Source organism: Arthrobacter sp. Ld5, from assembly GCF_051172775.1.
GTDB lineage: Bacteria > Actinomycetota > Actinomycetes > Actinomycetales > Micrococcaceae > Arthrobacter_D.
Genome location: NZ_JBPKBO010000019.1, coordinates 113,303 through 170,973, shown reverse-complemented (window position 1 = coordinate 170,973; position 57,671 = coordinate 113,303). Strand labels below are relative to the sequence as shown.

Genomic DNA, 57,671 nt, shown 5'->3' with positions numbered 1-57,671 from the left:
ATCACCGGCGTCGAACGCCCTCAGCACGTGCCCGCCAACAGCGCCGGGCACCACCAGCGGAGGCGCCGGGACTCGAGACACACATGACGGCGGCCGCTCCCACAGCGGCGCCGCGGGGCCAAGGCTGTCCCCTCCCGACGCTCCATCATGGGGGAAGGATCCTTATCTATGACTGCTTTGACGCCAGGAAAGCCGACCGAGGCCGCGCCTGCGGCGACGACGCCCGGCACGGACGACGACGCCGAGGCCGTGACCTCTCCCTTCACACGGTTCGCGGCCATCCCGGAGGCCACGGGCCTCTACGACCCGGAGAACGAGAAGGACGCCTGCGGTCTCGCCGTCATCGCGACCCTGCGCGGTGAGCCCGGGCACGACATCGTCGACGCCGCCCTGACCGCCCTGCGGAACCTCGAGCACCGCGGCGCCGTCGGAGCGGACGAGGGCACGGGCGACGGCGCGGGCATCCTGACCCAGATTCCCGACGAGTTCTTCCGCGCCGTCGTCGACTTCCGCCTGCCGGCCGCCGGCTCCTACGTCGTCGGCACCGCCTTCCTCCCGACCGAGGCCAAGGAGCAGGCGACCGCCCGCGCCGGCCTCGAAGCCCTCGCCGAGGCCGAAGGCCTCGAGGTGCTCGGCTGGCGGGTCGTGCCCGTGGTCGCCGACCTCGTCGGCGCGATGGCCCGCGCGTGCATGCCGCACTTCGTCCAGCTGTTCCTCGCCCCCGCGGACGGCGACGCGTCCGACCTCGACGCCAGGGCGTTCCGCGTGCGGAAGCGCGCCCAGAACAAGTACGGCGTGTACTTCCCGTCGCTGTCCTCCAAGACCATCGTCTACAAGGGCATGCTGACCACCGCGCAGGTCGAGCCGTTCTATCCCGACCTGTCCGACGAGCGCTTCAAGACCTGCCTGGGGATCGTCCACTCGCGGTTCTCCACCAACACCTTCCCCTCGTGGCCGCTCGCCCAGCCGTTCCGCACCATCGCCCACAACGGCGAGATCAACACGGTCAAGGGCAACCGCAACTGGATGCGGGCGCGGCAGTCGCAGCTGTCCAACCCGCTGCTGGGGGATGCCCCGGAGGAGCTGTACCCCATCTGCACCCCGGGCGCCTCCGACTCAGCGACCTTCGACGAGGTCGCCGAACTCCTCACCCTCTCGGGACGCCCGATCACGCACTCGATCATGATGATGATCCCGGAGGCGTGGGAGAACCACGCCACCATGGACCCCGCGCGCCGCGCCTTCTACCAGTACCACTCGATGCTCATGGAGCCATGGGACGGGCCCGCCGCCGTGTCCTTCACGGACGGCCGCCTCGTCGGCGCCGTCCTCGACCGCAACGGCCTGCGCCCCGCCCGCTACTGGGTCACCGAGGACGGCCTGGTCATCCTCGCCTCCGAGGTGGGCGTGCTCGACGTCGAACCCTCCCGCGTGGTCCGCAAGGGCCGTGTGTCGCCGGGGAAGATGTTCCTCGTCGACACCGAGGCGGGCCGGCTCATCGAGGACCAGGAGATCAAGGCGGAGGTCGCCGCCGCGAACCCGTGGGGCGAGTGGGTCAAGGAGAACCTGATCCAGCTCGAGGACCTGCCCGAGCGCGAGCACGTCGTCCACACCAAGGCCTCCATCAACCGGCGCCAGCGCACCTTCGGCTACACGCAGGAGGAACTGCGCATCCTGCTCGGCCCCATGGCGAAGACCGGGGCGGAGCCCCTCGGCGCCATGGGCTCCGACACGCCCATCGCGGTCCTGTCCAAGCGCCCGCGCCTGCTCTTCGACTACTTCGTGCAGTCCTTCGCGCAGGTCACGAACCCGCCGCTCGACTCCATCCGCGAGGAGCTCGTCACGTCCATGGGCGTCACGATCGGCCCCGACGGCAACCTGCTGTCCACCGGCCGGGTCCGTTCCAAGCAGATCGCCCTGAAGTTCCCCGTCATCACCAATGACGAGCTGGCGAAGATCGCCAACCTGGAGACCGACGACGGCGACCGCCTGACGGTCCGCGTCCGCGGCCTGTACCGGCACGACGGCGGCGAGGCCGCCCTGCGCGCCCGCCTCGCGGAGATCTGCGAGCAGGTCTCCAGCGCCCTCAACCGCGGCGTCGAATACGTGGTGCTCTCCGACCGCGACTCGAACGCGCAGTGGGCCCCCATCCCGTCCCTGCTCCTGACCAGCGCCGTCCACCACCACCTCCTCCGCAGCGCCACCCGCACCAAGACGTCCCTCGTGGTCGAGGCCGGCGACGTCCGCGAGGTGCACCACGTCGCCGTGCTCATCGGGTACGGCGCGTCCGCCGTGAACCCGTACCTGGCGATGGAGAGCTGCGAGGACCTGGTCCGCAACGGCGACATCACCGGCGTCACCGCGGAGACCGCCGTCGCGAACCTCATCAAGGGCCTCGGCAAGGGCGTCCTGAAGATCATGTCGAAGATGGGCATCTCCACCGTCAGCTCCTACTGCGGCGCCCAGACCTTCGAGGCCCTCGGACTCTCCCAGGAGCTCGTGGACGAGTACTTCCACGGCACGCAGACGCAGCTCGGCGGCATCGGCCTCGACGTGGTGGCGGCCGAGACCGCGGCCCGGCACGACACCGCCTACCCCGAGGACGGCTTCGAGGATCCGCACCGCGGCCTCGACAACGGCGGCGAGTACCAGTGGCGCCGCGAGGGGCCGCCGCACCTGTTCAATCCGGAGACCGTCTTCCGCCTCCAGCACGCCACCCGCGAACGCCGCTACGACATCTTCAAGGCCTACACCCGCGGCGTGGACGACCAGTCCCGGGACCTCATGACGCTGCGCGGGCTGCTGCGGCTGCGCGGCGACGCCCGCGCACCCATCGGCATCGACGAGGTGGAGCCCGTCTCGGCCATCGTCAAGCGGTTCTCCACCGGCGCCATGAGCTACGGCTCCATCTCGCAGGAGGCGCACGAGACGCTCGCGATCGCCATGAACCGCCTCGGCGCCAAGTCCAACACCGGCGAGGGTGGCGAGGACGTCGAACGGCTCATGGACCCGGAGCGCCGCTCCGCCATCAAGCAGGTCGCTTCCGGCCGCTTCGGCGTCACGAGCCTCTACCTCACCAACGCGGACGACATCCAGATCAAGATGGCGCAGGGAGCCAAGCCCGGCGAGGGCGGCCAGCTCATGAGCCAGAAGGTCTACCCGTGGATCGCCCGCACCCGGCACTCCACGCCGGGCGTCGCCCTCATCTCCCCGCCGCCCCACCATGACATCTACTCCATCGAGGACCTCGCCCAGCTCATCTACGACCTCAAGCGGTCCAACCCGAGCGCCCGCGTCCACGTGAAGCTGGTCTCCGAGGTCGGTATCGGCACGGTCGCGGCCGGCGTCACGAAGGCGAAGGCCGACGTCGTCCTGGTGTCCGGGCACGACGGCGGCACCGGCGCCAGCCCGCTCAACTCCCTCAAGCACGCCGGCGTCCCCTGGGAGCTCGGCCTCGCCGAGACGCAGCAGACGCTGATGCTCAACGGCCTCCGCGAGCGCGTGGTGGTGCAGGTGGACGGACAGCTCAAGACCGGGCGCGACGTCGTCATCGCGGCGCTGCTGGGCGGCGAGGAGTTCGGGTTCGCGACGGCGCCCCTCGTGGTCTCCGGCTGCATCATGATGCGCGTGTGCCACCTGGACACGTGCCCCGTGGGGGTCGCGACGCAGAACCCCGAGCTCCGCAGCCGCTTCACGGGCAAGCCGGAGTTCGTGGTCAACTTCTTCGAGTTCATCGCCGAGGAGGTCCGCGAGCTCCTCGCCGAGCTCGGCTTCCGGACCCTCGAGGAGGCCATAGGCCACAGCGAGCTGCTCGACGCCCGGGAGGCGATCGAGCACTGGAAGGCCGACGGCCTCGACCTCGAGCCGATCCTCCGCGGCAACGAGTTCGGATCCGCCGAACCGATGCGGAACATGGTGAAGCAGAACCACGAGCTGGACCAGCACTTCGACAACAAGCTCATCGAGATGAGCGCCGACGCGCTGCAGCACCGGGCGCCCGTGCGCATCTCGGTGGACGTCGTCAACACGGACCGTTCGGTGGGCACGATGCTCGGCCACGAGGTGACCCGCACCTTCGGTCTGGACACCCTGCCCACCAACACCATCGACGTGACCCTCACCGGCCAGGCGGGGCAGTCGCTCGGCGCCTTCCTGCCGGCCGGGATCACCCTGCGGCTCCTCGGCGACTCCAACGACTACGTGGGTAAGGGGCTCTCCGGCGGACGCATCATCGTGCGCCCGGACCGCGCCAACGTCTTCCGCGCGGACCACAACGTGATCGCCGGCAACGTGATCGGCTACGGGGCCACCAGCGGCGAGATGTTCCTGCGCGGGCAGGTGGGGGAGCGCTTCCTCGTCCGGAACTCCGGGGCCACCGCCGTCGCGGAGGGCATCGGCGACCACGGCTGCGAGTACATGACCGGAGGGCAGGCGCTGATCCTGGGCCGCACCGGCCGGAACTTCGGCGCGGGCATGTCCGGCGGGACGGCCTTCGTGCTGGACCTCGACCGTGCCCGGGTCAACCGGCAGAGCCTCGAGAACGGCGAACTGCTGCTCGTCGGACTCGACGCCGAGGACATCGAGATCGTCCGGCAGCTGCTGATCCGGCACGTCGAGGAGACCGAGTCGAACCTCGCCGCGAGCCTCCTGGACTCCTTCGAGGACACCATTGCACGATTCACCAAGGTCCTGCCGCGCGACTACGCCGCGGTCCTGGACGCCCGCGCCACCGCCGTCGAGCAGGGCCTCGACCCCGACGGCGAAGAAGCGTGGACCAAGATCCTGGAGGTAACCGGTGGCTGACCCACGCGGATTCATGAAGGTGCGCGAGCGCCAGACCCAGCCGCGCAGGCCTGTCCCGGTCCGCATCATGGACTGGAAGGAAGTGTACGAGGCGCAGGAGAAGGGTGTCCTGAAGGCGCAGGCGAGCCGCTGCATGGACTGCGGCATCCCGTTCTGCCACCAGGGCTGCCCGCTCGGCAACCTGATCCCCGAATGGAACGACCTCACGTTCCGCGGGAAGGACCGTGAGGCGATCGAGCGCCTGCACGCCACGAACAACTTCCCCGAGTTCACGGGCAGGCTCTGTCCCGCGCCCTGCGAGTCGTCCTGCGTCCTGGGCATCAACCAGGACCCGGTCACCATCAAGCAGGTCGAGGTGTCCATCGCCGACCAGGCGTTCGAGGAGGGCTGGGTGGAACCGCACCCGCCGGAACGCCTCACGGGCCGCACGATCGCCGTCGTCGGCTCCGGACCCGCCGGCCTCGCCGCCGCGCAGCAGCTCACCCGTGCCGGGCACACCGTCGCGGTGTACGAGCGCGACGACCGCGTGGGCGGCCTGCTGCGCTACGGGATCCCCGACTTCAAGATGGAGAAGATCCACCTCGAGCGGCGCCTGGACCAGATGAAGGCCGAGGGGACCCGCTTCCGCACCGGCGTCGACGTGGGCAAGGACATCAGCTGGGGCCAGCTCAAGCGGCGGTACGACGCCGTGATCGTCGCCACGGGCGCGACCGTGCCGCGTGACCTGCCCATCCCGGGGCGGGAGCTCGACGGCGTGCACTTCGCCATGGACTACCTCGTGCAGGCCAACCGCGTGGTCGCCGGCGAGCAGATCGAGGACCAGATCCACGCCGAGGGCAAGCACGTGGTCATCCTCGGCGGCGGCGACACGGGGGCCGACTGCCTCGGCACCGCGCACCGCCAGAAGGCCGCGTCCGTCACGACGCTCGCCATCGGCCAGCAGCCGTCCGCCGAACGGCGCCCGGACCAGCCGTGGCCCACGTTCCCCACCCTCTTCGACATCGCCAGCGCCCACGAGGAGGGCGGTGAGCGCCGCTACCTCGCGTCCACCGTCGAGTTCGTCGGCGAGAACGGCGTGCTGCGCGCCATCAAGGTCGCGGAGACCGAGTTCGTGGACGGCCGCCGCGTCCCGAAGGCCGGGTCGGAGCACGAGATCCCCGCGGACCTCGTGTTCCTCTCGCTCGGCTTCACGGGTGCCGAGCCGGCCGGCATCACCGAGCAGGTCGAGGCGGAGTTCGACGAGCGCGGGAACGTGGCGCGCGACGGCTACTACATGACCAACACCCCGGGCGTCTTCTCGGCGGGAGACGCCGGCCGCGGCCAGTCGCTCATCGTCTGGGCCATCGCCGAGGGCCGCGCCTGCGCCGCCGCGGTGGACCAGTGGCTCATGGGCTCCACCCGCCTGCCCGCGCCCGTCGCGCCGACCGACCGCTCTATCGCCGTCCTCTGACCGGCGCCCCCACTTTCCCTCCGATCATCACGACTAGGCTAGGTTCCATGAGACGCGCAAAAATCGTTGCAACATTCGGCCCCGCAATCGCCAGCTATGAGAACACGCTCGCCGTGCTCGAGGCGGGCGTCGACGTCGCCCGGATGAACATGAGCCACGGCGACTACGCCGTGCACCTCAGCACCTACGAGAACGTCCGCCGCGCCTCGGCGGAGCTCGGCAGGCCCGTCGGCATCTTCGCCGACCTGCAGGGCCCGAAGATCCGCCTCGGCCGCTTCGTCGACGGACCCCACGCGCTGGCCCGCGGCGACGTCTTCACCATCACCGTCGAGGACATCGAGGGCACCCAGGAGATCTGCTCCACGACGTTTAAGGGCCTGCCCCACGATGTCAACGTCGACGACCTGCTGCTCATCGACGACGGCAAGGTCACCCTGCGCGCCACCGCGGTCGACGACGTCAAGGTCACCACGGAGGTCGTCGTCGGCGGCATGGTCTCGAACAACAAGGGCATCAACCTGCCCGGCGTGGCCGTCAACGTGCCCGCCCTCAGCGAGAAGGACGAGGACGATCTCCGCTGGGCCATCCAGACCGGCGTCGACATGGTCGCGCTGTCCTTCGTGCGCGACGCCGGCGACGTCCGGCGCGTCCACGAGATCATGGACGAGGAGGGCCGCCGCGTCCCCGTCATCGCGAAGATCGAGAAGCCCCAGGCCGTGGACGCCCTCGAGGAGATCATCGACGCGTTCGACGCCATCATGGTGGCCCGCGGAGACCTCGGCGTCGAGCTGCCCCTGCAGGACGTCCCGATCGTGCAGAAGCGCGCCGTCGAGCTCGCCCGTCGCTGGGCCAAGCCCGTCATCGTCGCCACGCAGGTCCTGGAATCCATGATCGACAACCCGCGTCCCACGCGCGCGGAGGCCTCCGACTGCGCCAACGCCGTCCTCGACGGCGCGGACGCCGTCATGCTCTCGGGCGAGACGAGCGTGGGCAAGTACCCCATCGAGACGGTCCGCACGATGGCCGACATCATCGAGTCCACGGAGCGCCACGGCCTCGAGCGGGTCCCGCCGCTCGGCAGCAAGCCGAAGACCCGCGGCGGGGCGATCACCCGCGCCGCCGTCGAGATCGCCGACCAGCTCGACGCCCGGTACATCTGCACGTTCACCCAGTCCGGGGACTCGGCGCGCCGCCTCTCCCGCCTGCGCCCGAAAAAGCCGGTCTTCGCCTTCACCCCGGTGCAGTCGACCCTGAACGCCATGTCCCTCATCTGGGGGGTCGAGCCGCGGCTCGTCGAGTTCGTGGAGCACACGGACCAGATGACGGCCCAGGTGGACCGGGTGCTCTTCGAGCAGGGCCTCGTCGAGGTGGACGACCTCGTGGTCATCGCGGCCGGGTCCCCTCCCGGACAGGCCGGATCCACCAACTCCCTCAAGGTGCACCGCGTCGGCGACATCACGGACGCCGGGCAGATGCCGGACGACCACACGTCCTACATCAAGGAAGGCGTCGGCCCCTGGCCCGTCAAGAAGAAGTAGCCTGACCCGCAGGGCAGACGACAGGACCCCCTCCCGATCCGGGAGGGGGTCCTGTCGTCTGCGGGCCTCGGTGCGGTCAGTTGACCTGGTTGATGATCGTCTCCGCGACCTCGCGCATGCTCAGGCGGCGGTCCATCGACGTCTTCTGGATCCAGCGGAAGGCCTCAGGCTCCGTCAGGCCCATCTTCGTGGTCAGGAGGCTCTTGGCCCGCTCCACGAGCTTTCGGGTGGCGAACTGCTCCTGCAGATCGGTCACCTCCGCCTCGAGCGCCTTGATCTCCTCGTGGCGCGACATCGCGATCTCGATGGCCGGGATGAGGTCCGCGGGGGTGAACGGCTTGACCACGTAGGCCATGGCGCCGGCGTCGCGCGCCCGCTCGATGAGCTCCTTCTGGCTGAACGCGGTGAGCAGGACCACGGGCGCGATGCGCGCCTTGACGATCTGCTCCGCGGCGGTGATGCCGTCCATGACCGGCATCTTCACGTCCATGAGCACCAGGTCCGGCTTGTGCTCCTGGGCGAGTTCGACGGCCTTCTCGCCGTTGTCGGCCTCGGCCACGACCTCGTAGCCCTCGCCGCGCAGGATCTCGATGATGTCGAGCCGGATGAGCGTCTCGTCCTCGGCCACGATGACCCGGCGTGCGGGCCCGGCGGGCGTGGATTCGGTGGGTTCAGACACTGTTGCTCCTTGATGATGGCGGCGTGCGAGAGGCCCGGCGGGGGCGTACTTCCGGTCCTGGAACCAGCCTATCGGCATGTAGAGTGGATTCGCGCACCGGCGGTCGAGGAAGGTACCCCTCTCCGGCGGCCGCGGCAGGTACGGCCCGAATGGCGGAATTGGCAGACGCGCTGCACTCAAAATGCAGTATCGAGAGGTGTGTGGGTTCGAGTCCCACTTCGGGCACCCGTTCCCCGAGTCCCGGGCTAGCCGTCGTGCCCGGCCCCCGGCTCCCCGTGGGCGCCGTGCACCGGCGCCTCGAGCGACCGGAAGACGTGGTTGCAGTAGACCTCGAAGCCGAGCATGGCCTCGACGTAGTGTCGGGCGTCGCCGGTCGAGCGGCCCCGCGCCGCGCCGAGGGTGCCGACCAGCGCGAGGCGCCGGTCGAGCTGCTCGGACAACGCCGCGACCAGGAACTCCTTCACCTCGTCCGCCGACCCGGTCTCGATCGCGCGTTCGGCGAGGGGGATGGCCGGCCCGACGGGAAGCCCCGCGGGTTTCAGGCCCGTGTACGGGGCTCCCTCACCCGTTCGGTGCAGGCGGACGACGGTCTCGAAGAACAGGCGATCGGCGACCTCGCGGGCTTCCTGGGACAGGCCCCGCACGGGCAGCACGGCGTCGAACGCCGCACCGACCTCCGCCTCGGCCGCGGACGGGACGAAGGGGAGGACGAGGCCGACGTCAGCGGCGTCGAGCGCACGGCGCGCCGCGGCGACGACGGGCCCGTCCAATGAGTCGCAGTGCGGAGGCATGGTTTCTCCCGTCCCTGGTCGGCCCTTCGGCCCGGTGTATCGGGAAGCGACCACCCGACGGACGCCACTCTCGTGCCGATCCGCCGGACCGGCACAGGGTCCAAAGGCCCTCGACGCGGCCCGCGGACGTCAGCCTGCTGGCTAGTCGTAACACCGGGCCCTTCCGAAGCAGGCTGCTGGTCCCGCCGGCGCGCGGCGGGCGACGATACTGCGATGAAGAAGCAGTCCCGATGAGCGCCACCCGCTGCACGTGCGTCTGGAGCGCACGCCCCCTGATCCGGCTCGTCGGGGATCCCACGTGCCCCGCCTTCACGCTGCACGTCCTGACGGACACCGACGGCCACGCCCGGGACCGCACCGCCGATCCGTGACCCGGCCCGGCGCCTGAGCCTGCCGGCCCGTGCCCGATAGGGGCGGAGTACATTGAGGCCATGGCCAGCGAAGCGATGATCCTCGACGTCGACGGACCGGACGGCGTGCGGGCCGTCCGGGTCTCCAGCCCCTCCCGTGTCCTCTGGCCCCAGGCCGGGCTCACCAAGCTCGACCTCGCGCGGTACCTGGTGGACGTCGCGCCCGCGTTCCTGAATGCCAACGGTGGTCGCCCCATGTCGCTGCAGCGTTTCGGGGGAGATGTGGACGGCGACTTCTTCTTCAGCAAGAACCCGCCCAAGGGTGCGCCCGACTACGTGCGCAGCGTCGTCGTCACCTATCCCAGCGGCCGCTCGCACCCGCAGCTCGTCCTCGACGAGCCGGCGTCCGCCGTCTGGGCGGCCCAGATGAACACCGTCGTCTTCCACCCGTGGGCCTCGCGGGCCGAGGCACCGGACCTGCCCGACGAGCTGCGCATCGACCTCGACCCGCAGCCCGGCACCACCTTCGCCGACGTCGTCGCCGCCGCGCACGCCCTGCGCGCCGTCCTGGACGAGGCGGGCCTCGACTGCTTCGTGAAGACGTCGGGCAACCGCGGCCTGCACGTGTTCGCGCCGATCGAGCCGGTCCACGAGTTCCTGGAGGTCCGCCACGCCGTCATCGCCGCCGGTCGCGAGCTCGAGCGCCGCATGCCGGAGCGGGTGACCACGGCCTGGTGGAAGGAGGAACGCGGGGCGCGCATCTTCGTGGACTACAACCAGGCGAACCGCGACCGCACCATGGCGGGCGCCTACAGCCCGCGCGCACTGCCCCACGCCCCGGTGTCCTGCCCGGTGACCTGGGACGAACTCGACGGCGTGGACCCGGCGTCCTTCACGGTCGCCACGGTGCCGGAGCGGCTCCGGACGGTCGGCGACCCCTGGGAGGGCCTGCACAACGAGCCGGGCACCATCGACGCGCTCCGTGGCTGGTGGGAGCGCGACGTCGAGAACGGCCTCGGCGAGCTCCCGTTCCCGCCCGACTTCCCCAAGATGCCCGGCGAGCCCATGCGCGTGCAACCGAGCCGGGCGCGCGCCCGCGACTGACGTCCCGTGACCGGTCGCCCCGCGTTCACCGACACGTGTGACGGGTCGGGCACAGGGCCTCTGCAGAGTAAACTCGGGGCATGGCCACCACAGATACGCCCCGCACCGCCGTGGTCATCGAGGACGACGACGACGTCCGTGATCTGCTGCACACCGTCCTGACGGGCGCGGGCTTCCGCGTCCACACGGCACCGGCGGGACTCGCCGGCGTGGAGATGGTCCGCCGGCTCCGGCCCGACGTCGTCACCCTCGACGTCGGACTGCCGGACATCGACGGGTTCGAGGTGGCTGCCCGGATCCGGCGCTTCTCCGCCACGTTCATCGTGATGCTGACCGCGCGCGCCGACCCGTCCGACGAGAGGCGCGGCTACGAGGCAGGCGCCGACCGCTACCTGCGCAAGCCCTTCCGTCCGGCCGAGCTGCGCCGCCACATCCAGGAGGGGCTCGCCGCGCAGACCGCCTGAACGCGTCCAGGCGCCGCCGGCTCCTGCGCCCTCCGCCTGCTGCGCCATCCGCCGGACGGCGCGGGGCCGCTGCACTCAGCCGCGGTCGTCGCGGATCATGTTCGTGATGCGGGCCGTGGAGAGCCTCCGCCCCTGCTCGTCGGTCATGACCACCTCGTGCGTCGTCAGGGTCCTCCCGAGGTGGATCGCCGTGGCGGTGCCCGTGACGAGTCCGGAGGCCGTGCTGCGATGGTGTGTCGCCCCGACCTCGATGCCGACGGCGTGCCGGCCCGGCCCCGCATGGAGGCCGGCCGCGAACGAGCCGAGGGTCTCCGCGAGCACGACGTGGGCGCCGCCGTGCAGGATGCCGGCCACCTGCTGGTTGCCCTCCACGGGCATGGTCGCGACCATGCGCTCGGCGCTCATCTCGGAGAACACGATGCCCATCTTCACGGTGAGGGCGCCCACCCCGTGACGGGCCAGCCAGCCGTGCATCTCCGCGGGGATGCCGGCGGCGACCAGTTCTGCCAGACGCTCGTCGGACGAGTGCTGGACGGCGTCGGGCCGGGTGCGGTTGTCTGTCATGGGAACTAGGCTGGCACCTGTGAGTGAAACGACCAAACCTGCTGCCACCCTGACCATCGCCCCTCCCGTCGACGGCGCCGCGGAGGCCCCCACGGCAGCACCCGCGGAGGCCGGCGCCCAGGACGCCGGGCGTCGCAGCGACGGCTCACGCAACCGGCTGCTCGTCATCGACGGCCACTCCATGGCGTTCCGCGCCTTCTACGCGCTGCCGCCGGAGAACTTCTCCACCGACACCGGCCAGCACACCAACGCGGTGTACGGCTTCACGGCGATGCTCATCAACCTCATCAAGGACCAGCAGCCCAGCCACGTCGCGGTGGCCTTCGACCTCGACACCCCCACCTTCCGCTCGGAGGAGTACACCGAGTACAAGGGGGGCCGGTCCAAGACGCCCGAGGAGTTCCACGGGCAGGTGGACCTGATCATCAAGGTCATGGAGGCCATGCGCATCCCCACCATCTCCATGGACGGCTACGAGGCGGACGACATCCTCGCCACCCTGGCCACGCAGGCGGCCTCCGCCGACTGGGACGTCCAGGTGGTCAGCGGTGACCGCGACGCCTTCCAGCTCGTCAACGACCGCGTCACCGTGCTGTACCCGAAGCAGGGCGTCACCAACATCCCGCAGATGGACGCGCAGGCCATCGAGGAGAAGTACTTCGTCCCGCCGCACCAGTACTCGGACCTCGCCGCGCTGGTGGGGGAGAGCGCCGACAACCTGCCCGGCGTGCCGGGCGTGGGGCCGAAGACGGCCGCCAAGTGGATCAAGCTGTACGGCGGACTCGAGGGCATCCTCGAGAACCTGGACAAGATCGGCGGTAAGGTCGGGGACTCGCTGCGCGCCAACATCGAGGACGTGAAGAGGAACCGGCGCCTGAACCGCCTCCTCACGGACCTCGAGCTGCCCGTGGACCTCACCGCCATGGTCTCCCAGCACCCGGACCGCTCCGCCGTCGAGGACCTCTTCGACTCGCTGCAGTTCAACACGCTCCGCAAGCGCCTGTTCGACCTCTTCGGCGAGGAGGAGACCGAGGACGAGGCGGACGAGCAGCACGCCCCCGCCCACGAGGTGCTCCAGGACGCCGCCGGCCTGACGCACTGGTTCAACGCGACCAACCAGGCGCAGGCATCGGTCGCGCTGGCGACGGAGACGACGGCGGGCACCACCGACGTCGTCGGGATCGCCGTCGTCACGAGCCTCGCCGCCGCGTTCATCCCCCTCGAGCCGCTTGACGCCGACGCCGAGGGCGTCCTCGGAGCCTGGCTGGCGGACCGGGACGCGCCGAAGATCGTCCACGACTTCAAGACCGTGTTCAAGCTGCTCTCCGCCCGCGGCTTCCAGCTCGCCGGGGAGATCGACGACACCGCGATCTCCGGGTACCTGATCCAGCCGGACCGCCGCAGCTACGACCTCGCGGACCTCGCCCAGTACCACCTGCGCCTGTCCATCACGGCGTCGGCCACCGACTCCTCGGGCCAGCAGGCCCTCGACCTCGGTGCCGACGACGTCGCCGCCCCCGCCGTGGTGGCCGCCTTCGCCGCCCTGCAGCTGAGCGAGCACTTCGCCGGGCAGCTCGTCGAACGCGGGGCCAACCAGCTCCTCGGCGGGCTGGAACTGCCCCTCGCCGAAGTGCTGGCCCGCATGGAACTCACGGGCGTCGCCGTGTCCGTCGAGGGCCTCGACCGGCTGTACGACGACTTCTCGAAGACCATCGGCGCCGCGGGAGCGGAGGCCTACCGGATCATCGGCAAGGAGATCAACCTGGGCTCGCCCAAGCAGCTGCAGGCCGTCCTGTTCGACGAGCTCGGGCTGCCGAAGACCAAGAAGATCAAGACCGGGTTCTCCACGGACGCCGACGCCCTGACGGACCTCATCACGAAGACGGGCCACCCGTTCCTCGAGCAGCTCCTCGCGTACCGCGACGCCATGAAGCTGCGCCAGACGGTGGAGGGCCTGCGGAAGGCGGTGGGGGACGACGGCCGCATCCACACCACCTACCTGCAGACCATCGCTGCGACGGGCAGGCTGTCCTCGACGAACCCCAACCTGCAGAACATCCCGGTGCGCTCGGACGAGGGCCGCCGCATCCGGGAGGTGTTCGTCGTCGGGCACGGCCGCGACGGCGAGAAGTACGAGAGCCTCATGACGGCCGACTACTCCCAGATCGAGATGCGGATCATGGCGCACCTCTCCGGCGACGAAGGGCTCATCTCGGCCTTCCAGGAGGGCGAGGACCTGCACCGTTTCGTCGGGTCGCACATCTTCGGGGTGGCCCCCGAGGAGGTCACGAGTGCCATGCGCTCGAAGGTCAAGGCCATGTCCTACGGGCTCGTGTACGGGCTGAGCTCGTTCGGGCTCTCGAAGCAGCTGAACATCTCCGTGGACGAGGCGCGCACGCTCATGCGCGACTACTTCGAGCGTTTCGGTGCCGTGCGCGACTACCTGCGGGGGATCGTCGAGCAGGCGCGCAAGGACGGCTTCACCTCAACGATCGAGGGGCGGCGCCGCTACCTGCCGGACCTCTCGAGCGACAACCGCCAGTTGCGGGAGATGGCCGAACGCGCCGCGCTCAACGCGCCCATCCAGGGCTCCGCCGCGGACATCATCAAGAAGGCCATGCTCGGCGTGGACGACGCCCTGACGAAGCGCGGGCTGGCGTCCCGCATGCTGCTGCAGGTGCACGACGAACTCGTGCTGGAGATCGCCGAGGGGGAACGCGAGGAGGTCGAGGCGCTGGTCCGCGCGGAGATGGGCGGCGCGGCGGACCTCTCCGTCCCGCTCGACGTGTCGGTGGGGACCGGGGCGAGCTGGCACGACGCCGCCCACTGATCCCACGGGACGCGACGGCCGTCCGCGCGGCGCGTCCCGCGTCGTGCTGGTGCGGGCCGGGCACGGCCGTCTAGGCTGGTGGACTGTGAGCCAGTACACAGCCCCCGCCCAGACCGCCCACGCGCCGGACCTGAGGACCGAGATCTTCACTCCCGGCGCCGACGAGGACGCCTCCACCGACGGCCGCTTCGCGAAGTGGCTCAACGGCGAAAGCATCGGCTTCCACGAGGGAACGCTCGACCCGGAGGACATCCCGCAGTACCTCGAGGCCTACCGGGCGGACCAGCGCGTGCTCTGGGGAGTCCACGACGGCGCCCAGCCCGCCGAGGCGCTCGGCGCCGGCCATCCCGTCGCCACCTACGGCACCATGGTGCACCCGCTGAATGTCGGGGATACGCAGATCGACGCACACCAGATCACCGCCGTCACGGTGCGCCCGAGCCACCGGCGCAACGGCATCCTCCGGTCCATGATGATGCGCGACCTCCGCGAGGCGAAGGAGCGCGGGCTCCCGCTGGCCATCCTGACCGCATCCGAGGCCACCATCTACGGGCGCTTCGGCTTCGGCTGCGCGACCTTCACGCAGAGCATCGAGGTCGACGTGCGTGAGCGGTTCGAGGTGACGGCGCCGCGGACCGGCACGACGGCGCTCGTCGCCCGGGAGCACGCCGTCGCCCTCGCCGAGAAGATCTTCGGGCGGTTCCAGGCCGCGACCTTCGGGTCCGTCGGCCGGCAGTACGCCGTCGCCCGGCGCGTCTCCGGCGCCTGGGGCCGCGAGCGGCCGGTCGAGGACCGCGCCGTCCGCCTGGCGGTCCACTACGACGCCGCCGGCGAGCCCGCGGGGTACGTGAGCTACCGGTTCGCGGGCTGGGAGACCACGCCCTACACCATGAAGGTGGTGGACCTCGTCGCCGCGACCCCGTCCGCGTACCTCGAGCTGTGGCGGTACCTGGGATCGCTCGACCTCGTGGAACGGATCACCTGGGACGCAGCGCGGCGCGACGATGCGCTGCCCTGGGCTCTGCGGGACCGTCGCTGCTACCAGGTCAAGGGCACCGACGACGTCCTGTGGGTGCGGCTGCTCGACGTACCGGAGGCCCTCGGGAAGCGGTCCTACCGGGGCGGCGGGAGCGTCGTCCTGGAGGTGCTGGACGAGCACGGCATCATCGACGGCACCTACGCGCTGACCGTCGTCGACGGCGTCGGGAAGGTCGAGCAGGCCGGATCGGCCGGCCCGGACGCCACCGTCACCGCCAACGCGCTGGGGTCCCTGTACCTCGGCGGGGTGCAGGCCTCCACCCTGGCTGCGGCCGGGGGACTGACCGCACACACGGACGGCGCCGTCGCGGTGCTCGATACCCTGTTCGGGCGCGCGCAGGAGCCCTACTGCATCACCTTTTTCTAGGGCTCCCGGCACCCCCGCGCGGCTTTGACGGTGTTGGTGCCCGGGGCTAGACTGAACAGGCGCGTAGTGCGCTCTGGTGTTCCCCGGCCATCCGCCATGGGCTCACAGGGGTGCAGTGCCACACGTGAATCTCACCGAGGTTCTTTCCATTTCGTCCACATCCGGACACCGGAACCCGCCCCGGCACCACCGGTCCAGCGGGATTCAGCGTGACCGGAGCAATTAATCTTCCACAACGGAGTCCCAACTACATGACCATCACCACCACCGAGAAGCAAGGTGCCCCCGTCGTCGCCATCAACGACATCGGCACCGCTGAGGACTTCCTCGCAGCGATCGACGCCACCATCAAGTACTTCAACGACGGAGATCTCGTCGAGGGTACGGTCGTCAAGGTCGACCGCGACGAGGTCCTGCTCGACATCGGTTACAAGACCGAGGGTGTCATTCCTTCCCGCGAGCTTTCCATCAAGCACGACGTCGATCCCGGGGACGTCGTCTCCGTGGGCGATCAGGTCGAGGCTCTGGTGCTCACCAAGGAGGACAAGGAAGGCCGCCTGATCCTCTCCAAGAAGCGTGCGCAGTACGAGCGCGCCTGGGGCGACATCGAGAAGGTCAAGGAAGAGGACGGCGTCGTCACCGGCACCGTCATCGAGGTCGTCAAGGGTGGCCTCATCCTGGACATCGGCCTGCGCGGCTTCCTGCCCGCCTCCCTCGTCGAGATGCGTCGCGTCCGCGACCTGGCTCCGTACATCGGCCAGCAGATCGAAGCGAAGATCATCGAGCTCGACAAGAACCGCAACAACGTCGTGCTGTCGCGTCGTGCGTGGCTCGAGCAGACCCAGTCCGAGGTGCGTTCCACGTTCCTCAACAAGCTCGAGAAGGGCCAGGTCCGTCCGGGCGTCGTCTCCTCGATCGTCAACTTCGGTGCGTTCGTGGACCTCGGCGGCGTCGATGGTCTCGTGCACGTCTCCGAGCTGTCCTGGAAGCACATCGACCACCCGTCCGAGGTCGTCGAGGTCGGACAGGAAGTCACCGTGGAGGTCCTCGAGGTCGATCTCGATCGCGAGCGCGTCTCCCTGTCGCTGAAGGCCACGCAGGAAGATCCCTGGCAGACCTTCGCCCGCACGCACGCCCTGGGCCAGGTCGTTCCCGGCAAGGTCACGAAGCTCGTTCCCTTCGGCGCGTTCGTCCGCGTCGAGGACGGCATCGAGGGCCTCGTGCACATCTCGGAGCTCGCTGTCCGCCACGTCGAGCTGGCCGAGCAGGTCGTCTCCGTGGGTGACGAGCTCTTCGTCAAGGTCATCGACATCGACCTGGAACGCCGCCGCATCTCCCTCAGCCTCAAGCAGGCCAACGAGGGCGTCGACGCCGACAGCACCGAGTTCGATCCCGCGCTCTACGGCATGGCCGCCGAGTACGACGACGAGGGCAACTACAAGTACCCCGAGGGCTTCGACCCCGAGTCGAACGAATGGCTCGAGGGCTACGAGAACCAGCGCGCTGCCTGGGAGGCCCAGTACGCCGAGGCACAGTCCCGCTGGGAGTCGCACAAGAAGCAGGTCGTCCAGCACGCGTCCGACGACGCCGCTGCCGCGAACGAGCCCGCCGAGTCCAGCTCGACGAGCTACTCGTCCGAGCCTGTCGTCGCCGACGCCGGGTCCGGCTCGGGAACGCTGGCTTCCGACGAGGCGCTTGCCGCTCTCCGCGAGAAGCTGACCGGGGCGTAAGCTCCCGCGTCATAGCTGTACACGAGAAGGCCCCCGTCCTCCGGACGGGGGCCTTCTCCGTTCCCGGTCCCGCCTCCGTGGTCGAGTGCGCACGTGTGGCGGGTCCTGGGTGCTACGACCCACCGGAAGTGCACGCTCGCGCGGCGGCGTCGCGGGGGAGGACCCCGCCCGTCCTGGTGTTCTGCGTTATCGGCGCGTCGACGCGGTGACGGTGAAGCGCGGGGAGCGGTCGAGCTGCCGTGTGCTGCCGATGGTCCGCTCGAGGACGGGCCGGTAGCGGAGGTGGCTGTTCCAGACCGTGACGAGTTCGCCACCGGGCGCCAGGACGCGCGCACAGGCGTCGAAGAGCCGATGCGCGACGCCGGCGTGCACCGTGCTGCCGAGGTGGAAGGGCGGGTTGAGGACGATCAGGTGCACCGAGGCGTCCGGCAGCCCGGAGAGCGCGTCGTCCCTGCTCACCGTGATGCGGTCGGCCACCCCGTTGGCTGCCGCCGTCGCCGCGGCCGATGCGGTCGCCGAGGCGGACTGGTCCGTGGCGAGGACCCGGATCTCCGGATGGGTCAGCGCCATGAAGGCCGCGATGGCCCCGTTCCCGCACCCCAGGTCGACGACGTCGGCACGGGACGCGCCGGTCGGAGGCGCCGGGATGCGGCGCAGGTGGGGGAGCAGCAGGCGGGTGCCGGGATCCAGCGCCGGCCCGCCGAACGTCGCCCCGTAGGCGAGGAGCTCGAGCGGACGGGGCAGCCCGACGTCGTGCGCTGCACGGCGGGGGTAGGAGGATTCCCCGACCGGCAAGGGATTCGACGCCGTGAGGACCCGCGCCTTCTGCCGGGCGAGACCGGCCGTGACGGACCCGAAGTAGCGGCCGAGGACCGCGTTCATCGACACGGCCATGTGCTTGACTCGGCCCGCCGCCAGGACGACGACGTCCGGCCGTGCGTGGGCGGCGATGGTCCAGGCAATCTCGTCGAGTTCGTCGAGCGAGCGCGGGAGGCGGAGGAGGACGGTCGACACGCCGTCGAGCAGCTCCGCGTCGAGGGCACAGGACCGGTACGCGCCCTCCAGCCCCTGCTCCGCGGCGTTCAGCGCGAGCGCCCGCTCATGCACCACGCCGTCCTGGAAGGCACGGATGCCCTCCCCGCCGGAGAGGTGCGCAGCACCGAGGGTGAGCGCCCCGTAGGCGTCGTTGATGGTCGCGATGTCTCCGGGGTCGCGGAGCCGGTCCGCGGAGGTGTCCAGGAGCAGCCGGTCCGCGGCGTCCACGGCGACCAGTTCGGCCGCCTCCAGGTCGGGACGGCGGCGCAGGGAGTCGAGGCTGAACGGGGTCACCGGTCAATCCTAGGCGCCGGACCGCCGGAGCCCTCCTCGGGATGGGCCGGCGGCGGGTGCCTATGCCGCGGGCGTCACGGCGGTCAGGAGACCCTTGTCCACGACGAGGTCGACCGAGAGCGTCTTGTACCCTTCAGAGTCGAACAGCACCGTGATGACGCCCTCCTCGTAGCCCATGACGGTGCCCGGCCCCCACTCCGGATGATCCACGGAACTGTCGACGGCGAACGGGACGACCTCCTCCCTCGGAGGCGATCCGGCGTCCGGCTCCGACGCGCCGTCGGCGGCCTCGCGGCTCGCGCAGTTCCCGCAGTTGCCGCAGGGCTCGGCGAGTTCCTCCCCGAAGTAGCCGAGCAGGAACTGCCGCCGGCAGCCCCGCGCCTCGGCGTAGCGCCGCGCCATCTCGACGCGGGACTGGTCGATCCGCTCCCGGATCTCCGCCTGGTCGACGCCGCGCCGCACCGCGTCCGCCGCGCTCATCTTCCGCGCGCGGTAGCCCTTCGCGCCCTCCGTGACGCACTGCGACGCCTCGAGCAGGTTGAGGAGCCCGGTCAGCTTGCGCGGGGACAGGCCCGACAGTTCCTTCAGCTTCCTGGTCTTCACGGGTTTGGCCTGGGCGGCGATGAGCATGAACAGCTCGCGCAGCTGGGTGCGGTTGACGGACCTCGCTGCGAAGAAGCGGCGCAGGGAGAGGTCCTCCGGGCGGTAGTGCAGGACCGCCCGTGCCTCGAGCCCGTCACGCCCGCCGCGGCCGATCTCCTGGTAGTAGCTGTCCAGCGAGTCCGAGATGTCCGCGTGGACGACGAAGCGCACATCCGGCTTGTCGATGCCCATGCCGAACGCCGTGGTGGCCACCACGACGTCGATCGTGCCGTCGAGGAAGCCCTCGTGGACGGCCTCGCGCTCCTTCCTCAGCTTCCCGGCGTGATAGGAATCCGCGCGCCGCCCCTGCTCCTGCAGTTCGGAGGACAGCCTGTCGGCGGCTTTCTTCGTCGCGACGTACACGAGTCCCGGCCCCGCGAGCCCGAGGACCTGCTCGCGCACGGCGCGATGCTTGTCCTCCTCCTCCACGTGGTGCACGGCATCGAGGAAGAGATTCGGGCGGTCGAAGCCCTCCACGAGGACCACCGGATCCACCAGGTGCAGCCGCTCGACGATCTCGTTCTGCACCGGGTGCGACGCCGTGGCGGTCAGGGCGACGACGGGGGCGCCGAGGTCCCGGAGGAGGTGCCCGAGGTGCAGGTAGTCCGGGCGGAAATCGTGCCCCCAGGACGAGAGGCAGTGCGCCTCGTCGACCACCACGAGGGAGATGTCGAGGGACCGGAGCCGTGCGGCGACGTCGTCGCGCGCAACCTGTTCCGGGGCCAGGAACAGGAACTTCGCGCGCGTGGCTTCTCCCTCGCCGGCGGCCGACCAGGCGTCCTCCACCTCGCTCTTCGTGAGGCCCGAGTTGACGACGCGGGCGCGGGTGGTGCCGGTGCGCTCGTTGATCGACGCCGCCTGGTCGTGCTGCAGGGCGATCAGCGGCGAGATGACGAGCGCGACGCCGGGGAGCGCCATGGCGGGCACCTGGTAGATGGCCGATTTGCCGGAGCCGGTCGGCATGACGCACAGGACGCTGTGGCCTGCGAGGATCGCGCCCATCGCCTGCTCCTGTCCGGGACGCAGGTCGTCCCAGCCGAACGTGGACGTGGCGGTCTCCTGAAGGTCCTGCAGTGTGATGGTCACAATCCTCCTCGAACAAAGTAAGTGCGCTTAGCGTATGGGGGCGCACCGACATTTCCCGCGGGAGGTGGCCCGGGCCGCGGCCGTCTTGACAGCGCGCGCCGCGGGGCGGACTAGGGTTGGCTCATGCTGCGCATCGGACTGACAGGAGGCATCGCTGCCGGGAAGTCGGTGGTGGCCGGCCGCCTCGCCGAGCTGGGGGCCGTGCTGGTGGATGCGGACGTCCTCGCCCGGACCGCGGTGGAACCGGGGTCGGAGGGTCTGGCCGCCGTCGTGTCCGCGTTCGGCCCGGAGATCCTTGCAGCCGACGGCGCGCTCGACCGGCCGGCGCTCGGCAGCCTCGTCTTCGCGGACGCGTCCGCCCGCGAGCGCCTCAACGCGATCGTCCACCCGCTCGTCAGGGCGGCCGCGGCGGCCCTCATCGGAGGCGCGCCGGCCGACGCCGTCGTCGTCGAGGACATCCCGCTCCTGGTCGAGACCGGCCAGGCCGCCCGCTTCCACCTCGTCGTCGTCGTCGATGCCCCGGACGCACTGCGGATCCACCGGATGGTGGACCGGCGGGGTATGGCGCGCAGCGATGCCGAGCGTCGCATCGCCGCCCAGGCGTCCCGGGAGGAGCGGTTGCGCGCTGCGGACGCCGTCCTCGTCAACGACCGCGGCGTCGACGAGCTCCTCACCGCGACGGACGGCCTGTGGCGGACGCGCATCGTGCCGTTCCGCGACAACCTGGCCGGGGTGCGGCCCGCGGACGCCGCCGCCGCGCGTCCGACCGCCGGACTCGAGGGGACGAGCGGACTCGCGGCCCGTATCCGGGGGAAGCTGGACGCCGTCCTTCCTCCCGGCTGCTCCGTGGACGCGGATGCGGCGCCGGACGGCGTGGACGACGACGTCGCGCACGCGGCCCTGCACGTGACCGTCCCGCGGTCCGGCGACCCCGGCGCGGCGTCGGACGCCGTGGCAGGGGCGGGATTCCCGCGGGCCGGGCACGCTCCCGACCGCGGGCGGACGACGCCGATCACGCTCCACCGGGCGGCCGACCCGGCGCTCGACGTCTCGGTGACCGTCGGGGCAGCATCCGCCTGAGTCCGGGGTCCCCCGACGGGGTTCAGCCGCCAGCAAACCGGCGGGGAAGTGTCGGTGGCAGGGACTACCGTTGAGTCATGAGTCTTGCGCAGGAAATCAAGCGTGTGGTCGCCCCGTTCGAGGTCATCAGCGAGTACACGCCGGCCGGCGACCAGCCCACGGCCATCAAGGAACTGGCGGAGCGGATCACCGCGGGGGAGAAGGACGTCGTCCTGCTCGGCGCCACCGGTACCGGCAAGAGCGCCACGACGGCCTGGCTGATCGAGCAGGTGCAGCGCCCCACCCTGGTCATGGTGCAGAACAAGACGCTCGCCGCGCAGCTCGCCAACGAGTTCCGGGAGCTGCTGCCCAACAACGCCGTCGAGTACTTCGTCTCCTACTACGACTACTACCAGCCCGAAGCGTACGTCCCGCAGACGGACACCTTCATCGAGAAGGACTCCTCCATCAACGAGGAGGTCGAACGCCTCCGGCACTCCGCGACCAATGCACTGCTGACGCGCCGCGACGTCGTGGTCGTCGCGACGGTGTCCTGCATCTACGGCCTCGGCACGCCCGAGGAGTACATCAACAAGATGGTCACGCTGCGGCGCGGCGACCAGATGAACCGTGACGCCCTGCTGCGGCAGTTCGTGTCCATGCAGTACACGCGGAACGACATGGACTTCCACCGCGGCACGTTCCGGGTGCGCGGCGACACCGTCGAGATCATCCCCATGTACGAGGAGCACGCGCTGCGGATCGAGTTCTTCGGGGACGAGGTGGAGAACATCTACACGCTCGACCCGCTCACCGGCAACGTCATCCGCGAGGAGGAGGAGATGTACGTCTTCCCCGCCTCGCACTACGTCGCCGGCGAGGACCGCATGACGCGTGCGATCAAGGACATCGAGGACGAACTGCAGCAGAGGCTCGCGGAACTCGAGTCGCAGAACAAGCTCGTCGAGGCACAACGCCTCCGGATGCGGGTGACCTACGACCTCGAGATGATGCAGCAGATGGGGTTCTGCAACGGCATCGAGAACTACTCGCGCCACATCGACGGCCGCGCTCCCGCGTCCGCACCGCACTGCCTGCTCGACTACTTCCCCGACGACTTCCTGCTGGTCGTCGACGAGTCGCACGTGACCATCCCGCAGATCGGCGCCATGTACGAGGGCGACTCCTCCCGCAAGCGCACCCTCGTGGATCACGGGTTCCGTCTGCCGTCGGCCTTGGACAACCGCCCCCTGAAGTGGGACGAGTTCCAGGACCGCATCGGGCAGACGGTCTACCTGTCCGCCACCCCGGGCAAGTACGAGCTGGGCAAGGCGGACGGGTTCGTGCAGCAGATCATCCGCCCGACCGGCCTCGTCGACCCCGAGGTGGTCGTCAAGCCGACCAAGGGCCAGATCGACGACCTGCTGGACGAGATCCGCAAGCGCGTCGCGATCGACGAGCGTGTCCTGGTCACCACCCTCACCAAGCGCATGGCCGAGGACCTCACCGGGTACCTCCTCGAGCACGGCGTGAAGGTGGAGTACCTGCACTCCGACGTGGACACCCTGCGCCGGGTGGAGCTGCTGCGCGAACTGCGGATGGGCACCTTCGACGTCCTGGTCGGCATCAACCTGCTGCGCGAAGGGCTGGACCTCCCCGAGGTGTCGCTCGTCAGCATCCTCGACGCCGACAAGGAGGGCTTCCTCCGGAGTGCGACGTCCCTCATCCAGACGATCGGACGTGCGGCACGCAACGTGTCCGGCGAGGTGCACATGTACGCGGACCGGATCACGGACTCGATGGAACGCGCGATCGACGAGACCAACCGGCGCCGCGAGATCCAGGTGGCCCACAACCTCGAGCACGGCATCGACCCGACGCCGCTCCGGAAGCGCATCGCGGACATCACGGACACCATCAACCGCGAGGACGCCGACACCCGCGCACTGCTCGAGGAGGCCGGCAAGTCCCGGAAGGCGAAGAAGGGCGCGGCACGCCACGAAGGACTGGCATCGGTGCCCGCCGAGGACCTCACGGACCTGATCCAGCAGCTCACGGACCAGATGCACGCGGCCGCCGCCGAACTGCAGTTCGAGCTGGCAGGACGGCTGCGCGACGAGGTCGGAGACCTCAAGAAGGAGCTGCGGCAGATGCAGTCCGCCGGGCACGCCTGAGCACAGGTCCGCCCGTGTGACCGGGTCGGGGACGGGCGCGACGCGGGATAGTTCGTCGGCTTCCTTTCCTGGCGGGTACCATGGTCCCGACGTGGGGGAGTATCCCTCAGCGCTACGGACGTCAGCACGCGGGGCACGGTTGCCCCGCCGGGCGTAGCGGCCGGGCGGGGTCCTCCGCCGCGGTGGAGAGACCCACGGCGATCCCAGCACTCCCGGAAGGTACTTCATGCCCGCATTGCCCGTAGCGTTCGAGGTCGGCACGTTCATCGTGCTCGGCCTGATCCTGCTGTTCGATCTGCTGCTCGTGGTCAAGCGGCCGCACGAACCATCGATGAAGGAAGCGGGACTCTGGGTCGCGTTCTACGTGGGCCTCGCGCTGGTGTTCGCGGCCCTGATGTTCGTCTTCACCGGGCCCGAGTACGGCGGCCAGTTCGTGGCCGGCTGGATCACGGAATACAGCCTCAGCATCGACAACCTCTTCGTGTTCATCATCATCATGGCGCGCTTCTCGGTGCCCCGGAAGTACCAGCAGGAAGTGCTCATGGTGGGCATCATCATCGCCCTGGTGCTGCGCGGGATCTTCATCGCCCTCGGAGCCGCAGTGATCGAGAACTTCAGCTGGGTCTTCTTCATCTTCGGCGCCTTCCTCCTCTACACCGCCTACAAGCAGGCGACGGATTCGGGTGAGGACGAGGAGGAGGCCGGCGACAACAAGCTCATCGCGAAGCTCCGCTCGGTCCTCCCGATGTCGGATTCGTACGACGGCAACAAGATCCGCACCGTGGTCGACGGCAAGAAGGTCTTCACGCCGATGCTCATCGTCTTCGTGACGATCGGCTTGACCGATCTGCTCTTCGCCGTCGACTCCATCCCGGCGATCTTCGGCCTGACGCAGAGTGCGTTCATCGTCTTCACGGCGAACATCTTCGCGCTCATGGGCCTGCGCCAGCTCTACTTCCTGCTCGGCGGGCTGATGACGCGCCTCATCTACCTCAAGCATGCGCTCTCCGTGATCCTCGCGTTCATCGGCATCAAGCTCATCCTGCACGCGATGCACGTCAACGAACTGCCCTTCATCAACGGTGGCCAGCACATCGAGTGGGCGCCCGAGATCCCGACGTTCGTGTCGCTGGCCGTGATCGTGGCGACCATCGTCGTCGCCGTGATCGCCAGCCTCATCCGCTCCCGGGTCACGGGTGCCGCCGCGGGCGACACCACGGAGGACACGGGAACCGGGTCCGCGGACGCTCCCGCGGTGGACGAGGGACTCGCCCGGGCGGCCGACGAAGCCGACGTGAAGGGACCGCGCCGCTAGTCCGACCGCGCGGCGATCGGCCGACCGGCAGATCGCCGCGCAACTGGGACCGAGAGACCCACGCCCGCCGTCGTCGCATGCGCCATACTGTGCGCATGCATGCCGAGCGGAAACAGATCGACCGTCTTCTGCTCGTCATCGTGGCCGGAATCGCCGTGCTGGTGATCGTCGCCGTGGCGGTGGTCTTCACCCGCGGGGAGCCCGACGCACTGGACGGGTCGACGCCGGCGGGAGTCGTCCAGCGGTACAGCACCGCCGTCCTGGACGGTGACACCGCTGCGGCCACCGCCTACCTGACGGAGTCGGCCCGGAGCGAGTGCCGAGCCGTCCTCGGGGACCCTCCGTCCCCCGCCCGCGTCGTACTGATCTCCACGGACGAACGGGAGGACTCGGCGCTGGTGCGGGTCTCGGTGGTCTCCTCCGACCAGGGGGGCCCGTTCGGCCCCTCGGAGTACGAGATGGAGGACCGCTTCTCCCTGCAGAAGATGGACGGCCAGTGGAGGATCGACCAGGCCCCCTATCAGCTCCTGGTCTGCACCGGGAAGCCGGTGGGTCCATGAGCCGGCCCTCACCATCGACCGCCGTCACGGCAACCTCGGGGCAACTCGTCCTCCGGCACTTGATCCTGTACGGCCTGCTGTTCGCGCTGGTGGTGATCACCGCCGTCGGGCTCAGCGGGCTGCTGGACCGCCTGCTCAGCATGGACGCCGTCCTGGAGTCCGCCGGTGTGGCCGAGCTGGCCCGCTCGCTCGCCTTCACGCTGATCGGCGGTCCGCTCGCCGCCCTCCTGTGGTGGGTGGTCTGGAGGCGGCTCGACGAGAGGACGGAGCGGAGCTCCGACGCGTGGGGACTGTACCTGTCCGCGGTCTATGCCGTGTCCCTGATCGTGGCCGTGACCGCGCTCCTCGCCACGGCGGCGTCCCTGATCGGCACCTTCCAGGCCCGGTGGTCGTCCTCCCTGGCGACCGGCCTGGTCTGGCTCCTGGTCTGGGCGTGGCACCGCTGGATGTGGCGGCATCCGACGAAGTCCCCGACCGGGCTCGACGACGTCCCCACGGTGATCGGATCGGTCTACGGGCTGGTGCTGGGCAGCATCTTCGCCATCACGGCCCTCGGCGGCCTGCTCGACGTCGCGCTCCGCGGGTACACCGGCCTGGTCCCGGAGGCAGGGTCGTGGTGGCAGCCCGTGCTCCGGGCCCTGGTCTGGGCGGTCGGCGGAGCCCTGGTCTGGTGGTGGCACTGGTACCCGGGCGGGGGACGCCGGCTGCACACGCCCCTGGCGAACATCGCACTTGTCGGGGTGGGCATCTTCGCCGCCGGCCTGGTGGCGCTCGGGGCGGCGGGAATCGTACTCTTCGTCCTCCTGAGGACGGCGTTCGACCGCACCGACCCGATGCGCGAGCTGCTGGCACCCCTGGGGACGGCCGTGGCCGCCGCGGCGATCGGCACCCTGGTCTGGCGGTATCACCGGGTGGTTGCCGACAGTTCCTCCATCGAAACGCGCCGCGCGGGCGTCCTCGTGACCTCCGGGGTCGCCCTGGCGGCGGCGGCGTCGGGCATCGGCGTGATCATCAATGCGACCCTGGCGATCGCCGTCTCCCCGCTCGCCGGCAGCGGATCGCGGACGCTCCTGCTCGCCGGCCTCAGTTCCCTCGCGGTGGGAGGCCCGGTCTGGTGGCAGTCCTGGAAACCGGCCAGCCCGCCCCGGGACGCCGCCTCCATCCCCCCGGGCCGGCGCATCTACCTCGTCGTCTTCTTCGGGATCAGCGCGGTGGTGGCCCTCATCGCGCTGCTGGTCATCGGGTACAGGCTCTTCGAGTTCGTCCTGGGTGACGTGTCGGGCGGCAGCGTCGTGGACCGGATCCGGGGACCGTTCGGGCTGCTGGTCGCCGCGGCCCTCGTCGCGGGCTACCACTTCTCGCTGTGGCAGCGCGAACGGGTGCTCCTGGCGGCCGCCGCCCGGGACAGGACGCCCGCCGTCGCGCAGGTCACGCTGGTGGCCGGCCCTGCGTACGACGGGCTGTCGCGCTCCGTGGCGCAGGCGACGGGCGCCAGGGTCACGTCCTGGCGAAGGGCCGACACCGGCGCGGACGAGGCGGAGGGGATTCCCCCGGACGACGTGGCCCGGCGCGTGGCAGAGGCGCTGGCGGGGGTCACGGCCCGGCATGTGCTGGTCGTGCTCGGGCCCGCGGCCGGCGGGGACCTCGGGATCGACGTCATTCCCCTCGACGAGGGCGCCGGCCGATCCTAGGGGGTACCCCGCTCCCGGGGGATCCGGCGGGGGACCGCCACGGCGGAGCGTGCGCGACGCCGCGGACTACGCCGTCGGCCCCGCTGTTGCCCGGCGGGTCATCGCGAGCAGCCGCTCGAAGATCGCCTCGCCGTCGTCGGCGATGCCGTCGTGGTGGAACTCGTCCGTCTCCCACACCTGCAGGTTCCGCACCGACGACGCCGTCGCCAGCGACAGGTCCCTGTCCACGTAGATGTCGGAGCGGTACACGGCCGCCGCGGCCGGGACGGTGTTCGTCGCGAGGACATCCGCGTCGTACAGCGGCCCCCAGTCCGTCTTCCCCGCGAGGATGTCGGCGACGGCGCGCAGCGGGCGGAGCGCCGGGTCCTCCTCGAAGTACCAGGGGTAGACCATCTCGCCGGTGAGCAGGACCTCGCCGGCGTCGTCCCTGAACTGCGGGTACTCCTCGAGGACGCGGGCGGCGGACCACGACGCGGCGGCCCCCTGGCAGTAGATCGATTCGTGCAGCAGCGCGTACAGCGGCTGCGAGGCCCGGCTGACGACGGCGTGGACCTGCTCGAGGAACGACGCCGAGAGCCGGGGGCCGGCCGCCGTCGTCGTGAACGCGTCCTCCAGCAGGTAGTGGAGGGCGTGGACGCGCGTGTTGCCGCCGAGGAAGGAGCCGATCATCTGGAAGCGCCGCACCGTGAGCCGCTCACCGCTCGGCAGGAACTCCTCCACGCGGTCCAGATGGCGCGCGATCCGCGTGACGCGGTCGCGATCCTCCGGGTACCACCGGAAGTACTCGGCGTTGCGTGCCTCGACGCGCGCGAACGTCGCCCGGTACACCTCGTCGGGCGAGCCCGCCAGGGGCGCCAGGCCGCCGGTGATCAGGGCCCGCTCGATGCCCTCCGGCGCGTGGGAGAGGTAGGTGAGGGTGCAGAACCCGCCATAGCTCTGACCGAAGACCGTCCAGGGCCGGCTGCCCAGGTGGCGGCGGACGAGCTCGGCGTCGGCGACGATCGAGTCGGCACGGAAATGCGTGAGGTAGTCCGCCTGCGCCTCCGGGGTGCGCAGGGTGGCGAGCGTCGCGGCATCCGCCGGCGTCGAGAGCCCGGTGCCGCGCTGGTCCAGCATGAGGATCCGGAAGTCGCGGGCCGCGGCCTTCATCCAGCCCGAGAGCTGGGTGGTGCGCACGCCCCGGCCGCCCGGACCGCCCTGCAGGAACAGGAGCCAGGGCAGCCGGGCCGCGGCGTCCTCGGCGTGCTCGCTGGAGGAGTACTCGCGGGCGAACACCTCGATCCGGGGGGAGTCCGGGTCCGCGTGGTCGAGCGGGACCCGGAACACGTGGCCGGTGGCGCGCAGGCCGCGCATCACGGCGGTCGGACCCACGACGTGGTCGGCGGTGTGCTCGACGGTGTGCTCCGGGAGGTCGCGCCGGGCGGCCGGCGCGCTCACAGGGCGGCGACCTCGGCGAGCGCGTCGCCCGTCAGCCGGAACGTGCTCCACTCGGACTGCGCGGCGGCGCCGAGGCTCTCGTAGAAGCGGATGGACGGCTCGTTCCAGTTGAGCACCGACCACTCGACGCGCGCATAGCCGCGCTCGGTGGCGATGCGGGCGAGATTCGCCAGGAGCGCCCTGCCGTGGCCCGCTCCGCGAGCCTCGGGCCGCACGTAGAGGTCCTCGAGGTAGATGCCGTTGACGCCCTCCCAGGTGGAGTAGTTGAGGAACCAGAGCGCGAACCCCTGGACCTCGCCCCGGTCCTCCGCCACATGGGCGTAGATGGTGGGCCGCTCCCCGAACAGGGCCGCGTCGAGCGACGTGGCGGTGTTCCGGACGGCGTCCGGCTCCCGCTCGTAGAGGGCGAGGTCGTGGATGAGCTGGAGGATGACCGGAACGTCCGCCGGCCGTGCTTCCCGAATGCTAGTCATTCCTCCAGCCTAGCCAAGGCTGGGGGGCCGGGGCGTCCGGGCCGGCGAGCACCGCGTCAGGCGGCCGCCGGGCCCCCGACGCCGAGGATCCTCACCACCGGGCTGCCGGCCTCGTCCGACGCCGCGAGGTCGATCTCGGCGTTGATGCCCCAGTCGTTGTTGCCCTCCGGGTCCTTCAGGATCTGCCGCACCTTCCACGCGGTGGGCGTCTTCGTGATGAGCAGCAGGTTCGGGCCGCGCGCGTCGGGGCCGTCGTCGATGTCCTCGTAGTCCCCGAAGTAGCCGTCCAGGGCCTCCGCCCAGCGCTCGGCGGTCCACCCGGAATCGGCGTCGAGCGCTCCGAGCGCCGCGTCCTGCTCGTCGGCGAAGAGTTTGACCCGCTGGAACATCTCGTTGCGGACCATCACGCGGAAGGCCCGCTCGTTGGACGTGACGGAGGGCGGCTCGTCCGGCAGGTCGACGGCGTCCGTCGCGGCGGCCGGGGCGAGGCCGGCGGCCAGCTGCGTCCATTCGTCGAGCAGGCTGCTGTCCACCTGGCGGACCAGTTCGCCGAGCCATTCGAGGATGTCGCTGAGGTCCTCGCGCAGCGCCTCGACGGGCACGGTGTGGCGGAGCGCCTTGTAGCAGTCGGCGAGGTAGCGCAGGAGGATCCCCTCGGACCGGGTGAGGGAGTAGAACGCGACGTACTCGCCGAAGCTCATGGCCCGCTCGTACATGTCCCGCACCACGGACTTGGGGGCCAGCTCGAAGTCGCCGAGCCACGGCGCGGACGCCCGGTACACGTCGAAGGCCTGCTGCAGCAGTTCTTCGAGGGGCTTCGGGTAGCTGACCTCCTCGAGGCGGGCCATCCGGGCGTCGTAGTCGATGCCCTCCGCCTTCATCGCGGCCACCGCCTCCCCGCGGGCCTTCTTCTCCTGCGCGTTGAGCACCTGGCGGGGCTTCTCGAGCGTGGCCTCGATGACCGAGACGACGTCGAGCGCGTAGCCCGGCGCCTCCGGGTCGAGCAGTTCCAGGCTCGCCATCGCGAAGGGGGAGAGCGGCTGGTTGAGGGCGAAGTTGGCCTGCAGGTGCACCTTGAGCCGCACCCGGCGGCCGTCCGGCTCGGGTTCGGGGAGCTTCTCGACGATGCCCGCCGTGACGAGCTCGCGGTAGATCCCGATGGCGCGCCGCATGAGCCGGAGCTGCGACGCGCGGGTCTCGTGGTTCTCCGTCAGGAGCCGCTTGGTGGCGGTGAAGGGGTCGCCGGGCCGTTCGAGGAGATTCAGGAGCATGGAGTGGCTGACGGAGAACGACGACGTCAGCGGGTCCGGGATGCTCTCCACGAGCCGCTCGTAGGTGGGCTTCCCCCAGGAGACGAAGCCCTGCTGGGGCTTCTTCCGCACCACCTGGCGCAGCTTCTTCTGGTCGTCGCCGAACTTGGACACCGCCTTCGCCATGGCCTTGGCGTTCTCGACGACGTGCTCGGGGGCCTGGACGACGACGGTGCCCGCGGTGTCGTAGCCCGCGCGGCCGGCGCGTCCGGAGATCTGGTGGAACTCCCGCGCGTTGAGCAGGCGCGTGCGGACGCCGTCGTACTTGCTGAGGGCGGTCAGGAGCACGGTGCGGATGGGCACGTTGATGCCCACGCCGAGGGTGTCGGTGCCGCAGATGACCTTGAGCAGGCCGGCCTGGGCGAGCTGCTCGACGAGGCGCCGGTACTTGGGCAGCATGCCGGCGTGGTGCACACCGATCCCGTGCCGCACGAGCCGGTTGAGGGTCTTCCCGAAGCCGGCGGAGAACCGGAAGGTCGCGATCAGTTCGGCGATGCGGTCCTTCTCCTCGCGCGTGCACACGTTGACGCTCATGAGGTTCTGCGCGCGCTCGATCGCCTCCGCCTGGCTGAAGTGCACCACGTAGACCGGGGCCTGCCGGGTGACCAGCAGCTCCTCGAGGGACTCCTGGACGGGCGTCTCGACGTAGTAGTAGTGGAGGGGGATGGGCCGCTCCACGGACGTGACGGTCGCCGTCGCGCGGCCGGTGCGTTCCGTGAGGTCCTTCTCGAAGCGCGTGACGTCACCGAGGGTGGCGGACATCAGGAGGAACTGGGCCTGCGGCAGCTCGAGCAGCGGAACCTGCCACGCCCAGCCGCGCTGCGGATCCGAGTAGAAGTGGAACTCGTCCATGACCACGGTGTCGACGTCCGCCTGGGCGCCTTCCCGCAGGGCCAGGTTGGCGAGGATCTCCGCTGTGCAGCAGATGATCGGTGCGTCCTGGTTCACGCCCGAGTCACCCGTGATCATGCCGACGTTCTCCGGGCCGAAGATGTCGCAGAGGGCGAAGAACTTCTCCGACACGAGCGCCTTGATCGGGGCCGTGTAGTAACTGGTGCGGCCCTCGGCGAAGGACTTCAGGTGGGCGGCGATCGCGACGAGGGACTTGCCGGACCCGGTGGGCGTGGCCAGGATGACGTTGCTGCCGGAGACGAGCTCCATGGCGGCCTCGTCCTGCGCCGGGTACAGGGTCAGGCCGCGGCCCGCCGCCCAGCCCGTGAAGGCCTCGTAGACCGCGTCCGCGGTGAGTCGGCCGTCGTCGTGCCGGGGGAGCTGCTCTTGGATTGTCATGATCCGTCCAGCCTACCGGTGCGCCTCGTGCGGAGCCCGGGTCCTGCCGGGCCTCCTACCAGCCCCGCTGCCTCCACTCCGCCAGAGATCCGCGCTCCGCCCCGAGCGTGGTGCCCCTGCCATGGCCCGGGTGCACCACGGTGTCGTCGGGCAGGTCGTCGAAGACCCGCGTCACGACGTCCTGGTACAGGGACGCGAAGCGGTCGGGGTCGCCCTGGGTGTTACCGAGGCCGCCGGGGAACAGGGAGTCACCGGTGAAGAGGTGCGCGGGCCCGGAGGGGTCGCGGTAGAGGAGCGCGACGGAGCCCGGCGTGTGGCCGCGGAGGTGGATCGCCTCCAGCTCGAAGCCCTCGAACGAGCCGACGTCGTGGTGTTTCAGCGGGACGTCCGTGGGCACCGCGATGTCCGCGACGTCGTCCTCCCCGGCCGCGGTGCGGGCCTTCGTCGCCTCCTTGACCTCGGCGAGCGCCCGCACGTGGTCCCAGTGCGAATGCGTGGTGACGATCAGCGCCACGCGGGCCTCGGCATCGGTGTCCTCCTGCGCGTCGGCGAGGAGCGCGAGGATGGCGGGGGCGTCGTCGGCGGCGTCGATCAGCACCTGGGCTCCGCTGGTCTTCGACGTGAGCAGGTACACGTTGTTGTCCATCTCGGACACGGAGATGCTGCGGATGGTCATTTCTGCGAGGTCGGCAAGCATCATGAGCCAAGCCTACGGCTCGCCTGCCAATGAACGGGCCCTTCACGAACGAGGGTGTGGCGCTGGCGTGAATCCGCTGATTCGATCAGGCTGTGGGCGGGCAGGACCGGGCACAGAGCGGATCCGATCCTGCCCGGCGCTCCTTCGCTCCTCCTGTTCTAAGGGACGATGACAGCACGCCCCCGTAGGTTCCCGGCGTGCAGCTTCTCGTAGGCTTCGGGTGCGTCGTCGAGGGTGAAGACCTCCGTTTCGACATGGACGGCGCCGGAGCGGGCAAGGTCGAGTACTTCGAACAGTTCAGACCTGAAGCCCCAATACGGGCTGCGGACGGTAGCCTCGTAGGGCTTGTCGAGCATCCCTACCGGTAGCGACCCCGATCCGACGCCTACCAGGACCTGGTCGCCTTCGGCACGGATCATCGCCTGCCCGAGGGTCATGGTGGGTTGGATTCCGACGAAGTCGAACACGGCGTGCGCTCCGAGGCCGTGAGTCAGGCTCTTCACCTCGCTGATGGCGTCGTCGTCGGACAGGAAGACATGCTGTGCGCCGACGTCTCTGGCCAGTTGCAGTTTGTCCTCGTTCACGTCCAGGGCCACGACGGTGGCGTTGGTCATGGCCCGCAGGATCTGGATACCGACGTGCCCAAGTCCTCCTGCGCCGATGACGACGGCAACCGAACCAGGTACCAGCTTCGGGAGTGAGGGTTTGATCGCGTGATAGGGGGTGAGCCCGGCATCGGTCAGGGACACATTCGCCACCGGGTCGAGGTCCCCCAGGGGTACCAGGTGGCGGGGATCATCGACGATCATGTACTCGGCCATGGCGCCTGGTGCTCCGAGCCCGGGAGGTGCGATACCGAGGCCGGCGGCGTGGGGGCAGTAGTTCTCCTTGCCCTGTGAGCACGTATAGCAGGTGCCGCACCCCCAGGGCCCGTACACCGCGACGGAGTCGCCGGGCTGCACGCCCACGACCCCGTCCCCGAGCTTGTCGACGATGCCGGCCCCCTCATGTCCGAGAGTCAGCGGCAGGCCGTACACGTACTGGTCTCCGGGCAAGCCCATGATGAACGCGTCCGAGTGGCACACCCCGGCGGCGGTGACCTTCAGCCGGACCTGGCCGGGCCCGGGCTCCGGGGTGTCGATCTCGACCACTTCGGGCGGCGCACCGATGGTGCGGTACTGCAAAGCCTTCATGCTGTGTACTCCTGATCCGCCGCCCGTAGGGGCAGCCTGGTTCCGACAACAGACATCACCGATTCTTCACCCACAACCCCCTCGGGCGATACAAGGAACGTGACCCGATCCGTCCGGTCCCGTTCGTCGGCCCGCTGCACGGCGTGCCGCTGATCTCGCTCCGTGCCCGCCCGCCGACGGTAGGGTTCACAGGGAAACCCCGGCAGTGGAGCGCGGGGGACCGACGGAGGGCAGGACGTGGAGCAGACGATTCCCCGGTGGCTCAGGCTGGACGAGAAGAGCACCATGCCGCCGTTCGAGCAGATCAAGCAGGCCGTCCTCGCCGCCGCCCGCGCGGGCAAGGCTCCCGTCGGCACGCGCCTTCCCCCGGTGCGCGGCCTCGCCACCCATCTGGGGGTCGCCGCCAACACCGTGGCCCGCGCCTACCGCGAACTGGAGCAGGCCGGCGTCGTCGAGACCAGGGGCCGGGCCGGGACCGTCGTCGCCGCCGGCCGTGACGACGCCCGCCGGCGCGTGGCCGATGCCGCCGACGGGTTCGCCGCCGTCGTGCAGTCGGCCGGTGTGCCGGAGACCGAAGCGGTGGCCATCCTGAGGGCCGCATTGCGCCGAGCGTGAACGGCACCGGCGGTAGCTCAGCACCGGCGCGGATCCGGGAGTATTCGAATATGCTTTCGAACGCCTTTTCTCCTACAGTTGTCTGGTGTCTATTGCAAACTCTCTCGAGCAGCACGCCCACAACCCGGAGCCTGCTCCCCAGGACCTGTCCCGCCTGATCGTCAAGGGGGCGCGCGAGCACAACCTGCGGAACGTCGACCTCGACCTGCCGCGCGACGCCATGATCGTCTTCACGGGTCTCTCCGGGTCGGGCAAGTCCTCGCTCGCCTTCGACACCATCTTCGCCGAGGGGCAGCGCCGCTACGTCGAATCGCTGTCCGCCTACGCCCGGCAGTTCCTCGGCCAGGTGGACAAGCCGGACGTCGACTTCATCGAGGGCCTCTCGCCCGCGGTCTCGATCGACCAGAAGTCCACCAGCAAGAACCCCCGCTCCACCGTGGGCACGATCACCGAGATCTACGACTACATGCGGCTCCTGTGGGCGCGTGTGGGCCGCCCGCACTGCCCGGTCTGCGGCGAGCCGGTGGCCAAGCAGACCCCCCAGCAGATCGTGGACCAGCTCCTCGAACTCGAGGAGGGGACGCGCTTCCAGGTCCTCGCCCCCGTGGTCCGGGCGCGCAAGGGGGAGTTCGTCGACCTCTTCCAGGAGCTCACGGCCAAGGGCTACTCACGCGCCCGGGTGGACGGCAAGCTCATCCAGCTCAGCGACCCGCCCAAGCTGGGCAAGCAGTACAAGCACACCATCGAGGTCATCATCGACCGCCTCGTGGTGAAGAGCGGCATCCAGCAGCGCCTCACGGACTCCGTGGAGACGGCCCTCAAGCTCGCCGACGGCCGCGTCCTCGCCGAATTCGTGGACCTCCCCGAGGACGACGCCAAGCGCCTGCACGCCTTCTCCGAACACCTCGCCTGCCCCAACGAGCACCCACTCGCCATCGACGAGGTGGAGCCGCGCTCCTTCTCGTTCAACAACCCGTTCGGGGCCTGCCCCGCCTGCACGGGCATCGGCACCAAGCTCGAGGTCGACGAGGAGCTCGTCGTCCCCAACCCGGACCTCAGCCTCGCCGAGGGCGCCATCGCGCCGTGGTCGCTCGGGACGGCGACCCTTGAGTACTGGACGCGGCTGCTCGAGGGCCTCGCCTCCGAGCTGAACTTCGACGTCACGACGCCCTGGCGCAAGCTGCCGGACCGCGCCCGGGAGGCCGCGCTGTACGGCAAGGACCACAAGGTCGTCGTGCAGTACCGGAACCGGTTCGGCCGGGAACGGAAGTACAGCACGGGCTTCGAGGGCGCCATCCAGTACATCCAGCGCAAGCACACGGAGACCGAGTCCGAGAACGCCCGGGACCGGTACGAGGAGTACATGCGGGAGATCCCGTGCCCCACATGCGGCGGCGCACGCCTGAACCCGGCCTCGCTCTCGGTGCTGATCAACGGCAGGAACATCGCCGAGGTCTCCGCGATGCCGATGCGCGACTGCGCCGATTTCCTGGACAACCTCGTCCTGACCGGCCGCGAGGCGCAGATCGCCAACCAGGTGCTGAAGGAGATCCAGGCGCGCCTGACGTTCCTCCTCGATGTCGGCCTCGAATACCTCAACCTCGAGCGGGCCTCGGGCACCCTGTCCGGCGGCGAGGCCCAGCGCATCCGCCTCGCCACGCAGATCGGCTCGGGCCTCGTAGGTGTGCTCTACGTGCTCGACGAGCCGTCCATCGGCCTGCACCAGCGGGACAACCGGCGGCTGATCGAGACCCTGACGCGGCTGCGGAACCTCGGTAACACCCTCATCGTCGTCGAGCACGACGAGGACACCATCGCCGAGGCCGACTGGATCGTGGACATCGGCCCGGGGGCGGGCGAGCACGGCGGCGAGGTGGTGCACTCCGGCCTCCTCGAGGACCTGCTCACCAACGAGAAGTCTCTGACCGGCGACTACCTCTCGGGACGCCGGAAGATCGAGATCCCGGCGAAGCGCCGCAAGATCGACCGCTCACGCCAGCTGAAGGTGGTGGGCGCCCGCGAGCACAACCTCACGAACGTGGACGCGACCATCCCGCTCGGCGTGCTGACCGCCGTCACCGGCGTCAGCGGCTCGGGGAAGTCGACCCTCGTCAACGACATCCTCTACAAGGTGCTCGCCAACAAGCTCAACGGCGCCAAGCAGGTGGCTGGACGGCACAAGCGGATCGACGGCCTGGAGCACCTCGACAAGGTCATCCACGTGGACCAGAGCCCCATCGGCCGCACCCCGCGCTCGAACCCGGCCACGTACACGGGCGTCTTCGACAACATCCGGAAACTGTTCGCCGAGACCACCGAGGCGAAGGTCCGGGGCTACCTGCCCGGACGGTTCTCCTTCAACGTCAAGGGCGGCCGCTGCGAGGCGTGCTCCGGCGACGGGACGCTGAAGATCGAGATGAACTTCCTGCCCGACGTCTACGTCCCCTGCGAGGTGTGCCACGGGGCGCGGTACAACCGCGAGACGCTCGAGGTCCACTACAAGGGCAAGACCATCGCCGACGTCCTGGACATGCCGATCGAGGAGGGGGCAGAGTTCTTCGCGGCCTTCAGCCCGATCGCCCGGCACCTCAACACCCTCGTGGAGGTGGGCCTCGGCTACGTCCGGCTCGGGCAGCCCGCCACCACGCTCTCCGGCGGCGAGGCGCAGCGCGTGAAGCTCGCCAGCGAACTGCAGAAGCGGTCCAACGGCCGCAGCATCTACGTGCTCGACGAGCCGACCACGGGCCTGCACTTCGAGGACATCCGCAAGCTCCTGCTGGTGCTGCAGGGCCTCGTGGACAAGGGCAACACCGTCATCACGATCGAGCACAACCTCGACGTCATCAAGAGCGCGGACTGGGTGATCGACCTGGGGCCGGACGGCGGTTCGGGCGGCGGGCAGATCATCGCGACGGGCACGCCGGAGCAGGTCTCGAAGAACGAGCGCAGCTACACGGGCGCCTTCCTGAAGGAGATCTTCGCCAAGGCCGCCGGGTAGCCCTCCCGCGGCGCCGGGGCCGGAGGGCAGGGCACTCCTGCCCTCCGGGTTCCGTGGCAGACTTGACCGGTGGCAATTACGCGTGCGCTGATCCTCTTCGACCTGGACGGAACGCTCGTCGACCCGGCAGGGACGATCACCGGAGGCATCGGCGCCGCCCTGGAGCACCACGGCTTCCCCGTCCCGCCCACCGAGGTCCTGCACGCGATGATCGGGCCGTCCCTCGTCCACTCCCTGACCGCGACCGCCGGGGTGCCCGCCGCCCGCGTCCCCGACGTCGTCGCCACCTATCGCGCCGGCTACCTGGCCACCGGCCTGTCCGCCAGCCGCCCCTACCCGGGCGTCGCCGGGTGCGTGCAGGCACTGCTCGACGACGGCGCGACCGTCGCGGTCGCCACCCAGAAACCCGAGTGGCTCGCCGAGGAGCTCCTCGCCGTGCAGGGGCTCCGGCACCTCTTCTCCTCCGTCCACGGCTCACCGCGGGACGAGGCGGCGACCTCCGGGGGCAAGACGCCCATCATCCGCGCCGCCCTCGAGCACCACGGGTACGACGCGGCGCCCGCCGGACGCGCGGTCATGGTGGGGGACCGCCACCACGACGTCGAGGGCGCGGCCGCGAACGGACTGGCCTGCATCGGCGTCGGCTGGGGGTTCGCCGCGCCGGGCGAGCTCGAGGCCGCGGGGGCCACCGCCGTCGTCGGGTCCGCGGACGCGCTGCTGGAGGTGCTCCGTGGGCATCTATGACCTGACCCGCAGCACCACGCGCGGGCTCATCGCCGGCCTGTGCCGCCCCACCGTCGAGGGGCTCGACAACGTGCCCGCGGACGGCCCGTTCATCGTCGCGCCGAACCACCTCTCCTTCCTCGACAGCGTGCTGGTGCAGGCCCTCATGCCCCGGCCGGTCGCGTTCTTCGCGAAGGCCGAGTACTTCACCGGGACCGGGGTGAAGGGCGCCCTCATGAGGGGCTTCTTCGAGGGCGTGGGGTCCATCCCCGTGGAACGCGGCCAGCAGGCCGCCAGTGTCCAGGCCCTCCGGACCCTCCTCGACCTCCTCGAGCAGGGCGACGGCGTCGGCATCTACCCGGAGGGGACCCGCTCGCGTGACGGGCGGCTCTACCGGGGGAGGACCGGCGTCGGCTGGCTGGCGCTGACCACCGGAGCGCCCGTGCTACCCGTCGGCCTGATCGGCACCGACGCGCTGCAGCCGGCGGGCGGGAAGGGCATCAGGCCCCAGCACTTCACGCTGCGCATCGGGGAGCCGCTCGTCTTCGCGAAGACCGGACCGGGGCACGCGCTCCCCGCCCGCCGGAGTGCCACCGACGCCATCATGGACGGCATCGGCGCCCTCACGGGCCAGGAGCGCGTGGCCTCCTACAACCAGAGCCCGCCCGCGGAGTAGCGGCACCCGCCGGCGTACCGGAGAGGGCGGCGCGGGGCGCCGGGTGCGCCGGCGCCGCGCGGCGCCCGTGCAGCCGTCAGCGGAACCCCGGCCTCCGGGCAGGGCCCTGTCACCGCCGGGACCTAGGATGAAGGACGTGGCAAACCCCGTAACCTACCGCCCGAAGACCGGCGAGATCCCCGTGGACCCGGGGGTGTACCGCTTCCGTGACGAGCACGGCCGGGTCATCTACGTGGGCAAGGCCAAGAACCTCCGCTCCCGCCTGAACTCCTACTTCGCCAGCCCGCAGGGGCTGCTGGCGAAGACACGCCGCATGGTGTTCACCGCCGCGAGCGTCGAGTGGACCGTCGTCGGGAGCGAGCTCGAGGCGCTGCAGCTCGAGTACACGTGGATCAAGGAATTCAATCCGCAGTTCAACGTGATGTTCCGGGACGACAAGTCCTACCCCTACCTGGCCGTGACCATGGGGGAGAAGTACCCGCGCGTGCAGGTCATGCGTGGCGACAAGAAGAAGGACACCCGGTACTTCGGGCCGTTCTACCCCGCGAAGGCCATCCGCGAGACCGTGGACACCATGCTCCGCGTCTTCCCGGTCCGCACCTGCAGCACCGGCGTCTTCAAGCGTGCCGAACGCAGCGGCCGGCCCTGCCTCCTCGGGTACATCGACAAGTGTTCGGCGCCGTGCGTGGGGCGCATCAGCCCGGAGGACCACAAGGCCCTCGCCGGCGAGTTCTGCGACTTCATGTCCGGGGAGGCGAAGAAGTTCATCGCCTCCCTCGAGCGACAGATGGCCGAGGCCGTCGCCGAGCTGGACTACGAGTCCGCCGCCCGCCTGCGCGACGACATCGCCGCCCTCCGCCGGGTCTTCGAGCGCAACACCGTCGTCCTCAGCGAGGACACGGACGCCGACATCTTCGCCCTCAAGGAGGACGACCTCGAGGCTGCCGCCCAGGTCTTCCACGTCCGCGGCGGCCGCATCCGGGGCCAGCGCGGCTGGGTCGTGGAGAAGGTCGAGGACATGGACACCGCGGACCTCGTGGAGCACCTGCTGCAGCAGGTGTACGGCGAGGGCAGCAGCAGCAACGAGCAGATCCCCCGCGAGGTCCTCGTCCCGGTCCTGCCCAGCAACGAGGAGCAGATGCTCGAGTGGCTGCGTGGCCTGCGCGGGTCCCGGGTGGAGGTGAGGGTGCCGCAGCGCGGTGACAAGGCCACCCTCATGGGCACCGTGGAGCAGAACGCCGCGGACGCCCTGCGGCTGCACAAGAGCCGCCGGGCCGGGGACATCACGACGCGCTCCGCCGCGCTCCAGGAACTCCAGGAGGCGCTCGACCTGCCGCAGCCGCTGATGCGCATCGAGTGCTTCGACATCTCGCACGTCCAGGGCACCAACGTGGTCGCGTCGATGGTGGTCGTCGAGGACGGCCTCCCGCGGAAGTCCGAGTACCGTAAGTTCTCCATCACCGGCGATGCCGCCCGGGACGACACCGCCTCCATGTACGACGTCATCCACCGCCGCTTCCGCAACTACCTGGCCGGGAAGGAGGGGGCTCCCCGGGACGCCGCCGCCCCCGACCCGGACGTCGACCCGGTGGACGACGACGCGTCGGTCCTCGAACACCCCGACGTCGACGAGTCGGGCACGCCGATCCGGGACACGACGACGGCGATCACGCGCAACCGTTTCGCCTACCCGCCGAACCTCGTCGTCGTCGACGGCGGTCCGCCCCAGGTGGCGGCCGCCGCCCGCGCGCTGCAGGACCTCGGCATCGACGACGTCTTCGTGGTGGGGCTCGCGAAACGGCTCGAGGAGGTCTGGGTCCCGGACAGCGAGTTCCCGGTCATCCTGCCGCGCGCGTCGGAGGGACTGTTCCTGCTGCAGCGCATCCGCGACGAGGCGCACCGCTTCGCGATCACCTTCCACCGCCAGAAGCGCGGGAAGTCGATGACGGCGTCGGCCCTCGACGAGGTCGCCGGACTGGGACCGGCCAAGCGCAAGGCCTTGCTCAAGCACTTCGGGTCGGTCAAGAAGATCCGCGCCGCGAGCGTCGAGGACCTCCTCGGCGTCCCGGGGGTGGGTCCCGCCCTCGCCCGGACCATCCGCGCGTCGCTCGGCCCCGACGAGGCCGCCGCACCGGCCGTGAACATGGCCACGGGCGAGATCATCGAAGATTAGTTAGGCTGAAGCACGGTGGCCTGCCGTGCCGCCCGGAATGCACACCCCAGGGAACGCCGGACCACCGGGAGCCCCGTCGAACCGGAACGGACCCACCACGATGACTGAGGCCATGAGCCTGACGCCGGTCAAACCCACCGAGTCCGAGCTGCTGGTGGTGACCGGCATGTCCGGCGCCGGGCGCAGCACGGCCGCGAACGCGCTCGAGGACCACGGCTGGTACGTCGTCGAGAACCTCCCGCCGCAGATGCTCACCACGCTCACCGAGCTCGTCGCCCGCACGCCGCAGTCCATCCCGAAGCTGGCCGTCGTCGTCGACGTGCGCGGCAAGGAACTGTTCAACGACATCAAGGCCTCCCTGGACGCCCTCCGCGCCGCGGGCGTCCACCACCGTGTCCTGTTCCTGGACGCCGACGACGACGTCCTCGTGCGGCGCTTCGAGCAGGGGCGCCGGCCGCACCCGCTGCAGGCCGACGGGCGGATCCTCGACGGCATCGCCGCCGAGCGCGAGGTGCTGAAGGAGCTCAAGCAGTCCTCCGACATCGTGATCGACACGACCCGGCTGAACGTGCACGCCCTCGCGACCACCGTGACGGAACTGTTCTCCGACTCCGGGCCGATCGTCCTGCGCCTGAACGTCATGAGCTTCGGCTTCAAGTACGGGCTCCCGGTGGACGCGAACTACGTGGCCGACGTCCGCTTCATCCCGAACCCGCACTGGGTGCCGGCGCTCCGGCCGCAGACCGGGCTCGACGCACCGGTGCGCGAGTACGTCCTCGGCGCGCAGGGCGCAGGCGACTTCATCGACAAGTACGTGGACGCCCTCGTGCCCGTCCTGGACGGGTACCGCCGCGAGAACAAGCACTACGCGACCATCGCGGTCGGCTGCACCGGCGGGAAGCACCGCTCGGTGGCCGTGACCGAGGAGATGGCGAAGCGGCTCGCCCAGCTGCCCGGCGTCCAGGTCTCGGCCCACCACCGCGACCTCGGGCGTGAGTGATGCCTGTCTCCGGACCGCTGCCGCTCATCCCGCCCGCCGCCCGCCGCCCTGGTGAGGGCCAGGGCGCCAACCCGTCCGTCGTCGCCCTCGGCGGCGGCCACGGCCTGTCGGCGTCCCTGTCCGCGCTGCGGCTCCTGACGCAGGAACTGACCGCCATCGTGACGGTCGCCGACGACGGCGGGTCCTCCGGGCGGCTCCGGCGCGAACTCGGCGTGCTCCCCCCGGGCGACCTCCGGATGGCGCTGGCGGCCCTGTGCGACGACACCGACTGGGGGCGCACCTGGCGCGATGTCATGCAGCACCGCTTCTCCTCCCGGAACGGCGAGGAGGGATCCCTCCACGACCACGCGATGGGCAACCTCCTGATCGTCACGCTGTGGGAGCTGCTCGGCGACCCCGTCGCCGGCCTGCAGTGGGCCGGCGCGCTGCTCGGCGCGCGGGGCCGGGTCCTGCCCATGGCGAGCGTCCCCCTGACTATCGAGGGGGACGTGCTCAGCGAGGCCGGCGGGTCGCTGCGCGTGACCACGGTGTCAGGCCAGGCCAAGCTCGCGGTCGCCGCGGACACCGGGAACGTCAGCAACGTGCGGCTGGTCCCGGGCGACGCCCCGGCCTGCAAGGACGCCCTGGAGGCCGTGGAACTGGCCGACTGGGTGATCCTCGGGCCCGGCTCCTGGTACACCTCCGTGCTCCCGCACCTGCTCCTGCCGGAACTGCGCGACGCCCTGTGCCGCACCTCCGCCCGCCGGTGCCTCACCATGAACCTGAGCAACGACACCCGGGAGACCCTGGGCATGAGCGCCATCGACCACCTCAGCGTGATCTCGCGGTACGCGCCGGACCTCACGGTGGACGTCGTCCTCGTCGACCCCTCGGTGGTGGCGGACCGGAAGGAGTTCGAGACCGCCGTCGCCGGGATGGGCGGGCGCGCCGTCTTCGGTAGAGTGGGAGTTTCGACCGGCAAACCCGTGCATGATCCGCTGCGGCTGGCGACGTCCTACAACGACATGTTCGCGGAGATCTAGGAGTGTATCTGTGGCACTGACCGCCGATGTCAAGGAGGAGCTCTCGCACCTCGACGTCAAGAAGTCCTCGGTGCGCAAGGCCGAGGTGTCCGCACTGCTGAGGTTCGCCGGCGGACTCCACATCATCTCCGGCAGGATCGTCATCGAGGCCGAGGTGGACCTGGCGTCCACGGCCCGCCGGCTGCGGGCGGCCATCGCCGAGGTGTACGGCCACAACAGCGAGATCATCGTGGTGACCGGCGGCGGCCTCAAGCGCGGCAACCGCTACGTGGTACGCGTGGTGCGCGACGGGGAGTCCCTCGCCCGGCAGACCGGGCTCCTCGACAGCAGGGGACGGCCCGTCCGCGGCCTGCCGTCCGCCGTCGTCAACGGCTCGACGGCGGACGCCGAAGCGGTGTGGCGCGGAGCGTTCCTCGCCCACGGCTCCCTCACCGAACCGGGACGGTCCTCCTCCCTCGAGGTCACGTGCCCCGGGCCGGAATCGGCCCTCGCCCTCGTCGGGGCGGCGCGCCGGCTCGACATCGCCGCGAAGGCCCGCGAGGTGCGCGGCGTCGACCGCGTGGTGATCCGCGACGGCGACACGATCGCCGCCCTCCTCACCCGCATGGGGGCGCACGACGCCCTGATGGTGTGGGAGGAGCGCCGCATGCGCAAGGAGGTCCGCGCCACGGCCAACCGCCTTGCGAACTTCGACGACGCGAACCTGCGCCGCTCGGCCCAGGCCGCCGTCGCCGCCGGTGCCCGCGTGGAACGCGCCCTCGAGATCCTCGGGGAGAACGTCCCCGACCACCTGCGCTACGCCGGTGAACTGCGCGTCGCCCACAAGCAGGCGAGCCTCGACGAGCTCGGCCGGCTCGCGGACCCCCCGATGACCAAGGACGCGATCGCCGGGCGCATCCGGCGGCTGCTCGCGATGGCCGACAAGAGGGCCTCGGACAGCGGGATCCCGGGCACCGATGCGAATGTGACCGCGGACATGCTCGACGAGTGAGCCGAGTGCATAGGATGGAACAGCAAGCCCGCTTCTGATCAGCGGGACACCCGCCGTCCGGACTCCCCGCGGGTCCGGGGACCGTGCGGGTACCGAGATCACTACATGGAGGACTACGTGAGCGAATACGTACTGCCGGATCTTGACTACGACTACGCCGCCCTGGAACCGCACATCTCCGGGCGGATCATGGAACTGCACCACTCCAAGCACCAGGCCACCTACGTCAAGGGCGCCAACGACGCCCTCGCGCAGCTCGCCGAGGCCCGCGAGAAGGGCGAGTACGGCACCATCCCGAAGCTCTCCAAGGACCTCGCGTTCCACGTCGGCGGCGTCGTCAACCACAGCATCTTCTGGAAGAACATGTCGCCCGAGGGAGGCGACAAGCCCGAGGGCGAGCTCGCCGCGGCCCTCGACGACGCGTTCGGCTCCTTCGACGCGTTCCGCGCGCACTTCACCGCGGCGGCCACCTCGCTGCAGGGCTCCGGCTGGGCCGTCCTCGCCTACGAGCCGCTGGGCAAGAACATCGTCATCGAGCAGCTCTACGACCAGCAGGGCAACGTGCCCGTCGGCACCATCCCGCTGCTCATGCTCGACATGTGGGAGCACGCCTTCTACCTGGACTACGTCAACGTGAAGCCCGACTACGTGAAGGCGTGGTGGAACCTGGTGAACTGGGCCGACGTCCAGACCCGCTTCCAGGCGGCACGCACCGGCGCCTCCACCCTCATCACCCCGGGGGCCTGACCGCCCGGCGTCCCGGTCGGGTGGGCTCCACGCCCATCCGGTCGGGCGGCCGGCGTCATGGGTGCGCTCCGGGGGCCGCGCTGAGTAAGGTTGGAGCAGTGCAGGGCGACCGGCCCGGTGCCGCTCCCGCGCCCGCCGGCGCAGGAACACCCGCAGGACCAGCAGGACCCGAGAATTTCGGCACGACGGTGTGCCCGGTACAGATCTATTCGTCGCCGGCATCGCCCGAGAGCGGTCAGCACGGCGGCACCACCTATGAAGGAGATGGACACCAGTGACTACCCGCGTTGGAATCAACGGCTTCGGCCGCATCGGCCGCAACTACTTCCGTGCTGCCCTCGAGCAGGGAGCGGACCTCGAGATCGTCGCGGTCAACGACCTCACCAGCCCCGAGGCCCTCGCGCACCTGCTGAAGTACGACTCCGTCACCGGCCGGCTGAAGGCCTCCGTCGAGGTCGAGGGCGGCGACCTCGTCGTCGGCGGCAAGCGAGTCAAGGTCCTGGCCGAGCGCGATCCCGCGAACCTGCCCTGGAAGGACCTCGGCGTCGACATCGTCATCGAGTCCACCGGCTTCTTCACCAAGGCCTCCGACGCGCAGAAGCACATCGACGCCGGGGCGAAGAAGGTCCTGATCTCCGCGCCCGCCTCCGACGAGGACATCACCGTGGTCCTCGGAGTCAACGACGGCGACTACGACCCCGAGAACCACCACATCATCTCGAACGCCTCGTGCACCACGAACTGCCTCGGCCCCCTCGCCAAGGTCCTGAACGACTCCTTCGGCATCGAGCGCGGCCTCATGACGACGATCCACGCGTACACCGCCGACCAGAACCTGCAGGACGGCCCCCACAAGGACCTGCGCCGCGCCCGCGCCGCCGCCATCAACATGGTCCCCACCTCCACGGGTGCGGCCAAGGCCATCGGCCTCGTCCTCCCCGAGCTGAAGGGCAAGCTCGACGGCTACGCCATCCGCGTGCCCGTGCCCACCGGCTCCGCCACGGACCTCACGGTCACCGTGGGCCGCGAGGTCACCGCCGAGGAGGTCAACGCCGCCTACAAGGCCGCCGCCGCCGACGGGTCGCTCAAGGGCTACCTCTCGTACACCGAGGACCCCATCGTCTCCTCGGACATCGTCACCGACCCGGCGTCCTGCATCTTCGACTCCGGCCTGACGAAGGTCCTCGGCAACCAGGTGAAGGTCGTCGGCTGGTACGACAACGAGTGGGGCTACTCGAACCGCCTTGTCGACCTGACCGAAATCGTCGCCGCCAAGCTCTCCTAGGCGGTCCCGCCCGTGGCTTACGCATCACTCGACGACCTCCTCGCCGAAGGCGTCCGGGGACGCCGCGTCCTTGTCCGCTCCGATCTCAACGTGCCCCTCGAGGGTGAGGTCCCGGACCTGAGGGTCACCGACGACGGCCGCGTGCGCGCGTCCCTGCCCGTTCTGCGCAAGCTGAGCGAGGCAGGGGCCGCCGTCATCGTCCTGGCCCACCTCGGACGCCCCAAGGGCGCCCCCGAGGAGCGGTACTCGCTCAAGCCGGCCGCCGACGTCCTCCGGGACCTGGCGGACTTCCCCGTCACCCTGGCGGCCGACACCACCGGGGAGGGTGCCCGCAGCGCGGCTGCGGCCCTGTCCGACGGGGAGGTGCTCCTGCTCGAGAACGTGCGGTTCGACGCCCGTGAGACCAGCAAGGACGACGCCGAGCGCGCCGCGTTCGCCCGGGAGCTCGCCGACCTGGCGGGCCCCGACGGAGCCTACGTGGACGACGCCTTCGGCGCCGTGCACCGCCGGCACGCGAGCGTCTACGACGTCGCTGCCCTGCTGCCCGCCTACCAGGGCGACCTGGTGCGGGCCGAACTCGTGGTCCTCGAGAAGCTGACGAAGGATCCCCAGCGGCCCTTCGTCGTCGCGCTCGGCGGGTCCAAGGTCTCCGACAAGCTCGCCGTCATCGAGAACCTGATCGGCACCGCCGACCGCATCCTCGTGGGCGGCGGCATGGTGTTCACGTTCCTCGCCGCCCAGGGCCACAGGGTCGGGGCGAGCCTCCTCGAGGAGGACCAGATCGACGCCGTGCGCGGCTACCTCGAGCGTGGCGCACGGGACGGCACGCAGTTCGTCCTGCCCACGGACATCGTCGTGGCCGAGAAGTTCGCGGCCGACGCCGGATCGAGCGTGGCCGCCGCGGACGCCATCGAGTCGGGGACCTTCGGGGCCTCGGGGATCGGGCTCGACATCGGTCCCGCGACCGGCCAGGACTTCGCCGCGAACATCGCGGAGGCGAAGACGGTGTTCTGGAACGGACCCATGGGCGTCTTCGAGTTCGACGCCTTCGCCGGCGGCACGCGCGCCGTCGCACAGGCCCTCGTCGACGCACAGGCGAACGGGGCCCTGACCGTGGTCGGTGGCGGCGATTCCGCCGCCGCCGTGCGCGGTCTCGGCTTCGCGGACGAGCAGTTCGGGCACATCTCCACGGGGGGCGGCGCCAGCCTCGAGTACCTCGAGGGCAAGGAACTGCCCGGGCTGACCGCCCTCGCCCGCGACTAGCGGAACGGCCCGGGCCGGCGACGGCCAGGACCCGGCGCCCGTCCCCGGGCGCACACCGAAGACAGGATCCGCGGGGCCCCGGCCGCGCGGATCCTGCCGCCAACGAACAGATGGAGTACCACGATGACCACCTCGACCAACGGCGTGTTCACCCGCCGCCCGCTCATCGCGGGCAACTGGAAGATGAACCTCGACCACATGCAGGGCATCACCTTCCTGCAGAAGCTGGCCTGGACCCTGGACGACGCCGGCCACGACTTCTCGCGCGTCGAGGTGTCCGTCTTCCCGCCGTTCACCGACCTGCGCGGCGTGCAGACCCTGGTGAAGGGTGACACCCTCGAGGTCGTCTATGGGGGGCAGGACCTCTCCCCGGAGGACTCCGGCGCCTACACCGGTGACATCTCGGGGCAGTTCCTGGCCAAGCTCGACTGCACCTACGTGCTGGTGGGCCACTCCGAGCGCCGGACCATTCACGCCGAATCGGACGAGCTGCTCAACCGCAAGGTGCACGCGGCCTACCGCCACGGGCTGGTCCCCGTCCTCTGCGTCGGCGAGGGACTCGAGATCCGCCAGGCCGGGACCCACGTCGAGCACACCCTGGAGCAGCTCCGCCAGGGCGTCGCGGGGCTGTCCGCCGACCAGGCCGCCGACCTCGTCGTCGCGTACGAGCCCGTCTGGGCGATCGGTACGGGCGAAGTGGCCGGACCCGAGGACGCACAGGAGATGTGCGCGGCCATCCGCGCCGAACTCGGCTCGCTGTTCGACGCCGGCACCGCCGAGAAGACCCGTCTCCTGTACGGAGGATCCGTGAAGGCGGCGAACGTGGCGAGCATCCTCCGGGAGCGCGACGTGGACGGCGTCCTGGTGGGCGGGGCGAGCCTCGACGTAGCCGAGTTTGCTAGTATTGTCAGGTTCGAACAGCATCTGGTGACAGACTAAGTTCCGTGCGCCGGCCGCTCCACCGAGCGGCTACCGAGCCTTGAAAGGGCCCCGTGGAAATCCTTCGTATCATCCTGCTCGTCCTGCTCGGGATCACCAGCCTCCTGCTGACCCTGCTGATCCTGCTCCACAAGGGACGCGGCGGTGGCATGTCGGACATGTTCGGCGGCGGCATGACCTCGAGCATGGGGTCCTCCGGCGTGGCCGAGCGCAACCTCAACCGCTTCACGGTGGCTCTCGGGCTGGCCTGGGGTGTCGTCATCGTGGCTCTCGGCCTCATCCAGCGATTCGCCGGCGAGTCCTAGACCGCCCCACCTCCCCGTACGACGAAGCCCCCGCATCCGGCCGGATGCGGGGGCTTTGTCGTCGTCGAGGGGACGCCGTCAGTCGGCCGAGTCGTCGTCGTGGTCGATGAGGCGGCCCGGCAGCTTCTGCGCCGCGTCCTGGTCGATCAGCCACAGGGTCTTCCTCAGACCCCGGGCTCCGGCGGCGGGGACCTGGACGTGCCCGGCCCCGGCCAGTGCCAGGCCCACCGCGCCGGCCTTGTCGCTGCCGCTGACCGACAGCCACACCTCCTGCGCCGTGGTGATCGCCTCGAGGGTCAGCGAGATGCGCTGCGGCGGCGGCTTCGGCGCATCGGGGACCCCGACCGTCGTCGTGCCTCGTGTGCGGATCCCTGCCATCTCGGGGAACAGCGAGGCGACGTGGGCGTCGGGTCCGACGCCCAGCAGGAGGACGTCGAAGCGGGGCAGCCGGGGATCGGGCTGCACGATGCCCTCGTCCGCGGCGAGCTCCGCCCGCGCGGCCGCGGCCAGCTGCTCGGCGTAGTCGACGGCCGCGGCGTCCTCGTCCGGGAACTCGTCCTTCGACCCGAACTCGTGGATCTTCACGGGATCGACGGCGATGTGGTCGAGGAGGGCTGCGCGCGCCTGGACGGCGTTGCGCTCGGGGTCCTCGGCGCGCAGGAAACGCTCGTCGCCCCACCAGAAGTGGACGTTGGCCCAGTCCACCGCGGTGTGCGCCGGGGAGTCGACCACGGCCTCGAGGGCGGCGGTGCCGATCGAGCCGCCCGTGAGCACCACCGTCGCCGTGCCCCGTTCGCTCTGCACGTCGACGAGCCGGGTGATCAGCCGGGCGGCGACGGCCGCCGCGAGGGAGCCCTGGGTGGGATGGATACTGACCTTGGGTTCAGCGTTCACTGGTGCGCACACTCCTTAGGTTGGTCCGGGCAAGGCCCTCGGTGATCACTTCGCCGAACACTTCGTCCGGGTCGAGGCGCCGCAGCTCCTCCGCGAGGCAGTCCCGCAGTCCGCGGCGCGGCAGGGAGATGCGCTGCACGGGCTGGTGCGGCTGGTACAGCTCGGCGACGTCCTGGTCGGGACGGTGCAGCTCGATGTCACCGCCGCGCCGCGTCAGCCGCACGCGCCGCAGGCCGGTCCCGGTGGGCCCCGCGACGATCGTGACGGGGGCGTCGAGGGCCTTCGTCAGCCACGCCGCGAGCAGCACGGTGCTGGGGGAGTCGGAGGCCCCCTCCACGGTGACGGCGGTGATGGGCTGGTCGCCCTGCAGCTGGTCCACGACCGCTGCCAGCTGGATGCGCCAGTTGGTCAGGCGCGTCCAGGCGAGGTCGGTGTCCCCGGCCGCGTAGGTGCTGCTGATGTTGAACAGCGCCGCCGTCGGGTCCTTCTCGTTGGCGGAGTCGGTGATCCGGCGGTGGGCGATGCCGCCGATCGACGTCCGCGACGCCGCATCCGGCACCCCGTGGGGCCACCAGGCGACGATGGGCGCGTCGGGCAGGAGGAGGGCCGAGACGAGGGACTCGTTCTCCTCCGAGAGCTCCCCGTGCCCGCGCAGGACGACGACCTCCGACGCCCCCGCGTCGCCGCCGACCCGGATCTGGGCGTCGAGCCGCGTCGGCTCGTCCGGGGACTCCCCGGCCAGCACGATGATGCGGCAGGGATGCTCGCGGCTCGCCTGGTTGGCGGCGTCGATCGCGTCCTCCTCGTAGCCGGAGCGGGTGATGACGACGAGGGTCAGCACACGCCCCAGGGCGACGACGCCCCCGCTCTCCCGCAGGGACATGAGTTCCTTCGACACCTTCGAGGTGGTGGTGTCGGGCAGTTCGACGATCATGGTCTCCTCCAGGTGCGTCCATCGGCGGCGAGCAGCTCGTCGGCGGAGGCGGGTCCCCAGCTGCCGGGCACGTAGGGGTCGGGCTGCGTGTCGAGCGCCGCCCAGTGCTCCTCGAACGGGTCGAGGATCTTCCAGGACAGCTCCACCTCCTGCTGGCGGGGGAAGAGCGGGGGTTCGCCGAGGAGGACGTCGAGGATGAGCCGCTCGTAGGCTTCCGGGCTGGACTCCGTGAAGGAGTGCCCGTAGCCGAAGTCCATGGTGACGTCGCGGACCTCGGTCTGCGTCCCCGGGACCTTCGACCCGAAGCGGATGGTCACGCCCTCGTCCGGCTGCACGCGGATGACCACGGCGTTCTGCCCGAAGTCCTCGTCGTGGTGGTCCTGGAACAGCAGGTTGGGTGCGCGCTTGAACACGACGGCGATCTCCGTGACCCGGCGCCCGAGCCGCTTGCCCGCCCGCAGGTAGAACGGGACCCCGGACCACCGGCGGGTGTGGATGTCCAGGCGCAGCGCGGCGAAGCTCTCGGTGGTCGAGTCGGCGGGGATGCCGTCCTCCTCGAGGAACCCGTTCACGCGCTCCCCGCCCTGCCAGCCGGCCCGGTACTGGCCGCGGGCCGACCGACCGGAGAGGTCGGAGGGCAGGACGACGGCGGCGAGCACCTTCTCCTTCTCGGCGCGGAGGTGGTCCGCGTCGAAGGAGATCGGCTCCTCCATCGCGGTGAGTGCGAGGAGCTGGAGCAGGTGGTTCTGGATGACGTCGCGGGCCGCCCCGACGCCGTCGTAGTACCCGGCGCGGCTGCCGATGCCGATGTCCTCGGCCATGGTGATCTGCACGTGGTCCACGTAGTTGGCGTTCCAGAGCGGCTCGAAGAGCTGGTTCGCGAAGCGCAGCGCCAGGATGTTCTGGACCGTCTCCTTGCCCAGGTAGTGGTCGATCCTGAACACGGAGTCCGGGGGGAACACCTCCTCGACGATGGCGTTCAGCTCGCGGGCGGATTCGAGGTCGTGCCCGAAGGGCTTCTCGATGACCACGCGGCGCCACTGTCCGTCGTCGGGCTGGGCCAGACCGTGCTCCGAGAGCTTCTGGCACACCGTCTCGAACGCGTTCGGGGGGACGGAGAGGTAGAAGGCGTGGTTGCCGCGCGTCCCCCTGCTCTGTTCCAGCTCCTCGATGGTCTCGCGGAGCTTCTTGAACGCCTCGTCGTCATCGAAGTTGCCCTGCACGAAGCGGATACCCGCCGAGAGCTGCTCCCAGACCGTCTCGTTGAACGAGGTCCGGGCGTACTGGGTCACGGACTCCCGGACCTGCGCCACGAACTCGGCGTCGGACCACTCGCGGCGGCCGAAGCCCACCAGGCCGAAGCTCGGCGGGAGGAGCCCCCGGTTGGCGAGGTCGTAGACGGCGGGGAGGAGCTTCTTGCGGGCGAGGTCCCCCGTCACCCCGAACAGGACGAGGGACGAGGGGCCGGCGATCCGGCTCAGCCGCCGGTCGCGCGGGTCGCGCAGGGGGTTGGCGGTTCTCGCCGTGGTGCTCTCAGGCATGCTCACCCGTTCTCGTGGTGACCCTCGCCGGGTGCGGCGAGGGTGGAGATGACGTCCCGGAGCTGTGCGACGCCCGCCGCGCGGTCCGTCAGGTGCAGGCGGAGCACGGGGCGCCCGTGGTCCGCGAGCACCTGGGCGTCCCCGGCCGCCTGGGCGTCGATGAGCTCCCCGAAGGTGAAGGGGCGCTCGGGGATCGCGAGGTCGCCGCTGGCCGCGCCGGTCAGCTGCAGGTACACCCCGATGGGGGAGCCGCCCTTGTGGTACTGCCCGGTCGAGTGCAGGAAGCGCGGGCCCCAGCCGAAGGTGACCGGCCGGCCGGTGGCGGCGGCCAGCGGGGAGCGGACGGTCTCGAGGTCCGCCTGGCCGTGGCGGTCCAGGTAGGCCTGGACGGAGAGATAGCCGTTCTCCGGCAGCGTGGCGAGCAGCGCCCGCAGCGACTCGGCGACGGTCCGCGAGGAGCCCAGGAGGCCGGCGTCGCCGCGCACCTCGACCGCGCCGTCGACGAAGGCGGCCGGGGCCGGCTCCGGCTGCGCGTCGAGCAGCCCGCGAGCGGCCGTCTTGGCGGCCTCGACGTCGGGCTGGTCGAACGGGTTGATGCCCAGCAGCCGGCCGGCGACGGCGACCGCGTACTCCCAGACGAACAGCTGGCTGCCGAGGGTCCCGCTGACGGTGACGCGCGTGCCCTCGACCGGCTCGTCGCCGGGGGCCCCGTCGAGCGGGGTGAGGAGCACGGGCAGGACGTCGTCCGCCCCGTCCGCCAGTTCCGGGGCGTCGCCGGCGGCGACGACGGGGAGCAGGCCCGTGCCGAGCTTGCCCGTCGACTCGGCGATGAGCTGCTCCGCCCAGTCGGCGAAGCCGGGAAGGCCGGAGCCGGCGTCCGCGAAGACGATCTTGTCCCGCAGCGGGAGGGTGCCGCCCAGGACGGCCCCGAGCTGCAGGCCCACGTTGTCCTCGACGTCGTCGGCCAGGAACTCGGCGCTGTCCTCCGCGTCGGTCAGCAGCGTCTCCACGTCCGCACCGGCGAGGCCGGAGGGCACCAGCCCGAACGCCGTGAGGGCCGAGTAGCGGCCGCCGACATGCGGGTCGGCGTTGAACACCTTCCGGTAGCCGGCCGTCCGCGACGCCTCGTCCAGCGGCGACCCAGGGTCGGTCACGACGACGATCCGCGAGGCGGCGTCGATGCCGGCGTCCGTGAAGGCCTGTTCGAACACCCGCCGCTGCGAGTCGGTCTCGACCGTGGACCCGGACTTCGAGGACACGACGATCGCGGTGCGCTGCAGGTCCTCCTCGAGGGCCGCGCGCACCTGGTCGGGGTCGGTGGCGTCCAGGACCACGAGCGGGACGCCCGCTGCCTTCGTGATGACCTCCGGCGCGAGCGAGGACCCGCCCATGCCGCAGAGCACGATCCGGTCGACGCCCTCGGCAGCGAACTCCGCGCGGAGCGCCGTGATTTCGGGCAGGAGCGCGCGCGAGCCGTCGAACAGGTCGATCCATCCGAGACGCACGGACGCTTCCGCCTCGGCGTCGGCGCCCCACAGTGTGGCGTCCTTCGCCATCAGGCGGGAGGCGAAGCGCTCCGTGACGAGCGCCGGCACGGCGGCGTCGACCGCGGCGCGCGCGGCGCCGGTGGCGGTGAGTGCGAAGGAGCCCATCCGGATCAGCCCTTCGCCGCGTCGAGGGCGCCCTGGACGGTCTCCAGGAGTTCGGTCCAGCTGGCCACGAACTTGTCGAGGCCCTCGGTCTCGAGCTGTTCGACGACCTCGTCGTAGGAGATGCCGATCGCGTCGAGCCGGTTTAGGGTCTCGTTGGACTCGTCGTAGGTGCCGGTGACGGTGTCGCCCTCGATTACGCCGTGGTCCGCCGTGGCCTCGAGCGTCTTCTCCGGCATGGTGTTGACGACGTTCGGGGCGACGAGCCCCGCGACGTAGAGCGTGTCCGGGAGGGTGGGGTCCTTGACGCCGGTGGAGGCCCAGAGGGGGCGCTGCGCGTTCGCCCCGGCGCTCTTCAGGACCTGCCAGCGCTCCGAGGAGAACTGCTCCTCGAAGATCTGGTAGGCGAGGCGGGCGTTCGCGAGCCCCGCCTTGCCCTTGAGCGCCTTCGCGTCGTCCGTGCCGATGGCGTCGAGCCGTGCGTCGATCTCGGCGTCCACGCGGGAGACGAAGAAGGAGGCGACGGACGTGATCCTGGAGAGGTCGTGCCCGTTCTCCTTCGCCTGCTCCAGCCCGAGCAGAAAGGCGTTGATGACGGCGCGGTAGCGCTCGAGGGAGAAGATCAGGGTGACGTTGACGCTGATCCCGGCGGCGAGGGTGGCGGAGATCGCCTCCAGGCCCTCCACCGTCGCGGGGATCTTGATGAGGACGTTGGTGCGCTGCACCTTCGCGTGCAGGCGCCTGGCCTCGGCGATCGTGCCCGCGGTGTCGCGGGAGAGCCGCGGGTCCACCTCGATGGAGACGCGGCCGTCGGCGCCGTTGGTGCGCTTGGCCTCCGCCGCGAAGATGTCGCAGGCCTGCGCCACGTCGTGGGTGGTGATGTCGAAGACGGCCTGGTCGACGTCGGCGCCGGCCTGCGCGAGGGCGCCCACCTGGGAGGCGTAGGACTCGCCCTGCTTCAGGGCGGCCGCGAAGATGCTCGGGTTGGTGGTGACGCCGACGACGTTCAGGTCCTCGATGAGGTGCTTGAAGGCACCCGAGTTGATGCGCTCCCGGGAGAGGTCGTCGAGCCAGATGGAGACGCCGGCGGCCGAGAGGTCAGCTGTGGGGGTTGTCATGGTGTGTGCTCCTTGTCCGCTTCCGCGGGAGATGTGTGCTGGAGGGATGGAACGGGTCGGTTACTGCTGGTCCCCGGTCTCGGTGGCGCGGTGGCCCGACGGCAGGGCCGGGGAGCCGTTCGGCGCCAGCGGATCGGCGGCGGCCGCTGCGAGGGAGTCCTTCGCGGCGGCGACGACGGCGTCCGCCGTGATCCCGAACTCGCGGTAGAGGGTCTTGTAGTCGGCGGAGGCCCCGTAGTGCTCGAGGGAGACGATGCGTCCGGCGTCGCCGACGATCCCGTGCCAGCTCTGCGCGACGCCCGCCTCGACGGACACGCGGGCCCGGACGGTGCGGGGCAGGACGCTCTCGCGGTAGCCGGCGTCCTGCGCGTTGAACCATTCGAGGCACGGCATGGAGACCACGCGCGCCGCGATGCCCTGCGCCGCCAGCTGCTCGCGTGCCTCGACGGCGAGCTGCACCTCGGAGCCCGTACCGATGAGGATGACGTCGGGTGTGCCGCTCTTCGCCTCGGCGAGCACGTACCCGCCCTTCGCGACGCCCTCGGCCGAACCGAACGTGTCACCCGTCGCGGCGCCCTCGCCCCGCTCGTAGGTGGGGATGTTCTGGCGCGTGAGGACGATGCCGGCCGGGTTCTCGGTGTTCTCGAGGATGGTGCGCCACGCGACGGCGACCTCGTTCGCGTCACCGGGGCGGACGACGTCGAGCCCGGGGATGGCGCGCAGCGAGGAGAGCTGCTCGACGGGCTGGTGCGTGGGGCCGTCCTCGCCGAGCCCGATGGAGTCGTGGGTCCAGACGTAGATGGCCGGGACGCCCATGAGGGCGCCGAGGCGCACGGCGGGCCGCTGGTAGTCGCTGAAGATGAGGAAGGTGCCGGAGAAGGCGCGCGTGCTGCTGTGCATCACGATGCCGTTGACGATCGCGGCCGCGGCGTGTTCGCGGATGCCGAAGTGCAGCACGCGCCCGTACCGGTCGCCGGACCAGGTCTTCGTCTGGCGGCTCGCCGGGATGAACGACGGCGACCCCTCGATCGTCGTGTTGTTCGACTCGGCGAGGTCGGCGCTGCCACCCCACAGTTCGGGAAGTACGGGGCCGATCGCGGTCAGGACCTTGCCGGAGGCGGCTCGCGTGGACATGTCCTTGCCCGCCTCGAAGCCGGGGAGGCTCGCCTCCCAGCCCTCGGGCAGGGTGCGTGCCTGGATGCGATCGAGCAGTGCGGCCTCCTCGGCGTGGCCCGCCTTCCACGCGTCGAAGCCCTCCTGCCAGGCGCTGTGCGCCTCCGCGCCGCGCTGCACCACACCGCGGGCGTGCTCGAGGACCTCGGGGTCGACGGCGAAGTGCTGCTCGGGGTCGAAGCCGAGGGCTTCCTTCAGGGCGGCGACCTCGTCGGCGCCGAGGGCCGAGCCGTGGATCTTGCCGGTGTTCTGCTTGTTCGGGGCCGGATAGCCGATGATGGTCCGCAGCGAGACGATGCTCGGACGGGAGGTCTCGTTCCTCGCCGCGACGAGCGCGGAGTACAGTTCCGCGACGTCCTCCACGTACTCGCCGGTCTTCGTCCAGTCCACGCGCTGCGTGTGCCAGCCGTAGGCCTCGTAGCGCTTCAGGACGTCCTCCGTGAACGCGACGTCGGTGTCGTCCTCGATGGAGATGTGGTTCTCGTCGTAGAGCACGACGAGGTTGCCGAGTTCCTGGTGCCCGGCGAGCGAGGAGGCCTCGGACGTGACGCCCTCCTGCAGGTCGCCGTCGGAGGCGATGACCCAGACGGTGTGGTCGAAGGGGCTGGTGCCCGCGGGGGCGTCGGCGTCGAACATGCCGCGCTGGCGGCGCTGGCCGTAGGCGAAGCCGACCGACGTCGCGAGGCCCTGGCCGAGGGGGCCGGTGGTGATCTCCACGCCCTTGGTGTGGCGGTACTCGGGGTGGCCCGGGGTGAGGGAGCCCCAGGTGCGCAGCGCCTTCAGGTCATCGAGTTCGAGGCCGTAGCCCGAGAGGAAGAGCTGGATGTAGAGGGTGAGCGAGGTGTGGCCGGGTGAGAGGACGAAGCGGTCGCGCCCGGTCCACTCGGGGTCCGACGGATCGTGCCGCATGAGCTTCTGGAAGAGGAGGTAGGCCGCCGGCGCGAGGCTCATGGCCGTCCCGGGGTGTCCGTTGCCCACCTTCTCGACGGCGTCCGCCGCCAGGATGCGGACCGTGTCGACCGCCTTCTGGTCGAGCTCTGTCCAGGTCAGTTCCTGCTCTTGCGTCTGCGGCACGTTTCCGGGCCCCTTCCTGTCCGGAACGGCCGACGACGGGGGCGTGCCTCGGGCACGCCGTCGGGCCGGCCGTTCACCATTGAATCCTGCGAATGTCCGCTCCGACCGGGAACAGCACTGCGCCGGGACCACTTATTCCGGGCATGCCTCCTCAGCGGGCTTTCCAGCCCACACTATCCCGTCCGGCCTGCGAGGGGACGTGCGAGTCGAACAATGTCCTGCGTTCCGGTGCGGAATGCTATGGCGGCCCATCGGGGGGCGCGATGCCGCCCCCGATTTCTACAGGCCGTAAAAGGGTATGATGGGCCTTGTCTTTTACTCCGGAAAAAACGAAAGTGTTGCCTTGTGAAGACCCAGCAGGCTCCTGCTCCGGCACGTCCCCCGCAGGCCCGTCAGGGTTTCGGCCGCAAAGCGAAGGCCTATCTCGCGCTGACCAAGCCCCGCGTGATCGAGCTTCTCCTGGTGACCACCCTTCCCACGATGATCTTCGCGCAGGGAGGATTCCCGCCCCTCGGCCTGATCCTGGCGACCATGGTGGGCGGCGCCCTCGCGGCGGGCAGTGCCGGCGCCTTCAACTGCTACATCGA

44 protein-coding genes and 1 tRNA gene (1 of these 45 cut by a window edge) are annotated in these 57,671 nt (G+C 70.4%); 29 read left to right on the top strand and 16 right to left on the bottom strand.

The genetic code is table 11. The features are described 5' to 3' along the window. Positions 1–168 precede the first annotated feature (168 nt). From gltB to pyk, 3 genes are read left to right on the top strand one after another with little or no spacing between them, the layout of a single operon-like run. Complete coding sequence (gltB, locus tag ACSGDB_RS09900; RefSeq protein ID WP_434994463.1) at positions 169–4,803, top strand: glutamate synthase large subunit; 4,635 nt, start codon at positions 169–171, stop codon at positions 4,801–4,803. Further along, a complete protein-coding gene (locus tag ACSGDB_RS09895) occupies positions 4,796–6,253 on the top strand; it encodes a glutamate synthase subunit beta (protein ID WP_434994462.1) in 1,458 nt (485 codons plus the stop codon). Before gltB ends, ACSGDB_RS09895 begins: the two co-directional genes overlap by 8 nt. Positions 6,254–6,300: 47 nt before the next feature. Further along, positions 6,301–7,791: a pyruvate kinase gene (gene pyk, locus ACSGDB_RS09890; RefSeq protein WP_434994460.1), complete on the top strand. Its 1,491-nt coding sequence runs from the start codon at positions 6,301–6,303 to the stop codon at positions 7,789–7,791. Between the two features lie 76 nt (positions 7,792–7,867). Here pyk and ACSGDB_RS09885 read toward each other — a convergent pair whose 3' ends face one another. Beyond that, positions 7,868–8,470, bottom strand: coding sequence for an ANTAR domain-containing response regulator (locus ACSGDB_RS09885; RefSeq protein WP_434994458.1), 603 nt, complete (start codon positions 8,468–8,470; stop codon positions 7,868–7,870). Between the two features lie 143 nt (positions 8,471–8,613). On the opposite strand from ACSGDB_RS09885, the gene ACSGDB_RS09880 reads away from it, so the two are divergent. Further along, positions 8,614–8,695, top strand: a tRNA-Leu gene (locus tag ACSGDB_RS09880). A 20-nt stretch (positions 8,696–8,715) separates the two neighbouring features. Here ACSGDB_RS09880 and ACSGDB_RS09875 read toward each other — a convergent pair. Further along, the gene (locus tag ACSGDB_RS09875; protein WP_434994456.1) at positions 8,716–9,261 is read right to left on the bottom strand and encodes a DUF6448 family protein; all 546 of its coding nucleotides are present in this window, start codon (positions 9,259–9,261) and stop codon (positions 8,716–8,718) included. Positions 9,262–9,491: 230 nt separating this feature from the next. Here ACSGDB_RS09875 and ACSGDB_RS09870 point away from each other — a divergent pair, with 230 nt between their 5' ends. From ACSGDB_RS09870 to ACSGDB_RS09860, 3 genes are all read left to right on the top strand, one after another. Beyond that, positions 9,492–9,632: a hypothetical protein gene (locus ACSGDB_RS09870; RefSeq protein ID WP_434994455.1), complete on the top strand. Its 141-nt coding sequence runs from the start codon at positions 9,492–9,494 to the stop codon at positions 9,630–9,632. A 60-nt stretch (positions 9,633–9,692) separates the two neighbouring features. After that, complete coding sequence (gene ligD / locus ACSGDB_RS09865; protein WP_434994454.1) at positions 9,693–10,715, top strand: non-homologous end-joining DNA ligase; 1,023 nt, start codon at positions 9,693–9,695, stop codon at positions 10,713–10,715. Between the two features lie 80 nt (positions 10,716–10,795). Beyond that, positions 10,796–11,179, top strand: a complete 384-nt coding sequence (locus ACSGDB_RS09860; protein ID WP_434994453.1) for a response regulator transcription factor — start codon at positions 10,796–10,798, stop codon at positions 11,177–11,179. A gap of 75 nt (positions 11,180–11,254) precedes the next feature. Here ACSGDB_RS09860 and ACSGDB_RS09855 read toward each other — a convergent pair whose 3' ends face one another. Beyond that, positions 11,255–11,743 (bottom strand): hotdog fold thioesterase, encoded by a 489-nt coding sequence (locus tag ACSGDB_RS09855; protein WP_434994452.1) that lies wholly within the window; start codon positions 11,741–11,743, stop codon positions 11,255–11,257. Positions 11,744–11,924: 181 nt separating this feature from the next. Between ACSGDB_RS09855 and polA the strand changes: the two genes are divergently transcribed. The 3 genes from polA to rpsA all read left to right on the top strand — a co-directional run bounded on the left by polA (position 11,925) and on the right by rpsA (position 17,708). Then, positions 11,925–14,573 carry a DNA polymerase I gene (gene polA, locus ACSGDB_RS09850; RefSeq protein WP_434994489.1) on the top strand — a complete coding sequence of 883 codons (2,649 nt, stop codon included), beginning with the start codon at positions 11,925–11,927 and terminating at the stop codon, positions 14,571–14,573. 85 nt (positions 14,574–14,658) lie between these two features. Beyond that, a complete protein-coding gene (locus ACSGDB_RS09845) occupies positions 14,659–15,978 on the top strand; it encodes a GNAT family N-acetyltransferase (protein WP_434994451.1) in 1,320 nt (439 codons plus the stop codon). 251 nt (positions 15,979–16,229) lie between these two features. Next, positions 16,230–17,708, top strand: coding sequence for a 30S ribosomal protein S1 (rpsA, locus tag ACSGDB_RS09840; protein ID WP_434994449.1), 1,479 nt, complete (start codon positions 16,230–16,232; stop codon positions 17,706–17,708). Between the two features lie 186 nt (positions 17,709–17,894). Here rpsA and ACSGDB_RS09835 read toward each other — a convergent pair whose 3' ends face one another. Then, positions 17,895–19,037 (bottom strand): class I SAM-dependent methyltransferase, encoded by a 1,143-nt coding sequence (locus ACSGDB_RS09835; RefSeq protein ID WP_434994447.1) that lies wholly within the window; start codon positions 19,035–19,037, stop codon positions 17,895–17,897. 60 nt (positions 19,038–19,097) lie between these two features. Beyond that, positions 19,098–20,765 carry a RecQ family ATP-dependent DNA helicase gene (locus ACSGDB_RS09830; protein ID WP_434994446.1) on the bottom strand — a complete coding sequence of 556 codons (1,668 nt, stop codon included), beginning with the start codon at positions 20,763–20,765 and terminating at the stop codon, positions 19,098–19,100. A 123-nt stretch (positions 20,766–20,888) separates the two neighbouring features. Between ACSGDB_RS09830 and coaE the strand changes: the two genes are divergently transcribed. The 5 genes from coaE (at position 20,889) to ACSGDB_RS09805 (ending at position 27,564) form a co-directional block, all read left to right on the top strand. Further along, on the top strand, positions 20,889–21,845 hold the full coding sequence (gene coaE / locus ACSGDB_RS09825) for a dephospho-CoA kinase (protein WP_434994444.1): 957 nt from the start codon (positions 20,889–20,891) through the stop codon (positions 21,843–21,845). Positions 21,846–21,922: 77 nt separating this feature from the next. Next, positions 21,923–23,998 carry an excinuclease ABC subunit UvrB gene (uvrB, locus tag ACSGDB_RS09820; RefSeq protein ID WP_434994443.1) on the top strand — a complete coding sequence of 692 codons (2,076 nt, stop codon included), beginning with the start codon at positions 21,923–21,925 and terminating at the stop codon, positions 23,996–23,998. 226 nt (positions 23,999–24,224) lie between these two features. Then, complete coding sequence (locus ACSGDB_RS09815; protein ID WP_434994441.1) at positions 24,225–25,313, top strand: TerC family protein; 1,089 nt, start codon at positions 24,225–24,227, stop codon at positions 25,311–25,313. Positions 25,314–25,408: 95 nt separating this feature from the next. Then, entirely contained in the window at positions 25,409–25,873 is a 465-nt protein-coding gene (locus tag ACSGDB_RS09810; protein ID WP_434994439.1) for a hypothetical protein, read from the top strand. Next, positions 25,870–27,564 (top strand): DUF5671 domain-containing protein, encoded by a 1,695-nt coding sequence (locus ACSGDB_RS09805; RefSeq protein WP_434994438.1) that lies wholly within the window; start codon positions 25,870–25,872, stop codon positions 27,562–27,564. Before ACSGDB_RS09810 ends, ACSGDB_RS09805 begins: the two co-directional genes overlap by 4 nt. 66 nt (positions 27,565–27,630) lie before the next feature. On the opposite strand, the gene ACSGDB_RS09800 is transcribed toward ACSGDB_RS09805, so the two are convergent. From ACSGDB_RS09800 to ACSGDB_RS09780, 5 genes are all read right to left on the bottom strand, one after another. Further along, on the bottom strand, positions 27,631–28,917 hold the full coding sequence (locus ACSGDB_RS09800) for an alpha/beta fold hydrolase (RefSeq protein WP_434994488.1): 1,287 nt from the start codon (positions 28,915–28,917) through the stop codon (positions 27,631–27,633). A gap of 80 nt (positions 28,918–28,997) precedes the next feature. After that, on the bottom strand, positions 28,998–29,474 hold the full coding sequence (locus ACSGDB_RS09795) for a GNAT family N-acetyltransferase (protein ID WP_434994437.1): 477 nt from the start codon (positions 29,472–29,474) through the stop codon (positions 28,998–29,000). Between the two features lie 56 nt (positions 29,475–29,530). Next, positions 29,531–32,074, bottom strand: a complete 2,544-nt coding sequence (locus ACSGDB_RS09790; RefSeq protein WP_434994436.1) for a DEAD/DEAH box helicase — start codon at positions 32,072–32,074, stop codon at positions 29,531–29,533. 55 nt (positions 32,075–32,129) lie between these two features. Further along, positions 32,130–32,774 (bottom strand): MBL fold metallo-hydrolase, encoded by a 645-nt coding sequence (locus tag ACSGDB_RS09785; protein ID WP_434994435.1) that lies wholly within the window; start codon positions 32,772–32,774, stop codon positions 32,130–32,132. Positions 32,775–32,929: 155 nt separating this feature from the next. After that, the gene (locus ACSGDB_RS09780; protein ID WP_434994434.1) at positions 32,930–33,964 is read right to left on the bottom strand and encodes an NAD(P)-dependent alcohol dehydrogenase; all 1,035 of its coding nucleotides are present in this window, start codon (positions 33,962–33,964) and stop codon (positions 32,930–32,932) included. Positions 33,965–34,201: 237 nt separating this feature from the next. Between ACSGDB_RS09780 and ACSGDB_RS09775 the strand changes: the two genes are divergently transcribed. From ACSGDB_RS09775 to secG, 13 genes are all read left to right on the top strand, one after another. Next, positions 34,202–34,579: a GntR family transcriptional regulator gene (locus ACSGDB_RS09775; RefSeq protein ID WP_434994432.1), complete on the top strand. Its 378-nt coding sequence runs from the start codon at positions 34,202–34,204 to the stop codon at positions 34,577–34,579. 85 nt (positions 34,580–34,664) lie between these two features. Beyond that, positions 34,665–37,577, top strand: a complete 2,913-nt coding sequence (gene uvrA / locus ACSGDB_RS09770; RefSeq protein WP_434994431.1) for an excinuclease ABC subunit UvrA — start codon at positions 34,665–34,667, stop codon at positions 37,575–37,577. 69 nt (positions 37,578–37,646) lie between these two features. Continuing rightward, entirely contained in the window at positions 37,647–38,321 is a 675-nt protein-coding gene (locus ACSGDB_RS09765) for an HAD hydrolase-like protein (protein ID WP_434994430.1), read from the top strand. Then, a complete protein-coding gene (locus tag ACSGDB_RS09760) occupies positions 38,308–38,976 on the top strand; it encodes a lysophospholipid acyltransferase family protein (RefSeq protein ID WP_434994429.1) in 669 nt (222 codons plus the stop codon). Before ACSGDB_RS09765 ends, ACSGDB_RS09760 begins: the two co-directional genes overlap by 14 nt. A gap of 136 nt (positions 38,977–39,112) precedes the next feature. Continuing rightward, a complete protein-coding gene (gene uvrC / locus ACSGDB_RS09755) occupies positions 39,113–41,149 on the top strand; it encodes an excinuclease ABC subunit UvrC (RefSeq protein ID WP_434994428.1) in 2,037 nt (678 codons plus the stop codon). A gap of 100 nt (positions 41,150–41,249) precedes the next feature. Beyond that, positions 41,250–42,149 carry an RNase adapter RapZ gene (gene rapZ / locus ACSGDB_RS09750; RefSeq protein ID WP_434994427.1) on the top strand — a complete coding sequence of 300 codons (900 nt, stop codon included), beginning with the start codon at positions 41,250–41,252 and terminating at the stop codon, positions 42,147–42,149. After that, positions 42,149–43,171: a gluconeogenesis factor YvcK family protein gene (locus ACSGDB_RS09745; RefSeq protein ID WP_434994425.1), complete on the top strand. Its 1,023-nt coding sequence runs from the start codon at positions 42,149–42,151 to the stop codon at positions 43,169–43,171. Before rapZ ends, ACSGDB_RS09745 begins: the two co-directional genes overlap by 1 nt. 10 nt (positions 43,172–43,181) lie before the next feature. Next, complete coding sequence (whiA, locus tag ACSGDB_RS09740; protein WP_434994424.1) at positions 43,182–44,162, top strand: DNA-binding protein WhiA; 981 nt, start codon at positions 43,182–43,184, stop codon at positions 44,160–44,162. Positions 44,163–44,279: 117 nt separating this feature from the next. Further along, positions 44,280–44,909: a superoxide dismutase gene (locus ACSGDB_RS09735; RefSeq protein WP_434994423.1), complete on the top strand. Its 630-nt coding sequence runs from the start codon at positions 44,280–44,282 to the stop codon at positions 44,907–44,909. Between the two features lie 274 nt (positions 44,910–45,183). Continuing rightward, positions 45,184–46,194, top strand: a complete 1,011-nt coding sequence (gap, locus tag ACSGDB_RS09730; protein ID WP_434994422.1) for a type I glyceraldehyde-3-phosphate dehydrogenase — start codon at positions 45,184–45,186, stop codon at positions 46,192–46,194. A gap of 12 nt (positions 46,195–46,206) precedes the next feature. Continuing rightward, entirely contained in the window at positions 46,207–47,457 is a 1,251-nt protein-coding gene (locus tag ACSGDB_RS09725) for a phosphoglycerate kinase (RefSeq protein ID WP_434994421.1), read from the top strand. A gap of 123 nt (positions 47,458–47,580) precedes the next feature. Continuing rightward, the gene (tpiA, locus tag ACSGDB_RS09720) at positions 47,581–48,396 is read left to right on the top strand and encodes a triose-phosphate isomerase (RefSeq protein ID WP_434994420.1); all 816 of its coding nucleotides are present in this window, start codon (positions 47,581–47,583) and stop codon (positions 48,394–48,396) included. Positions 48,397–48,449: 53 nt separating this feature from the next. Next, positions 48,450–48,701, top strand: a complete 252-nt coding sequence (gene secG / locus ACSGDB_RS09715; RefSeq protein WP_043445180.1) for a preprotein translocase subunit SecG — start codon at positions 48,450–48,452, stop codon at positions 48,699–48,701. Positions 48,702–48,779: 78 nt separating this feature from the next. Here secG and pgl read toward each other — a convergent pair whose 3' ends face one another. Genes pgl through tkt form a run of 6 tightly spaced genes read right to left on the bottom strand, consistent with a single transcriptional unit; the run spans position 48,780 to position 57,084 of the window. Then, positions 48,780–49,595 carry a 6-phosphogluconolactonase gene (gene pgl, locus ACSGDB_RS09710; protein WP_434994419.1) on the bottom strand — a complete coding sequence of 272 codons (816 nt, stop codon included), beginning with the start codon at positions 49,593–49,595 and terminating at the stop codon, positions 48,780–48,782. Continuing rightward, complete coding sequence (locus ACSGDB_RS09705) at positions 49,585–50,529, bottom strand: glucose-6-phosphate dehydrogenase assembly protein OpcA (RefSeq protein WP_434994418.1); 945 nt, start codon at positions 50,527–50,529, stop codon at positions 49,585–49,587. Before ACSGDB_RS09705 ends, pgl begins: the two co-directional genes overlap by 11 nt. Then, positions 50,526–52,070 (bottom strand): glucose-6-phosphate dehydrogenase, encoded by a 1,545-nt coding sequence (gene zwf / locus ACSGDB_RS09700; RefSeq protein ID WP_434994417.1) that lies wholly within the window; start codon positions 52,068–52,070, stop codon positions 50,526–50,528. Before zwf ends, ACSGDB_RS09705 begins: the two co-directional genes overlap by 4 nt. Before the next feature lie 2 nt (positions 52,071–52,072). Beyond that, positions 52,073–53,722 carry a glucose-6-phosphate isomerase gene (locus ACSGDB_RS09695; RefSeq protein WP_434994416.1) on the bottom strand — a complete coding sequence of 550 codons (1,650 nt, stop codon included), beginning with the start codon at positions 53,720–53,722 and terminating at the stop codon, positions 52,073–52,075. A 5-nt stretch (positions 53,723–53,727) separates the two neighbouring features. Then, the gene (gene tal, locus ACSGDB_RS09690) at positions 53,728–54,837 is read right to left on the bottom strand and encodes a transaldolase (RefSeq protein WP_434994415.1); all 1,110 of its coding nucleotides are present in this window, start codon (positions 54,835–54,837) and stop codon (positions 53,728–53,730) included. 60 nt (positions 54,838–54,897) lie between these two features. After that, the gene (gene tkt / locus ACSGDB_RS09685; RefSeq protein WP_434994414.1) at positions 54,898–57,084 is read right to left on the bottom strand and encodes a transketolase; all 2,187 of its coding nucleotides are present in this window, start codon (positions 57,082–57,084) and stop codon (positions 54,898–54,900) included. 345 nt (positions 57,085–57,429) lie between these two features. Here tkt and ACSGDB_RS09680 point away from each other — a divergent pair, with 345 nt between their 5' ends. Then, positions 57,430–57,671: the start of a heme o synthase gene (locus ACSGDB_RS09680; protein WP_434994412.1), read on the top strand. The gene runs 703 nt beyond the window's last position; the window shows 242 of its 945 coding nt (coding positions 1–242); its start codon is at positions 57,430–57,432; the stop codon falls past the right edge of the window.

Excerpts from the sequence above, each read along its gene's own strand:
- gltB (WP_434994463.1), top strand. The coding sequence starts at position 169 with ATGACTGCTTTGACGCCAGGAAAGCCGACCGAGGCCGCGCCTGCGGCG.
- pyk (WP_434994460.1), top strand. The coding sequence starts at position 6,301 with ATGAGACGCGCAAAAATCGTTGCAACATTCGGCCCCGCAATCGCCAGC.
- ACSGDB_RS09875 (WP_434994456.1), bottom strand. The coding sequence starts at position 9,261 with ATGCCTCCGCACTGCGACTCATTGGACGGGCCCGTCGTCGCCGCGGCG.
- ACSGDB_RS09870 (WP_434994455.1), top strand. The coding sequence starts at position 9,492 with ATGAGCGCCACCCGCTGCACGTGCGTCTGGAGCGCACGCCCCCTGATC.
- ligD (WP_434994454.1), top strand. The coding sequence starts at position 9,693 with ATGGCCAGCGAAGCGATGATCCTCGACGTCGACGGACCGGACGGCGTG.
- ACSGDB_RS09860 (WP_434994453.1), top strand. The coding sequence starts at position 10,796 with ATGGCCACCACAGATACGCCCCGCACCGCCGTGGTCATCGAGGACGAC.
- ACSGDB_RS09855 (WP_434994452.1), bottom strand. The coding sequence starts at position 11,743 with ATGACAGACAACCGCACCCGGCCCGACGCCGTCCAGCACTCGTCCGAC.
- polA (WP_434994489.1), top strand. The coding sequence starts at position 11,925 with ATGGCGTTCCGCGCCTTCTACGCGCTGCCGCCGGAGAACTTCTCCACC.
- rpsA (WP_434994449.1), top strand. The coding sequence starts at position 16,230 with ATGACCATCACCACCACCGAGAAGCAAGGTGCCCCCGTCGTCGCCATC.
- coaE (WP_434994444.1), top strand. The coding sequence starts at position 20,889 with ATGCTGCGCATCGGACTGACAGGAGGCATCGCTGCCGGGAAGTCGGTG.
- uvrB (WP_434994443.1), top strand. The coding sequence starts at position 21,923 with ATGAGTCTTGCGCAGGAAATCAAGCGTGTGGTCGCCCCGTTCGAGGTC.
- ACSGDB_RS09815 (WP_434994441.1), top strand. The coding sequence starts at position 24,225 with ATGCCCGCATTGCCCGTAGCGTTCGAGGTCGGCACGTTCATCGTGCTC.
- ACSGDB_RS09810 (WP_434994439.1), top strand. The coding sequence starts at position 25,409 with ATGCATGCCGAGCGGAAACAGATCGACCGTCTTCTGCTCGTCATCGTG.
- ACSGDB_RS09805 (WP_434994438.1), top strand. The coding sequence starts at position 25,870 with ATGAGCCGGCCCTCACCATCGACCGCCGTCACGGCAACCTCGGGGCAA.
- ACSGDB_RS09800 (WP_434994488.1), bottom strand. The coding sequence starts at position 28,917 with ATGCGCGGCCTGCGCGCCACCGGCCACGTGTTCCGGGTCCCGCTCGAC.
- ACSGDB_RS09795 (WP_434994437.1), bottom strand. The coding sequence starts at position 29,474 with ATGACTAGCATTCGGGAAGCACGGCCGGCGGACGTTCCGGTCATCCTC.
- ACSGDB_RS09790 (WP_434994436.1), bottom strand. The coding sequence starts at position 32,074 with ATGACAATCCAAGAGCAGCTCCCCCGGCACGACGACGGCCGACTCACC.
- ACSGDB_RS09785 (WP_434994435.1), bottom strand. The coding sequence starts at position 32,774 with ATGATGCTTGCCGACCTCGCAGAAATGACCATCCGCAGCATCTCCGTG.
- ACSGDB_RS09780 (WP_434994434.1), bottom strand. The coding sequence starts at position 33,964 with ATGAAGGCTTTGCAGTACCGCACCATCGGTGCGCCGCCCGAAGTGGTC.
- rapZ (WP_434994427.1), top strand. The coding sequence starts at position 41,250 with ATGACTGAGGCCATGAGCCTGACGCCGGTCAAACCCACCGAGTCCGAG.
- ACSGDB_RS09745 (WP_434994425.1), top strand. The coding sequence starts at position 42,149 with ATGCCTGTCTCCGGACCGCTGCCGCTCATCCCGCCCGCCGCCCGCCGC.
- tpiA (WP_434994420.1), top strand. The coding sequence starts at position 47,581 with ATGACCACCTCGACCAACGGCGTGTTCACCCGCCGCCCGCTCATCGCG.
- ACSGDB_RS09705 (WP_434994418.1), bottom strand. The coding sequence starts at position 50,529 with ATGATCGTCGAACTGCCCGACACCACCACCTCGAAGGTGTCGAAGGAA.
- zwf (WP_434994417.1), bottom strand. The coding sequence starts at position 52,070 with ATGCCTGAGAGCACCACGGCGAGAACCGCCAACCCCCTGCGCGACCCG.
- ACSGDB_RS09695 (WP_434994416.1), bottom strand. The coding sequence starts at position 53,722 with ATGGGCTCCTTCGCACTCACCGCCACCGGCGCCGCGCGCGCCGCGGTC.
- tal (WP_434994415.1), bottom strand. The coding sequence starts at position 54,837 with ATGACAACCCCCACAGCTGACCTCTCGGCCGCCGGCGTCTCCATCTGG.